At 54.2% G+C, this 57671-nt stretch carries 49 protein-coding genes and 4 pseudogenes (1 of these 53 running past the window's edge); 29 read left to right on the top strand and 24 right to left on the bottom strand.

The window, feature by feature from the left end; all coding sequences use genetic code 11:
* The 7 genes in view from J4E05_RS23570 to J4E05_RS23540 are tightly spaced (at most 44 nt apart) and all read left to right on the top strand, a layout consistent with a single transcriptional unit that may run on beyond the window.
* Positions 1-503, top strand: the 3' portion of a protein-coding gene (locus tag J4E05_RS23570; RefSeq protein ID WP_349600841.1) for a 3-hydroxybenzoate 6-monooxygenase. Its footprint begins 730 nt before the window's first position; the window shows 503 of its 1233 coding nt (coding positions 731-1233); its start codon lies off the left edge, out of view; the stop codon is at positions 501-503.
* Positions 504-539: 36 nt separating this feature from the next.
* On the top strand, positions 540-1550 hold the full coding sequence (locus J4E05_RS23565; RefSeq protein WP_349600838.1) for a TRAP transporter substrate-binding protein: 1011 nt from the start codon (positions 540-542) through the stop codon (positions 1548-1550).
* Between the two features lie 2 nt (positions 1551-1552).
* Entirely contained in the window at positions 1553-2062 is a 510-nt protein-coding gene (locus J4E05_RS23560) for a TRAP transporter small permease (RefSeq protein ID WP_349600835.1), read from the top strand.
* Positions 2059-3348, top strand: coding sequence for a TRAP transporter large permease (locus tag J4E05_RS23555; protein WP_349600832.1), 1290 nt, complete (start codon positions 2059-2061; stop codon positions 3346-3348). Before J4E05_RS23560 ends, J4E05_RS23555 begins: the two co-directional genes overlap by 4 nt.
* A gap of 44 nt (positions 3349-3392) precedes the next feature.
* Complete coding sequence (locus J4E05_RS23550; protein ID WP_349600829.1) at positions 3393-4445, top strand: aromatic ring-hydroxylating dioxygenase subunit alpha; 1053 nt, start codon at positions 3393-3395, stop codon at positions 4443-4445.
* 19 nt (positions 4446-4464) lie between these two features.
* A complete protein-coding gene (locus J4E05_RS23545; RefSeq protein ID WP_349600826.1) occupies positions 4465-5454 on the top strand; it encodes a PDR/VanB family oxidoreductase in 990 nt (329 codons plus the stop codon).
* A 27-nt stretch (positions 5455-5481) separates the two neighbouring features.
* Positions 5482-6516: a cupin domain-containing protein gene (locus tag J4E05_RS23540; protein WP_349600823.1), complete on the top strand. Its 1035-nt coding sequence runs from the start codon at positions 5482-5484 to the stop codon at positions 6514-6516.
* Between the two features lie 146 nt (positions 6517-6662).
* Here J4E05_RS23540 and J4E05_RS24165 read toward each other — a convergent pair.
* A pseudogene (locus tag J4E05_RS24165) lies at positions 6663-6734 on the bottom strand (hypothetical protein); the annotation flags it as partial.
* A gap of 62 nt (positions 6735-6796) precedes the next feature.
* Positions 6797-7501, bottom strand: a pseudogene (gene tnpC, locus J4E05_RS23535) (IS66 family transposase); the annotation flags it as partial.
* An 86-nt stretch (positions 7502-7587) separates the two neighbouring features.
* Here tnpC and J4E05_RS23530 point away from each other — a divergent pair.
* Complete coding sequence (locus tag J4E05_RS23530) at positions 7588-8379, top strand: crotonase/enoyl-CoA hydratase family protein (RefSeq protein WP_022731331.1); 792 nt, start codon at positions 7588-7590, stop codon at positions 8377-8379.
* 21 nt (positions 8380-8400) lie between these two features.
* Here J4E05_RS23530 and J4E05_RS23525 read toward each other — a convergent pair whose 3' ends face one another.
* Together J4E05_RS23525 and J4E05_RS23520 are read right to left on the bottom strand one after the other, a co-directional pair.
* Positions 8401-9330: an aldose epimerase family protein gene (locus J4E05_RS23525; RefSeq protein WP_349600820.1), complete on the bottom strand. Its 930-nt coding sequence runs from the start codon at positions 9328-9330 to the stop codon at positions 8401-8403.
* Positions 9327-10208, bottom strand: coding sequence for an NAD-dependent epimerase/dehydratase family protein (locus J4E05_RS23520; protein WP_349600817.1), 882 nt, complete (start codon positions 10206-10208; stop codon positions 9327-9329). Before J4E05_RS23520 ends, J4E05_RS23525 begins: the two co-directional genes overlap by 4 nt.
* 447 nt (positions 10209-10655) lie before the next feature.
* Here J4E05_RS23520 and J4E05_RS23515 point away from each other — a divergent pair, with 447 nt between their 5' ends.
* The 12 genes from J4E05_RS23515 (at position 10656) to J4E05_RS24155 (ending at position 23727) form a co-directional block, all read left to right on the top strand.
* A complete protein-coding gene (locus tag J4E05_RS23515; RefSeq protein WP_081649477.1) occupies positions 10656-12608 on the top strand; it encodes an ABC transporter substrate-binding protein in 1953 nt (650 codons plus the stop codon).
* Between the two features lie 82 nt (positions 12609-12690).
* Positions 12691-13677 carry an ABC transporter permease gene (locus J4E05_RS23510; protein ID WP_022731336.1) on the top strand — a complete coding sequence of 329 codons (987 nt, stop codon included), beginning with the start codon at positions 12691-12693 and terminating at the stop codon, positions 13675-13677.
* A 5-nt stretch (positions 13678-13682) separates the two neighbouring features.
* Positions 13683-14822, top strand: a complete 1140-nt coding sequence (locus tag J4E05_RS23505) for an ABC transporter permease (RefSeq protein ID WP_022731337.1) — start codon at positions 13683-13685, stop codon at positions 14820-14822.
* A complete protein-coding gene (locus J4E05_RS23500) occupies positions 14822-16579 on the top strand; it encodes a dipeptide ABC transporter ATP-binding protein (RefSeq protein WP_022731338.1) in 1758 nt (585 codons plus the stop codon). The genes J4E05_RS23505 and J4E05_RS23500 overlap by 1 nt, the downstream gene beginning before the upstream one ends.
* A gap of 9 nt (positions 16580-16588) precedes the next feature.
* Positions 16589-17797 carry a mandelate racemase/muconate lactonizing enzyme family protein gene (locus J4E05_RS23495; protein WP_022731339.1) on the top strand — a complete coding sequence of 403 codons (1209 nt, stop codon included), beginning with the start codon at positions 16589-16591 and terminating at the stop codon, positions 17795-17797.
* A gap of 10 nt (positions 17798-17807) precedes the next feature.
* The gene (locus J4E05_RS23490; protein WP_022731340.1) at positions 17808-18839 is read left to right on the top strand and encodes a lactonase family protein; all 1032 of its coding nucleotides are present in this window, start codon (positions 17808-17810) and stop codon (positions 18837-18839) included.
* 30 nt (positions 18840-18869) lie between these two features.
* Entirely contained in the window at positions 18870-19613 is a 744-nt protein-coding gene (locus tag J4E05_RS23485) for a ribonuclease activity regulator RraA (RefSeq protein ID WP_022731341.1), read from the top strand.
* On the top strand, positions 19606-20682 hold the full coding sequence (locus tag J4E05_RS23480) for a DUF475 domain-containing protein (RefSeq protein WP_022731342.1): 1077 nt from the start codon (positions 19606-19608) through the stop codon (positions 20680-20682). The genes J4E05_RS23485 and J4E05_RS23480 overlap by 8 nt, the downstream gene beginning before the upstream one ends.
* Positions 20683-20846: 164 nt before the next feature.
* Positions 20847-21566, top strand: a complete 720-nt coding sequence (locus J4E05_RS23475; protein ID WP_022731343.1) for a GntR family transcriptional regulator — start codon at positions 20847-20849, stop codon at positions 21564-21566.
* Positions 21567-21875: 309 nt separating this feature from the next.
* Entirely contained in the window at positions 21876-22778 is a 903-nt protein-coding gene (locus tag J4E05_RS23470) for a D-2-hydroxyacid dehydrogenase (RefSeq protein ID WP_349600808.1), read from the top strand.
* Between the two features lie 180 nt (positions 22779-22958).
* On the top strand, positions 22959-23399 hold the full coding sequence (locus J4E05_RS24160; RefSeq protein ID WP_503012365.1) for an NAD(P)-dependent oxidoreductase: 441 nt from the start codon (positions 22959-22961) through the stop codon (positions 23397-23399).
* Positions 23353-23727 carry an NAD-binding protein gene (locus J4E05_RS24155; protein ID WP_503012364.1) on the top strand — a complete coding sequence of 125 codons (375 nt, stop codon included), beginning with the start codon at positions 23353-23355 and terminating at the stop codon, positions 23725-23727. Before J4E05_RS24160 ends, J4E05_RS24155 begins: the two co-directional genes overlap by 47 nt.
* A 92-nt stretch (positions 23728-23819) precedes the next feature.
* Here J4E05_RS24155 and J4E05_RS23460 read toward each other — a convergent pair whose 3' ends face one another.
* Both J4E05_RS23460 and J4E05_RS23455 read right to left on the bottom strand, forming a co-directional pair.
* Positions 23820-24287, bottom strand: coding sequence for a FadR/GntR family transcriptional regulator (locus J4E05_RS23460; protein WP_349600805.1), 468 nt, complete (start codon positions 24285-24287; stop codon positions 23820-23822).
* A 69-nt stretch (positions 24288-24356) separates the two neighbouring features.
* Positions 24357-25052, bottom strand: coding sequence for a FadR/GntR family transcriptional regulator (locus J4E05_RS23455; RefSeq protein ID WP_022731347.1), 696 nt, complete (start codon positions 25050-25052; stop codon positions 24357-24359).
* A gap of 272 nt (positions 25053-25324) precedes the next feature.
* On the opposite strand from J4E05_RS23455, the gene J4E05_RS23450 reads away from it, so the two are divergent.
* The 6 genes from J4E05_RS23450 (at position 25325) to J4E05_RS23425 (ending at position 32748) form a co-directional block, all read left to right on the top strand.
* Positions 25325-26206: a 2-hydroxy-3-oxopropionate reductase gene (locus tag J4E05_RS23450; RefSeq protein ID WP_349600802.1), complete on the top strand. Its 882-nt coding sequence runs from the start codon at positions 25325-25327 to the stop codon at positions 26204-26206.
* A 155-nt stretch (positions 26207-26361) separates the two neighbouring features.
* Entirely contained in the window at positions 26362-28434 is a 2073-nt protein-coding gene (locus tag J4E05_RS23445; RefSeq protein WP_349600799.1) for an alpha-amylase family protein, read from the top strand.
* 179 nt (positions 28435-28613) lie between these two features.
* On the top strand, positions 28614-29582 hold the full coding sequence (locus J4E05_RS23440; RefSeq protein ID WP_022731350.1) for a TRAP transporter substrate-binding protein: 969 nt from the start codon (positions 28614-28616) through the stop codon (positions 29580-29582).
* A gap of 69 nt (positions 29583-29651) precedes the next feature.
* Positions 29652-30152 carry a TRAP transporter small permease gene (locus J4E05_RS23435; RefSeq protein ID WP_022731351.1) on the top strand — a complete coding sequence of 167 codons (501 nt, stop codon included), beginning with the start codon at positions 29652-29654 and terminating at the stop codon, positions 30150-30152.
* The gene (locus tag J4E05_RS23430) at positions 30149-31429 is read left to right on the top strand and encodes a TRAP transporter large permease (RefSeq protein WP_349600795.1); all 1281 of its coding nucleotides are present in this window, start codon (positions 30149-30151) and stop codon (positions 31427-31429) included. Before J4E05_RS23435 ends, J4E05_RS23430 begins: the two co-directional genes overlap by 4 nt.
* Positions 31430-31464: 35 nt before the next feature.
* Positions 31465-32748 carry a glycerate kinase type-2 family protein gene (locus J4E05_RS23425; protein WP_349600793.1) on the top strand — a complete coding sequence of 428 codons (1284 nt, stop codon included), beginning with the start codon at positions 31465-31467 and terminating at the stop codon, positions 32746-32748.
* Between the two features lie 388 nt (positions 32749-33136).
* Here J4E05_RS23425 and J4E05_RS24150 read toward each other — a convergent pair.
* The 6 genes and pseudogenes from J4E05_RS24150 to J4E05_RS23395 all read right to left on the bottom strand — a co-directional run.
* Positions 33137-33412, bottom strand: a pseudogene (locus J4E05_RS24150) (IS66 family transposase); the annotation flags it as partial.
* Positions 33413-33493: 81 nt separating this feature from the next.
* Positions 33494-33841, bottom strand: a complete 348-nt coding sequence (gene tnpB, locus J4E05_RS23415; RefSeq protein WP_349600790.1) for an IS66 family insertion sequence element accessory protein TnpB — start codon at positions 33839-33841, stop codon at positions 33494-33496.
* Positions 33838-34266, bottom strand: coding sequence for an IS66-like element accessory protein TnpA (tnpA, locus tag J4E05_RS23410; RefSeq protein WP_349600787.1), 429 nt, complete (start codon positions 34264-34266; stop codon positions 33838-33840). Before tnpA ends, tnpB begins: the two co-directional genes overlap by 4 nt.
* 298 nt (positions 34267-34564) lie before the next feature.
* On the bottom strand, positions 34565-35221 hold the full coding sequence (locus J4E05_RS23405; RefSeq protein WP_181847783.1) for an HNH endonuclease: 657 nt from the start codon (positions 35219-35221) through the stop codon (positions 34565-34567).
* Positions 35214-36383 (bottom strand): AAA family ATPase, encoded by a 1170-nt coding sequence (locus J4E05_RS23400; RefSeq protein ID WP_114090471.1) that lies wholly within the window; start codon positions 36381-36383, stop codon positions 35214-35216. Before J4E05_RS23400 ends, J4E05_RS23405 begins: the two co-directional genes overlap by 8 nt.
* Positions 36384-36453: 70 nt before the next feature.
* Positions 36454-39087 carry an AAA family ATPase gene (locus tag J4E05_RS23395; protein WP_114090470.1) on the bottom strand — a complete coding sequence of 878 codons (2634 nt, stop codon included), beginning with the start codon at positions 39085-39087 and terminating at the stop codon, positions 36454-36456.
* A gap of 749 nt (positions 39088-39836) precedes the next feature.
* Here J4E05_RS23395 and J4E05_RS23390 point away from each other — a divergent pair.
* Both J4E05_RS23390 and J4E05_RS23385 read left to right on the top strand, forming a co-directional pair.
* A pseudogene (locus J4E05_RS23390) lies at positions 39837-40058 on the top strand (integrase core domain-containing protein); the annotation flags it as partial.
* Positions 40059-40355: a type II toxin-antitoxin system RelE/ParE family toxin gene (locus tag J4E05_RS23385; protein WP_309471294.1), complete on the top strand. Its 297-nt coding sequence runs from the start codon at positions 40059-40061 to the stop codon at positions 40353-40355.
* Between the two features lie 34 nt (positions 40356-40389).
* Here J4E05_RS23385 and traI read toward each other — a convergent pair whose 3' ends face one another.
* The 10 genes from traI to J4E05_RS23335 all read right to left on the bottom strand — a co-directional run bounded on the left by traI (position 40390) and on the right by J4E05_RS23335 (position 54950).
* Positions 40390-43560: a TraI/MobA(P) family conjugative relaxase gene (gene traI, locus J4E05_RS23380; RefSeq protein WP_349600783.1), complete on the bottom strand. Its 3171-nt coding sequence runs from the start codon at positions 43558-43560 to the stop codon at positions 40390-40392.
* On the bottom strand, positions 43557-43916 hold the full coding sequence (locus J4E05_RS23375) for a plasmid mobilization protein (RefSeq protein ID WP_349600781.1): 360 nt from the start codon (positions 43914-43916) through the stop codon (positions 43557-43559). The genes traI and J4E05_RS23375 overlap by 4 nt, the downstream gene beginning before the upstream one ends.
* 79 nt (positions 43917-43995) lie before the next feature.
* Positions 43996-47064: a zincin-like metallopeptidase domain-containing protein gene (locus tag J4E05_RS23370; RefSeq protein ID WP_349600779.1), complete on the bottom strand. Its 3069-nt coding sequence runs from the start codon at positions 47062-47064 to the stop codon at positions 43996-43998.
* Positions 47061-47369: a hypothetical protein gene (locus J4E05_RS23365; RefSeq protein WP_349600777.1), complete on the bottom strand. Its 309-nt coding sequence runs from the start codon at positions 47367-47369 to the stop codon at positions 47061-47063. The genes J4E05_RS23370 and J4E05_RS23365 overlap by 4 nt, the downstream gene beginning before the upstream one ends.
* The gene (locus J4E05_RS23360) at positions 47362-49248 is read right to left on the bottom strand and encodes a type IV secretory system conjugative DNA transfer family protein (protein ID WP_349600775.1); all 1887 of its coding nucleotides are present in this window, start codon (positions 49246-49248) and stop codon (positions 47362-47364) included. The genes J4E05_RS23365 and J4E05_RS23360 overlap by 8 nt, the downstream gene beginning before the upstream one ends.
* On the bottom strand, positions 49245-49622 hold the full coding sequence (locus J4E05_RS23355) for a hypothetical protein (RefSeq protein WP_349600773.1): 378 nt from the start codon (positions 49620-49622) through the stop codon (positions 49245-49247). Before J4E05_RS23355 ends, J4E05_RS23360 begins: the two co-directional genes overlap by 4 nt.
* Positions 49619-50629, bottom strand: coding sequence for an ATPase, T2SS/T4P/T4SS family (locus J4E05_RS23350; RefSeq protein WP_349600771.1), 1011 nt, complete (start codon positions 50627-50629; stop codon positions 49619-49621). The genes J4E05_RS23355 and J4E05_RS23350 overlap by 4 nt, the downstream gene beginning before the upstream one ends.
* Complete coding sequence (locus J4E05_RS23345) at positions 50629-52872, bottom strand: hypothetical protein (RefSeq protein WP_349600767.1); 2244 nt, start codon at positions 52870-52872, stop codon at positions 50629-50631. The genes J4E05_RS23350 and J4E05_RS23345 overlap by 1 nt, the downstream gene beginning before the upstream one ends.
* A 3-nt stretch (positions 52873-52875) precedes the next feature.
* Complete coding sequence (locus J4E05_RS23340; RefSeq protein ID WP_349600766.1) at positions 52876-54570, bottom strand: TraB/TrbI/VirB10 family type IV secretion system protein; 1695 nt, start codon at positions 54568-54570, stop codon at positions 52876-52878.
* Positions 54567-54950: a hypothetical protein gene (locus J4E05_RS23335; protein ID WP_349600763.1), complete on the bottom strand. Its 384-nt coding sequence runs from the start codon at positions 54948-54950 to the stop codon at positions 54567-54569. The genes J4E05_RS23340 and J4E05_RS23335 overlap by 4 nt, the downstream gene beginning before the upstream one ends.
* Positions 54951-55004: 54 nt before the next feature.
* Here J4E05_RS23335 and J4E05_RS23330 point away from each other — a divergent pair, with 54 nt between their 5' ends.
* Complete coding sequence (locus tag J4E05_RS23330) at positions 55005-55142, top strand: hypothetical protein (RefSeq protein ID WP_349600760.1); 138 nt, start codon at positions 55005-55007, stop codon at positions 55140-55142.
* Between the two features lie 11 nt (positions 55143-55153).
* Here the strand turns inward: J4E05_RS23330 and J4E05_RS23325 are convergent, their stop codons facing one another.
* Positions 55154-56824, bottom strand: coding sequence for a TrbG/VirB9 family P-type conjugative transfer protein (locus J4E05_RS23325; protein WP_349600757.1), 1671 nt, complete (start codon positions 56822-56824; stop codon positions 55154-55156).
* Between the two features lie 5 nt (positions 56825-56829).
* Positions 56830-57567: a VirB8/TrbF family protein gene (locus J4E05_RS23320; RefSeq protein WP_349600754.1), complete on the bottom strand. Its 738-nt coding sequence runs from the start codon at positions 57565-57567 to the stop codon at positions 56830-56832.
* Positions 57568-57671: the final 104 nt, after the last annotated feature.

Genomic DNA, 57671 nt, shown 5'->3' with positions numbered 1-57671 from the left:
ACGCAGGCGACCCCGAAGAATTGCAGATGAAATTTGCAGACAAATGCCCGGAAGTGCGCAGTCTGCTCGACAAGATCGAAAGCTGGCGCATGTGGGTATTGAACGACCGCGATCCGATCCGCGATTGGGTCAAGGGACGCATGACGCTATTGGGCGACGCGGCACATCCGATGCTTCAGTATCTGGCGCAGGGGGCTAATATGGCGATCGAAGATGCTGTCTGCCTGGCCGACATGCTGGTTAACGAAAAGGGCGACTATGAAGCAGCGTTCCTGCGCTATCGTGATGCACGATATCTGCGCACGACGCGGGTGCAGATGACGGCACGTCTTTACGGCGAAATTTACCACGCCAGCGGTGCGATGCGCGATATGCGCAACGCTGAGATTGGTGCCTGGCCAGCCGAAAAACACTACATGGGAATGAGCTGGATCTATGACATTTCGCCGACATGGCGGGATGATGGAGCGACTGCTTTGTCGGAAGTTGGGCAAGTAGCATAAATAAAATAAATAATGTTCTTTCTGGGAGGAAAACCAATGAAAATATCAAGAATACTGACTGTGGCGGCCTTTTTGACGATGATGGGCAGTACGGCATTTGCCCACGATGTGATCATCCGGTACAGCGAATGGTTGCCGCCAACCTATTTCATGAACGCGCGCGGACTCTACCCCTATTTTGACGAAATCAAGAAGGTGACAGATGGACGTGTTGTGGTTGAGGTGTCGTCAGCCCCGCTTGGACCGCCCCCGCGCAACTATCAGATGGTGATGGACGGTATTGCCGACATGGCCTGGGGGCTGCATGGCTATACGCCGGGCACGTTTCCGCTGAGCGGCATGGTCGAGCTGCCTTTTCACAGTACGAATGCTGAAAAGAACTCCATCGCATATTGGAAGGTCTTCAAGGAGTTTCTTGAGCCTGCCGGGATGCATCCGGGTGTCCATACGCTCACGGTTCATACCCAACCGCCAGGACAACTTTTCAACTCGGTCCGGCCGATTAAAACCGGTGCGGACTTCGCCGGCCTCAAGATCCGTTCGACCAATAGCGCTGTTGCCGGATCACTCGAGGCACTGGGCGCAATCCCCGTTGGCATTCCAGTGACCGAGATGCGCGAAGCACTGGAAAAAGGCATTGTCGACGGTGCGACTTTGACTGACGAAGCGCTCTACAATTTCAAGGTCAACCAGTTCGTCAAATACGAAATGGATGTGCCCGGCGGGCTCTATAACGCGAGCATGTTCCTTGTGATCAATCCAGTAACGTGGGGCAAAATCTCCCCCGAGGATCAAGCCGCCATTACAGCGATTTCCGGTGCGGTTTTGGCCGGGAAATTGGGCAAGGTCTGGCAGGACGAACAAGACGCTTCTGTAAAAAAGGCCAAGGCGGATGGTATCGAGATATCGGTGCCAGATGGCGCATTGCTGGAATTTCTTCATAAAAAGCTGGACGGATTTGAAGGCGCTTGGCTGACCAAGGCAGATGCGGCCGGAATTGATGGTGCGGCTGCGCTGAAAGCGTATCGCGATCTTTCGGGCGAATAACCATGTTGAAGCTCAGCGCCCGCTTCTTGAACCTGCTCGACTGGTCGGGCCGGATCGCCACAGCAGTGTTGATGACCGCACTGATGGCCATCACATTCACCGACGTAGTGGGGCGGCAGTTTGGCCACCCGATCGCGTTTGCCTTTGAATTCACTCAAATGACTGTCGGTGCAATGTTTTATATAGGCCTGCCCCTCGTCACGATGCGCGGCGAACATATCGCCGTTGACCTCGTGCCGATCAGGCCAAACGGCCCGGTTGGGATTGTCGTTGTCGCGATGGTCGATCTGCTGTGCGCGTTTCTGGTTGCAATTGTCGCACGGCAGTTGTGGCAACAGGCACAAACGCTTGACATGTTCAATACCGTGATGATGTTCACGCGTTGGCCACTTGCCCCGATTGTGCGCGCCATGGCTGTGATGGCGGCGTTGACGTCGCTGATCTGTCTGCTTCAGGGTTTTGCCCGCTCCTGTCATCAACTGCACCATAATACGACGGAGCAAGAGCCATGATCATCACGACAGGCTTCATTGCGCTCTTCGCACTGCTATTGCTCCGGGTCCCGATCGGGTTTGCCCTGGGCCTTATCGGCACGCTTGGTTTCGGCTGGATCGTCGGAATGGCGCCCGCACTCAAGAGCGTCGGATCGGTCGCCTCTGATACGGTCATGAACTACGATTTCGCCGTTATTCCGCTGTTTATCCTGATGGGCAATCTGGTCACGCGATCAGGTATTTCCGACGATCTCTACGAAACATCCTATCGCTGGTTCGGCGGCATGCGCGGCGGGCTGGCGCTGGCAACCATCGTCTCATGTGGTGGCTTTAGCGCGGTCTGCGGATCGAGTTTAGCGACCGCCGCAACAATGTCACGCGTGGCCGTGCCGCCGATGCGAACCTACAAATATGCTGACAGTCTAGCAGCAGGGTCGGTGGCGGCGGGTGGCACGCTGGGCATTCTCATCCCACCCAGTATCGCCTTGGTGCTTTACGGAATCATGACCCAAAGCGATATCGGTGCCTTGTTTGCCGCAGGTGTTCTACCGGGACTGCTTGGTATTGCTCTTTATATGGTAGCTGTGTCCGTATGGGTGCGGATCAACCCTAAAATCGGGCCCGCAGGAAAGCCGTCGAGTTTTGTGGAGAAACTGCTGTCGTTGCGCCGCGTGATCGGAATTCTGGCGCTGTTCGTTCTTGTGATGGGAGGGCTTTACGCCGGGTTCTTCACGCCGACCGAGGCTGCGGGGATCGGCTCTGCCGGCGCACTTTTCATCGCCCTTCTGCGGCGCAGGCTGACGGTGCGAAACCTGCTCGATACGCTCTTTGACGCTGCCCGAACGTCGGTGGCACTTCTGACAATCCTGATCGGGGCGCTGTTGTTCGCCAATTTCGTTAATGTCGCGAGACTGCCGCAGGATCTGGGCGCGTGGATCACCAGTATGGATTTGGCACCGATGACGGTGATCTTTGCAATCGTGGGCATCTACATCGTATTGGGCTGTTTTCTGGAATCCATGTCAATGATGCTGCTGACGGTGCCGATCTTTTACCCGATTGTGTCCGCTCTGGGGTTCGATCTGATCTGGTTCGGTATCATCGTTATTGTGGTGATCGAGATTTCGATGATCACGCCTCCGGTCGGGATGAACATCTTTGTCCTGCGCAGCGTGCTTCCGGACATTCCGACGGTAACCATCTTTCGAGGTGTCCTTCCGTTCGTCGCCGCCGATATCGTGCGTGTGGGAATCCTGATTGCTTTTCCGATCATTTCGCTTTGGTTGCCGTATCTGATGGGCTGATGTGATCCATTTCTTGGCTCGAAATCTATCTGGGAGGAAAAATCATGAACAAACACAGTTTTCCATTGAATGCGTGGTATGTCGCGGCTTGGGACCACGAGATCAAAAAGGGCGTAATGACTTCCCGCCAGATCTGTGACAAGCCGCTTGTGTTCTATCGCAAGGCTGACGGCAGCGCCGTAGCGATGGACGATGCGTGCTGGCACCGCCTTGCTCCCTTGTCCAAAGGCAAACTTGTGGGCGACAACGTGGTATGCCCCTATCATGGCCTCGTCTATGAGCCCGGCGGGCGCTGCGTGCACATGCCGTCGCAGGAAACGATCAACCCATCGGCCTGTGTAAAGGCCTATCCGCTGATCGAAAAGCACCGGTTCATCTGGATATGGCCCGGCGACCCGGCAGAGGCGAATCCTGATCTTGTGCCCGACCTGCACTGGAACGACGATCCTGAATGGACCGGCGATGGTCAGTGCATTCATTTGGAAGCGAACTATCTTCTGGCCGTCGATAACCTGATGGACCTGACGCACGAAACATTTGTACACAGCGGCTCGATCGGAAACGACGCGGTCGCAGAGGCACCGTTTAACGTCAACCATGGTGACGGCACGGCGCGAGTCACACGCTGGATCATTGATCAGGATCCACCGGGGTTCTGGGGTGCGCAGCTGGGTCGGCCGGGCAAGGTCGACCGTTGGCAGATCATCGACTTTGTCGCACCCTCAACGATTGCGCTTGATGTCGGCGTCGCAGTGACTGGTACGGGGGCTCCGGAAGGGGATCGATCTCAGGGCGTTAACGGTTACGTGCTCAACTCGATCACGCCCGAAAGCGAAACAACATCGCATTACTTCTGGGCCGTGGTACGCAATTACAACCTTGGTGATATGAGTCTGACGATCAGCTGGCGCGATGCCGTCGCAGGGATATTCAAGCAGGACGAAGATATCCTTGCCGCCCAGCAACTGGCCATCAAACGCAATCCGGACAAGAAGTTTTATGACCTCAACATCGACGCGGGCGGAATGTGGGCGCGGCGAAAGGTGATGGAAATGATGGAGCGCGAGAATGAACGTGTACGGGGCGCGGCGCAATGATCGGGCAAAGGAGCGTGTCATGCAAAATGCTCATCTAAATACATTGGCCACTGTTACCGAGGCCAGCGACATCGCTAAGGGTATCCGTCGGTTTCGTTTCAAGTTGGAGGGCGATACGGTGTCGCTGGCCGCTGGTGCCCATGTGACATTCGCGCTCGAGACACCCAACGGTGCGATTGAGCGATCCTATTCCGTGGTCGATGACGGATACGTGCCGGATCATCTGACGATCTCGGTCAAACTTGAACGGGCCAGCAGGGGCGGGTCGCGCCATATGTGGTCCCTGCAAGTCGGGGATACGGTCAGGATCATCGGTAATGACAATTCGATGCCAGTATCGTACGGCGGCAGCGACTATGTCCTGCTTGCAGGAGGTATCGGCGTCACGCCGATGACCGGCATAGCCCGTGCTCTTTGCAAGACAGGCAAGTCCCTAAGGATGATCTATTGCGCCAGATCGCCGGAGGAGGCGGCATATGCCGATATATTGTCCGACCTGTTGGGCGCGCGCTTGACGATGATCTACGACATGGCCGGCGACCGTTTAGATATCGATACATTGGTGGCAGGGCTGTCTCGATCCACACTTCTCTACATGTGTGGTCCTGCCGGGCTGATGGATGCGGTGAAATCTGCTTGGTCAGCCCATGCGCTGCCGCCGCAGAATCTTCGCTATGAAACTTTTGGCAACTCCGGCACCCGTGCGACGCGCAAGTTCAGCGTTTTGGTCGAGGAAACGGGGCGCACCGTCGAAGTGCCTGAGGATAGCAGCCTGCTGGACGCCTTGCTGGCCAGCGGTCACGACATGCTCAGCGACTGCCGCAAGGGCGAATGTGGCCTATGCAAGGTCGGTGTGCTGCAATCTGACGGTGAAATTGATCACCGCGATGTATTTCTAAGCCCGCGTGAGCGTGAAGCGAGGGATTGCATGTGCGCCTGTGTTTCGCGGCTGAGCGGGGATGGCGTCAGAATCAGAATTGACGGGATTCAACACGGTCGCGCCAGCTGAAACATTAATCAAAAAAGGAGCCATCAGATGGCTGATGTAAAGGAAAAAGAAGCGTTCTACGAAAAACTGACCCCCAATTCTCTTGGACCGCTTTGGGAGCGCATGAAGGGTCTTGTTTCACCTGAGCCGCGTAATAAGGCCAAGCCCTTTGTCTGGTATTACGACACCGTCCGTCCGCTGCTGATGGAATCTGGCGATCTGCTGACAGCAGAAGAGGCCGAGCGCCGTGTGCTGGTGTTCGACAATCCGGAATTCGCGGGCACGTCGCGCATCAACTCGACCCTCTACGCCGGGGTGCAGTTGATCCTGCCGGGTGAGACTGCTCCGGCCCACAAGCACGCTGCTGGTGCCCTGCGCTTCATTCTCGAAAGCGAGGGTGGCTATACCACCGTCGATGGTGAGCGCAGTGAAATGAAGCGTGGTGATGTGGTCATCACGCCCGGTGGTACATTCCACGATCACGGGCATGACGGGACCGGCCCGGTTATCTGGATCGACGCGCTGGATGTACCGATGGTGAATTTCTTCGAATGCGGCTTCTCGGAGGAATTGCAGGATTCCAAGCAGAAGGTCACCAAGCAGTCCGGCCATTCCACTGCCGAATTCGGTTCAGGCATGCTCCCGCTGGTTTCGTCTGCGCCGTTCGGCCTGAACTCTCCTGTTTTTTCCTACCCGTACGATCGTGCGCGCAACGCACTACTGTCGTTGAAGGCATCGGCGGCGCCGGACCCCTATATCGGATATTCACTACGTTATGCGAACCCGCTCGACGGTGGTTGGGTGATGCCGATGATTGCCGCGTGGCTCGTGCATCTGCCGCGCGGGTTCTCTACCGCCCCCTATCGTGCCACCGACAATCAGGCGATAGTGATCTCCGAAGGACGGGTCAGCGTTGAGATGAATGGTGAAGCCTTTGATCTGGGTTCTAACGATGTGATGGCGTTACCTGGCTGGACATGGCGCACGATGCGCGCGAGCGAAGATGCGGTGATCTTTTTCTTCTCGGATCGCAGCGCGCAGGAAAAGCTTGGCCTATGGAAAGAAGAGCGCGGCAACATCTGAACAGGATTGACGTCGGAAAGCGTGCATCGGGAACCGGCACGACACCCCGCGGTAACGGCAAGTGAAGGGATCCATGTTTTTAGACAATTTTTTGATCTTGCTAAGCTATCTTGCTGTGGTCCTTGATCGTATTGCAGATTGTCGATCCGATTGATCGAATGATCGGCAATGCGGTTGAGGACGGTGCGGAGGTATTTGTGCGGATCAAGGCCTCGCATCTTTGGTAAGCGTCCAGCCACGGCCACCTTGACAGGGCCAGCAATTCCTTTCGGAGAGTGGATCAGTCCTGGATGTCTATATTCCATGGAAGCAGGTCGTCAATCCGATTGACTGGATGATCGGCAATGCGCTGAAGGACGGTGCTGAGGTATTTACGTGGATCAAGCTCCTGCATCTTTGCCGACTCAATCAGGCTGTAAATGGCAGCCGCCCGATCTCCGCCTGCATCTGAACCGGCAAACAGCCAGTTGCGCCTTCCGACAGCCAACGGTCGTATCGCCCGTTCAGCGGCATTGTTACTGATCTCGCATCTGCCGTCATAGGCATAGCAAGTCAATGCGTCCCACCGGGTCAGGGCATAACGGAATGCTCCGGCCAGATCGCTTTTGCCTGGTATTCTGCGCAAGGAATGCTCGAAGCAGGTTTTTGTTTCGTCAAGTTGCCTCAGGCTGTGGGCCTGACGCACCGCCAAACGGTCATCGGGCGGCTTGTTGATAATTTTCTGTTCGATGTCGAACAGATGCCCGATATTATCAAGGGCCTCCCTCGCCAGCTTTGATCCGGTTTTCTCATACACATCATGGATCTTGCGCCGGACATGCGCCCAGCAGGCTACCTCCCGGACAGGCTGATTGCCGGGGCCGTACAATTTGTTGAACCCGGCATATCCGTCAGCATGCAAATGACCGGCAAAGTCTTTCAGAACGGTTTGCGGATGCAGGCCCTTGCGATCCGGGCTATAGCGATAAAGAGCGGCTGGCAGACCGGGATTGATTTGCGCCAGCTAAGCGTAGCGGAACAGCAGATCCGAGCGCTTGTCACAGGGCACACAAACGATCAGGAGGCTGTCCAATGAATTACGAAATGATCCGGCTCGATATTGATCTGCGCGGTGTGGCAACCGTTTCGCTGGCGCGCGCGGAAAAACACAACGCGATGAATGCGCGTATGATTGATGAATTGAACGATGTGGCAAAATCTCTTGCCGCGAACGGAGATGTTCGTGTCGTGGTACTGGTTGCTAATGGCAAAACATTCTGCGCTGGTGGTGATCTTGGCTGGATGCGCGATCAAGCCGAACTCGACCGCGATGGCAAAATGACAGGCGCGAAGGCATTGTCTGAAATGCTGCACGCGTGGAACAGCTTGCCAAAACCGGTAATCGGGCGGGTTCAGGGTGCCGCATATGGTGGTGGCCTTGGCTTGATATCGGTTTGTGACATCGTGGTCATGGCGGAAAACATCAAACTTGCGCTGACTGAAACGCGCTTGGGCCTGATACCCGCAACCATTGGCCCGTTTGTTGTCCGGCGTCTGGGAGAAGCCTTCGCACGACAGGTGTTCTTCAATGCCAAGCTGTTTGGCGCCGAATTCGCATTGCGATCAGGCTTGGCGGCGGTCGTGTGTAGGGATCAAGATCTCGACGAGAAAGTCGAACAGGAAATATCATCCCTGCTTGGCTGCGCACCGGGGGCGGTTGCTGCTGCAAAGCAAATTTGCCGGCAGTTAAGCGAGACGCCGCTAAGTGAAACCGTTGAATTAACTGCGGGGGCGTTGGCTGATCGATGGGAAACCGACGAAACCCGTGATGGTATTGCCGCATTCTTTGACCGCAAAGACCCGCCGTGGCGAAAGGCCTCATAGGAGCTCTATCTCATGGACGATCTATGGTTTGTTTGAGGTGTCTTGCCGGTTGACTTGCAATGTGACGGTACCCGTGATCGTCTGTCCGGGGCTCAGAATGCAAAGCCCGGTTTCAGCCGGTGGTTCGGGCAGGGTCGCAAATGCGCCAGCAACGTGGGACGTGGGTTCGATGCACAGGTAGTCTTTTTGGCGCAGCAAAGTTAAATGTGACAAGCCGATAGTTGCAGATAACGCGATCGTGGTTCCGATACCAATCCGTGCCGTTGCATTGGACCAGTTGGCGAAATGTTCGGTTATGCCGAACTGTAGTGCGCAGCTTTCGATGCTGTGTGGCGGCTCAAACGCTTCGGGCCGGTTGGTCTCTTGGTTTTCCTGCCATTGAGTTTTGGCATCGGTGAAGACTTGGCCGTCATATGTGGGTTGAAAATATGGATGCCAGCCAAGGCCGCCGGGCATATTCATGCTGCCAGAATTGGTAAGTTCCAAGGCGACGATCAACTGGTCTTCATAAAGTTCGAAGCGCTGTCTGGCTGTAAAATGATATGGCCAGTCATGGTCGGGCGCAAAGACAAGCTCCATTGCAATGAAGCTTGTCCCCTTGTCGGTGACGTGCCATGGGCGCTGATGCGCCGGACCATGCATTGTATCGAGGCCATTCGCCGCATTGGCGCTGAGCTGGATTTTTCGTTCATCAAGCCGGAATGCTGCGTTGCGCACACGATTGTGAAATGGAAAAAGCGGGAAAGCACCGGCTTTTGGCCATTGGGCGGGTGGAAAGGATGCGTCGCGCAGCGAGACAATCAGATCGCCGTGATCGGCATGGCGCAAAGAAAGCATGCGCCCGCCTGCCAAGGGCTGAAACACTGCCTCGAAGGTTTGGTTGCGGAGGGTGTGGCGCGCAGATACCGGGTCTGAGAAGCGGCAATTTGACGCACCTTTGCGCGGCGTCATGAGGGACGCCACCTTAATGTCCCGTCATGATCAATGACGCAAAACCGTCCGCCTTGAAAATGCTCGGAAATGGTTGGCAGCGGCGATGGGAGTTCGTTTTCGGTTTCAGGACCTGCGACGGCATGTGCACTGTCGATCGGGGTGTAGCCAAGCTTGGATGCTGTGCTGTTGTCCCACCAGCTTCCGGCAACCTCCGAAACACCGAAAACCGTCGTGCAAGTGATGTCGGGATGTTCCAGGCCAATCAAAACAAGCTGTGCCAGGTCTCTGGCGCTGACCCAGATTTTCGCAGAACGGGCGTCGGTCGGGCGTTCTCCGGCGTTGCCGATACGAATGTTCAATGAGCGAATGCCAAACTTGTCGAAATAAAGCCCTGCTTCGAGTTCGCCCCAGCATTTGCTCAATCCATACAGGCTATCGGGGCGCATCGGATCGGTTTCGCTGATCTTGGTTTCGCGCGGGTAAAAGCCGATGGCATGGTTTGATGAGCCAAAAACAACGCGATCAATGCCGTTTTGGCGTGCAGTCTCAAGCACATTATGGGTGCCCAGCACGTTAACGCGCAGAATGTCGTCGATCCCGCGTTCATTGGGGTGGCCTGCAAGATGAATGATGGCGTCGACATCGGTCAGGTTTTGGCTGAGCTCGGTGTGATTGGAAATATCGACCTGTGCCCAGGTTTCATCTTCCGCCAGCGGGCTGGGGTCGGCAATGTCGAGGATTTTTATCGGGCCCACTTTTCCGCTAAGCGCTTTGCGCAGTGCTTTTCCAACTCTGCCAGCGCCCCCTGTCATTGCGATGGACTTAGTGCTTTGAGCAATCGGAGGGCGAGTCATGTCCGAAGTGGCGTTTTCGTTGCGTTTTCTGGGATTTTTCATCCGTCATCCGCCTCCGGGCATGCGTTGTTGCGGGTCGTGAATTGGGGAAAGCATTTCAGGTCCTGATATTCCGATGTTTTATGGCGTTGTTCTGTTTATAGCGTTGATTTCGTATGGAAAACGGCATCATTTCCTTGTTCAGTATTCGCGTGTTTTCATCGCATTTGGAATGCGCAAAGCCATCAATAATGTGCGAAAATTATAAGGCCTATTTTCCTTCCAGATTCAAGAATCATCTATTTATACTAAATTTATCAGATATTTATAGGGTTTCCTTTTTGTCTGATGATTTATAGGTACATTGAGTTTTACATGATGTCATTAAAATAATGTACTATTTTTGTTGATAAGTGTAAATTCCTGTAATAGGCTTTTTGAAGGTGCGCTGAAGAAATCCGAAAAAGTGATGCAAAGAACTCGGGCGCACGGAAATTAGGGAGGATGAAAATGATCCAAGATTTTAAGTCGCTGGTGTCGACGCGGGCCAGGCCTGTTATTGCCCGGTTTATGTTCGGGGCTGCTGTTTTGCCCTTTCTTACGGTGTCAGCGATGGCACAAGAGGCAACAGCGCAGGCACCCGCGCTTATGGAGATGGTCGAAGCGGGAAACCTGCCACCAGTAAGCGAGCGTGTTGGTGAGGAGCCTGAAATTGTCGAGCCGCTGAATGCGATTGGCACCTATGGTGGCGAAATCAGAACCGGCCTGCGCGGCAGTTCTGACCATAACGGCATTTTGCGTATTGTAGGCCCCCAGGGGCTTGTTCGTTGGGACCCTCAATACTCAAAAGTTATTCCAAACGTAGCCAAGAGCTATGAAGTCGATGATGAAGGTAAGGTCTTCATTTTCCATCTTCGTAAAGGAATGAAGTGGTCAGATGGGAAGCCGTTTACCGCCGATGACGTAATGTTTAACGTCAATGATCTGCTCCTTAACGCAGACTTTGCGCCTACACCTGCGCGCTTTACTGCCGGTGGTGAGCCGCTGAAGATCGAAAAAATAGACGATTACACGGTGAAGTTTACGTTCTCGGCGCCTTACGGGGGGTTTCTTGCCGAGCTGGCTGCGCCCCTTGGGCAGAACCCTGTGCTTTATGCCAAGCATTACTGCAAACAGTTCTTGCCGAAGTACAATGACAATGTCGAGGCATTGATCGCGGAAAATAACGCCTCTGACTGGCGTAACTTGTTCTTGCAAAAATGTGGCGACCTTGAAGTTGCAACCCGTTGGGGTAATCCAGATCGGCCGACCTTAGATCCTTGGGTTGTCAAAGAGCCGTATGTTGGTGGTGCAACCCGGGTTGTGATGGAACGTAATCCGTATTTTTGGCAAATCGACACAGAGGGCAATCAGCTGCCCTATATTGACCAGCTTGTCATGCCGATTGGTGCTGACACTGAAAGCCTGCTTTTGGCAATCATTGGCGGTCGAATTGATTTTGGTTTACGTCACATCGATACCCCCGATAACCGTCCTTTGCTCGCGGAAAACCGAGAAAAAGGCGACTACCACTTCTTCAAGGCTTCGCCTCCTGGCGGATCAATTATGGCTATCGACCTCAATCTGACTGCCAAAGACCCTGAGCTAAGGAAGGTCTTTAACCAAAAAGATTTTCGTATCGCGCTTTCAGTTGGGATTAATCGTCAGGAAATCATCGACACGGTTTTGTTGGGCGAAGGTGAACCTTGGCAACAAGGACCGTTCGAGGACCATCCTTATTACTACGAGAAGATATCCAAGCAGTATCTCGACTACGATCCAGAGAAAGCAAATGAACTACTGGATGGCTTAGGGCTCGATAAACGCAACGGAGATGGCATTCGCCTCCTCCCGAACGGGGATCCGCTTCGCTTTAAGGTCGACGTTATTCCTACTTTTGATCCGACGTGGGTCGACACACTGCAGTTGGTTCAGCAGCAGTGGGCGAAGATCGGCGTCGATGCAGAGATCAATACCCTCGAACGGACCTTCTTCTATCAGCGCACGTCCGAAAGTAATGAACACGACGTGGCGATCTGGAATGCCAAAGCAAGCTGGGTGCCAGGACAGTTGCCTCATCAGCTGTTGCCAGTCAGTCATGACAGCCGGTACGGCATTCCTTGGGTAGAATGGTATGAGAGCCAAGGCCAAAAGGGTTCAGAACCGCCTGAGTCGATCAAAGAGCGTCTGAGGATCTATGATAAGTCGCGTGCGACAGCAGATGCGGACAAGCACCGTGAACTGATGTTGGAAATCGCAGCTATCGCAGCCGACGAATTCGAAGTGATTGGGATTTCCAAGGCCTTGCCGACCTACGGGATCGTCAAAAACGGCTTGAAAAATGTGCCTGAAGCAATGCCGAATTTTTGGTCTGCCGGGACGCCTTCAATGACTTTGCTCCAGACTTGGTACTGGGACAAATAAGTTAACGTCCAGAGAGCATTTTGCGGTGCCGCATGTTTTGCGGCACCGTCCTTCCAAATGCGTCACCTAGGATACATAACCAATGCTTTTTGCTTATATTTTGCGTCGCATGGTATGGGCGGTTCCTTTACTGTTCGCTGTGTCGCTCATTGCTTTTGCGCTGATTTCAGCGCCTCCTGGCGACTATATCACCAGTTTTGCAGCGACCCTGTCGCAGTCCGGCGATATTGTTGATCAGGCTCGTCTTGATGCCCTGCGCGAGCGGTACGGCTTGGATCAACCATTCATTGTCCAGTATTTCCAGTGGATTACGGGAGTTGTCCAGGGCGATTTCGGGATTTCATTTGAATGGCAGCAACCGGTCGGGCAACTGATTTGGGAACGTATGGCCCTGTCGGTTACGCTCGCACTTTCAACACTTGTGTTTACTTGGGCCGTCGCTCTGCCGATCGGTATTTATTCTGCCGTCCGCAAGTATTCCATCGGTGACTATATCTTTACCACCATTGGGTTCATCGGTCTTGCAACGCCAAATTTCCTGTTCGCGCTGGTTTTGATGTATGTGGCGGTGGCCTATTTCGGTGCCGATGTATCGGGCCTGTTTTCCCAGCAATATCAAGATGCGCCGTGGTCCTTTGCCAAGCTTGTTGATCTGGCCAAGCATATCTGGATTCCAGTCGTCATCCTGGGGACGAGTGCTACGGCAAGTCTTGTACGCGTGATGCGGGCGAACCTGCTTGATGAGCTTCATCGCCCTTATGTCACGACCGCCCGCGCAAAAGGCTTGTCTGAGTGGCGCCTCATTTTGAAGTATCCCGTGCGGATTGCGATCAATCCCTTCGTTTCAACGATTGGATGGGCTTTTCCGCAGCTGATATCGGGGGCTGTTATTACGGCCTTTGTCCTCTCCCTGCCAACAGCTGGACCCTTGATGCTTCAGGCTTTGCTGGCACAGGACATGTATCTGGCAGGTGCTTTCATTCTTCTTCTTTGCTGTCTTTCCGTCGTGGGGATGCTCGTATCTGACATCCTGCTTGCGGTGATTGACCCTCGAATTCGTTTCCGGTGAGCCAAATGACTGCTGAAATCGACCCTCGTGCCTCTTCGCAATCACCTGAAGACTTTGCTTCACAGTGGCGTCTGATCTGGTTTGCGTTCCGCCGGCATCGTCTGGCCATGACCGGTGTGGTTATTGTCCTGCTGTTCTATTTTGTAGGTGCCTTTGCGGAAATTCTTGCGCCGTATGACCCCAACTCTGCATCATCGAAAGACATATATCATCCGCCGCAGATGGTGCATTTTATCGATTACGACGACGATAATGGCTGGTCTTTTGGTCCTTACGTCGTAGCAATGAACGCCGAGCGTGACCCTTTCACGCTTCAAACGACCTACACAGAAAGTCCGGACGAGAAAATCTATCTGGATTTCTTTGCCAAGGGGCAGCCCTACGAACTATGGGGGATTATTCCCATGGAACGTCATTTCCTGACAACCGAAGACCCCAATCAACGTTTCTTTCTGATTGGTGCTGACCGCCTGGGAAGAGATATGCTGAGCCGTACGATTTACGGTACGCGCATCTCCATGTCCATCGGCCTGATCGGTGTAAGCATGAGTCTGTTGCTTGGCCTGATTCTTGGTGGGATATCGGGCTACTGGGGTGGTCGGGTTGACATGTTGATCCAGCGTGTTGTGGAGTTGGTGATTTCATTGCCAACGATCCCGATCTGGCTGGGGTTAAGTGCTGCCCTGCCGCAGGATTGGTCACCCATAACTCGCTATTTTGCGATTACAATTATCCTGTCACTGGTTGCCTGGACCGAGCTTGCGCGTGTAGTGCGTGGGCGGTTCTTGGCGCTGCGCACAGAAGATTTCGTTACGGCCGCGCGATTGGATGGCTGCCGTCCCCGTAGGGTGATCTTCCGACACATTATGCCCTCGCTGGTTAGCCACATCATTGCTTCTGTCTCCCTCGCGGTTCCAGTGATGATTATTGCGGAGACTTCACTTTCTTTCCTTGGGCTGGGTCTTACACCGCCAACAATTTCGTGGGGCGTATTGTTGAAAGAAGCTCAGAACGTGCGAACCATGTCACAGGCGCCTTGGTTGTTTGCGCCGGGGGCCGCTGTGTGTATTGCCGTCCTTGCTCTGAATTTCTTGGGAGATGGTCTGCGTGACGCAGCTGACCCCTATGCGCAGGACAATAATTAATGAGCACGACCGACATGAATACAAAAGCCAATACAACGGTTCTTGAGATCAAGAACCTAAGCACCGAATTTGTCAGCAAACGTGGTCCGTTTCGCGCAGTGGATGACGTTTCGCTTGAACTGCATGCCGGCAAGACGCTTTGCGTTGTTGGCGAAAGTGGATCGGGCAAAAGCGTTATGTCGCGGTCTATCCTGCAGATCGTAGATCCGCCCGGGCGTGTTTGTGGTGGCGAAGTCTTGCTGCACCGTCATCGCACCGCACGCGGTATGGGTGAGGAAGAGACGATCGATCTTTTGAAGCTCAATCCCAAATCATCTGCAATCCGGAACCTTCGTGGCCGGGACATTGCAATGATTTTCCAAGAACCAATGAGTTCGCTTTCGCCCGTGCACAGGATCGGCGATCAGGTTGGCGAGGCCATCCGGCTACATGAGCGTGTTTCAAAGAAAGAAGCACGTGAGCGGACGCTTGAATTGCTGCGCAAGGTCGAAATTCCGAGGCCGGAAAAGGCGATTGACCAATTCCCGTTTGAGTTTTCCGGCGGAATGCGTCAGCGCGCAATGATTGCTATGGCACTCGCCTGCAATCCCACCGTTTTGATTGCGGATGAACCGACAACGGCTCTGGATGTGACCATCCAGGCGGAAATTCTGGATTTGATTCGATCGATTCAGAAAGAGAGCGACATGGCCGTTCTGTTCATTACCCACGATATGGGGGTTGTGGCAGAGATTGCCGATGAGATTGCAGTGATGCGGTTCGGCAAAGTGGTTGAGACCGGGGACGTTTACGAGATATTCGAAAATCCCAAACATCCCTACACCCAACGTCTGCTCAATTCTGTGCGGGAACTTGATCGCCCGTCTGAACGTCGGTTGGCGATGCGTGAAAAACGACCCGTCGGGGAGCCTTGCCTGGTTTCTGATGGGGTTCGCAAGGTTTTTGGTGCAAGCAAAAGCTGGTTTAAAAAAGAAGTCAGTGGTGGTCTTGTTGCGGTGAACGATGCGTATCTTGAACTGCGAACCGGCGAGAACCTTGGTATTGTCGGCGAAAGCGGTTCGGGAAAAACAACGCTGGGTCGCTGCTTGCAGCGTGTGCATGATGTAACGTCTGGTCACATTCTTTATACCAATGCATCGGGACAAGAACTTGATCTTGCCCCGATGAGCGAAGGCGAACTGGCCCAGCCATGGCGGGATATTCGAACCGTTTTTCAGGATCCTTTTTCGTCCCTGAACCCGCGTATGACAATCGGTCAGATTATTTCCGAACCACTGATTGTCGAAGGCAAGCTATCAGGGAGTCAGATTCGCGAACGTGTTTACGAACTGCTTGAGCTTGTCGGGTTGCCCGCATCGGCTTTCATGCGTTACCCGCACGCCTTTTCCGGTGGGCAGCGCCAGCGTGTTTCGATTGCGCGTGCGATCGCCCCTAATCCGCGGATCATCATCGCAGACGAAGCAACATCTGCGCTGGATGTAAGCCTGCGAACCCAAATTCTTGACCTGCTTCTTGATCTTCAGGAACGCCTTGATCTGAGTTTTATCCTGATCAGTCATGATATCGCGGTCATCCGTTATTTCTGTGATCGTATTGCGGTGATGTACCGAGGACGCATCGTTGAAACCGGCGATACCGAAGAAGTCTGCACGACACCAAAACATGAATATACGCAGTCGCTGCTTTCGGCTGTGCCAGTTGCCGACCCACGCGTACGTGGGCAAAAGCAACGTGTTCGTTACCATGAAGCGACCTGAGGATATCCAATGAAAATAACAGACATAAAAACGTATCTGATGCAGGTGGGCCCACGTCCGGGCATGCCCGCTGGCGAAGGGTCTTTTCGTGGCTCGCGCAACTGGTTGTTTGTGAAAATCGAAACCGATGAAGGTGTATACGGGATCGGCGAATGTTCCGGTTGGCCGCGTGTTATTGAACGTGCCGTTCAGGATGTAACCAGCATCCTGATTGGTGAAGATCCGAGCAACATTGATCGCTTGTGGCATCGTGTTTATGCCGCGTTGATGGGGCATGGCATGACTGGTACGGTCGGCGGCGGTACCTTGACCGGGATAGAGATGGCTCTGTGGGACATCAAGGGCAAGGTGTTGGGCCAGCCTGTGTGGAATCTGCTGGGTGGCAAGTTCCGCGACACGGTTCCTGTTTATGGGCACGCAAAAACGCCGGAGCGCGCGCGTGAATTGATGGATCGCGGCTATAGCGCGATCAAAGTCGGCTTTACCGGCGGTGTTGACATCGATCTGGTGTCGTCGATCCGTGATACTGTTGGGCCAAATGTCGATCTGATGGTGGATGCACATGGGCCGTCATGGATGACGGCGACCGATGCGATCCTTGTCGGGCGTGAGTTGGAGAAGCTGGATCTTCTGTTCTACGAGGATCCGGTCGCGCCAGAGAATCTCGACGCCTTGCAGCGGGTGCGGGATGCTGTGGATGTCCCGCTGGCGGCGGGGGAGAGGGTCAGCACGATTTGGGGTATTCGTCCTTATATCGAACGCGATCTTGTTGATGTCATTCAGCCCGATACCGGCCGTGCCGGTGGCATTACCCAGATGCGCAAAATGGCGGCAATGGCTGAGTCTCATTACATCACCATGGCGCCACATTCGGGATCGCTTGGGCCGGTCGCCGAATTTGCGGCGTTGCACGTATTGGCGACGATTCCAAATGCCTTGATGCTTGAACGTATCGAATTTGATTGGTCCGGTCGTTACGAAGTCGTTTCGCCTGCTTTGAAGTCAGAAAACGGCGCACTGAAAGTTCCAGATGCGCCGGGCCTGGGTGTGGAACTGGTCGAAGAAGAGATCGAAAAGTACCCTAGTGACCGCAACGTGACGGATATGCCAACCAACGAAAACGCATACGAACCTGGAACCGTCGGTGAGTGTGTCTATTTCCAGACTCGCCTTCGTCGTCGTGCGCGTCTGCGGCTGACTCAGACAGACCAAAATTAGGAGCGAGACTGTGCAACCGACCAACAGCACCGCTCCTGAGGTTGCAGGTGCGTCTCTTCTGGTGATCGGCCTTGCCGGGGAAGGCGCGCTTGCGCTCTGTGAGTTAAATGCTCAAACGGGCGATATTTCTCTGCTTGATAAAGTGCGGTTGCCCGATGTTGAGGGCGGCTGTGCGGGGATGCCGATTTCGGTGAACTGTGCAGGCAGTCGGGTATATGCCGGCTGGCGTGGTGAGAAGCCAAGAGTTTTCAGTTTTGAACTTGACCGTCAGGCGCGCAGCTTGTCCTGCCTTGGCCAAGCTGATCTGCCAGAAGGTGTTTGCTATACGGTGCCGACATCATGTGAAAGTCGCCTGCTGAGTAGTTCCTATAAAGGCAGCAAAATCGCCATCAGCCCGATTGATGCGAAAGGAAAGGTCGGGGAGCCGGTCATGATCAAGGACGCGCAGCACGCGCATTGCTTGATCGAGGACCCCAATGGTTTTGTGTATGCAACCAGTCTGCGTGGAGATTTTATCCAGACTTATGCGTTCGACGATACGCGCAATTCACTTCGACCGGTTGCCCGCCGTGAAGTTCCGAGCGGCTCCGGCCCGCGTCATATTGTGTTCTCTGATGATGGAGCGGTCGCCTACCTGGTGTCTGAATTCGTCGGTACCTTAACGCTGTTTGACGTCGGGGCGAAAACGGGGGCGCTTATTCCCAGGCAAACGGTCGCGCTTTTGCCCAAAGGCGAAAAGGCGTGGGCGTCTGAGATTTGCCTGACCCCAAACCGGGACTTTCTGTATGCGTCAGAAAGAAACAGCTCGCAAATTTTTGGCTACCGTTTGAAAGCCAATCGGGAAATGGAGCGGGTATGTGCTGTTAAGGCGCCGGATTGCCCGCGTGCGTTTTGTGTTGATCTTTCTGGTCGGGTGCTTGTCGCCTTGGGGGAAAAAAGCGGTGAAGTCTGGACTTATCAAATTGGAACCAACGGGGATCTAGATTTTGTCAACCGCGTCAATGTTGGCGTTGCACCAAGCTGGGTTGTGGCAGTGCCGTGATCGTATTTCTAGGGATTTAAGGATCGGACGATGAAAGAAAGCACACGCGAAAAATTTATGCACATATCGGTCGCGACAATTGCAACAGCACTTTACAAACGGGGCCTGCGCAATCAGGTAATCCAGGGTGTTGGTCCTGTTGGCAACAAGGGGCGCAACATGGTCGGGCCGGCATTTACCCTGCGCTACATGCCCGCGCGTGAAGATCGCAATCAAATTGATGTCTTCCGCAATCCCGAGCATCCCCAACGTGTTGCCATTGAAACCTGTCCTGTGGGCCATGTGCTGGTTATGGACAGTCGCAAACAGGCCAACGCGGCCTCGGCTGGTGATATTCTGTTGACCCGTCTGATGAAGCGCGGCGGTGCCGGTGTCGTGACAGATGGCGGTTTTCGGGATGCTGCGACGATTGCGGGTCTTGATATCCCGGCCTATCATACCCGCCCATCAAGCCCGACTAATCTCACCAATAATGAGGCTATTGCCATCAATGAACCGATCGGCTGTGGTGATGCGCCGGTTTTTCCCGGTGATGTTATTGTTGGCGATGCGGATTGCGTCATTGTGATCCCTGCAGAGATTGCTGACGATGTCGCCGATGAATGTATCGAGATGACAGCCTACGAAGAATTTGTCGCCGAACAGGTGGCCGAAGGCGAAACCATAATCGGTCTTTACCCCTGCACCAAAGATGAAAACCGTTCGTCCTATGAGGCTTGGCTCTCGACCAAGGGGGCCGACTATTTCTATCATCGGATCAAGCAGAATGCTTAAAGGTGGCGGACAAGAAAGTCCTGTTCAGGGAGGTTCGGTTTACCGATATTTCCGGTGGGCTTTTCTTGTCACAGTGATCGGATTGTGTTTGGGCGGCGTTGTCGGCTGGCAGGCGACGGGAACATTGGGCGGTACTGCGACGATCTTTATGATTACCGCCGTATTGGCCGTGCTTGAGATCAGCTTGTCGTTTGATAATGCGATTGTGAATGCCAACAAGTTAAAAACAATGTCGCAGGTCTGGCAACGTCGGTTTCTGACTTGGGGCATTTTGATTGCTGTTTTCGGCATGCGTATCCTTTTCCCGCTGCTGATTGTCGTGTTGGCGGCGCATGTTGGTCCGTGGCAAGCATTGCTGCTGGCATTGACGCAGCCTGATGAATACGCTCGGATCATGCAGGATGCCCATCTGCCCATTGCGGCGTTTGGCGGCACATTTCTGATGATGGTTGGTCTTAGTTTTTTCTTTGACCACGAAAAAGACGAGCATTGGATGCATTGGCTGGAACTCAAAATGGTGAGCGCTGCTGGCATCCGTGGCTTCGAGATCATGATCGTCCTGTTGATCGTTCTTGGGTTCGCATCGCTTCAGACGAGTGCAGATCACTCATATGCCTTCTTTGTCTCGGCGATCTGGGGGCTGGTAACCTTTCTGATTGTCGAGGTTATCGGTGCTTTGCTTGACCAATCGCAAACGGCGATGAAAGGTGCGGCCCAAGGTGGACTGGGGGCGTTCCTTTATCTTGAAGTGCTTGATGCATCGTTTTCGTTTGATGGCGTGATTGGGGCATTTGCGCTTTCGCAGAACCTTTTGGTGATTGCGATCGGTCTTGGTATTGGCGCGATGTATGTGCGCTCTATGACCATCATGCTCGTCGAGCGCGGTACGTTAAAGCAATATCGATATCTTGAGCACGGTGCGTTCTACGCGATCATCACGCTTTCAATTATCATGTTCGTACAATCCATCGTGCACGTTCCAGAAGTCGTTACCGGAATCGGCGGTGTCGCGATCATTGGATTGGCGCTGTGGTCCTCGGTCCGTCAAAATCGGGCTGTTCATTTTTGAAATCGATTTGAACACGGCGCGTGTGATGATTTGCAGGAATCATGTATTATGTTAAATGCTGACAGTTCAGTTCTAGCGGGCACCACGCCTGCGATGTGATCAAAAGCCATATAAAACGCTTTGCGATGCTGGGATGCAGGAGTCCTGCCGGTAAGAGGAATAAGATGACGCAGGCAACAAAAACAAAACAGGACGGCACTACTTCTCGAACCAAGAATAAAAAGGTGCGTGAACCAGGATACGTCCGTTTGGTCCAATCGATTCGAGAAGAAATTTTCAACGGTAGAGTTGCGGCAGGTTCACGCCTTAAAGTATCCGAAATTGCAAAGCGCTATGGAACAAGTACAAACCCGGCACGAGAGGCACTTCAGGTGTTGGAAGGTGAAGGGCTCGTCACCATCGAACCAAACCGTGGTGCCAGTGTTCGCGAAATTAGCGAAGATATGCTCCACAATGTTTTCGAGCTTCGGGCCATTCTGTGGGCTTATATTGTCAGGTCATTTGTCGAATTCGCACGGTCAGAAGATATCGCCGAGCTAAGACGCTATCAGGAAGGCTGCGAGAAGGCGGCCCAACATAGCGATTATTCATCCTACCGTGAATATAACCTGAAATTTCACGATCTGATCGTCAATCATCACTTCAATAGTGAAGCCATTGCAATCATCCGTAAACACGACAGCTGGCTTAGGGCGCTTTCTAAAACAGAACCTTTGAATGTCGCGCAAATGCGCAGATCTGTTGCAGAACACTGGCGCATTGTTGAGGCCGTCGAAAAAGGTGAAGTAGACGAAGCAGTGCGTGCGATCGAAGAGCATACCCGCAATGCTCATACGATCTTCCGGGATCGATTGCGCCGCAAGCGCCTCGATAAGCCCGCGTAAGCGTCAAAGAATAACGAAAATATGAACTTGAAAGTTACGTGATCGCCACTTTCTGACCGACAGTTGCGATGCCCTGCTTGTTTTTTTGTTGGAAAAAATAGTACATTATTTTAACTTTATAATGTGTGATATTTTTGCGATTTTGTGCAAATTGCAACCAACGAGCCTTCTTTCCGGCTTCTTTAATAAACGTTGAAACAAAACAGGATAACGCCCGTCATGTCGTCTTTTGTCACCCTTGCTTCTCACGATCTTCCGTTTGACCCAAGTCAGTGGGCGCGCCTGGAATCTGCGATTGCCCCGGGCAAAATGATCAAGGTTGATACGGCGGATAATGATGCTGTTGCTGTTGCTTTGGCCGAAGCCGAGGTCGCCATTCTCAAAGGGGACCTCGACGCGCGCTTTCTGTCTGCTCCCTATCTTAGATGGATACATTGCGATCATGCCGGTTTGACCAAGTCCGCCACACCCGAGGTGTTCGAAAAAGGTTTGACCGTGACCGGATCAGCCGGTCGTTCTGGTCCAGCGCTGGCCGAACATGCCATGATGTTCGCGCTTTTACTGTGCTCCGGGTACCGGGATTTCTATGAGGCACAGAAACGCCATGAGTGGCGTCGGGTTCCTGAGATGGCGAACTTGCGCGCTCTGAGTGGCCGCACGATGGGCATCATTGGCATGGGCCATACCGGCAAGGCGCTGGCCGTGCGGGCGAAGGCATTTAACATGAATGTCCTGGGCTATCGACGCCGTGATGAGGAGGCCCCCGAAGGCGTGGATCGCATGTATTGCAGTGATCGTGGCGAAGGGATTGATGAAATACTTGAGCAGGCCGATATCGTTGCGCTTGTGATTAACCTTTCGGATGCCACGCATCACATGATCGGGGCCAAACAACTGGCAAAAATGAAAAAATCCGCCGTGTTGATCAATTTGTCGCGCGGCCCGGTTGTCGACCAGGCCGCACTGATTGACGCACTTGAAAATGGCGGCATTGCAGGCGCAGGCCTCGACGTTACGACCCCGGAACCGCTGCCAGAGGGGCATAAGTTATGGGATATGCCGAACGTACTTATCACGCCGCATTTTACAGCCTCTTTGCCAGATCGCTCGGAACGTTCATTGAAGATGATTCTCGACAATCTGCAGCGTTACCGCGCCGGCGAGAGCATGCTTAATCAGATCAGTCAGGAAGATCTGTGGTCGAAAAGCTGAACCGACGATCTACCGGTTCGGACAGGTAAACATCAAACATAGTAAAAAAGGTAGGATCAAAATGAATATCGGATTCATTGGTTTGGGTGTAATGGGGCAACCGATGGCTGGCACCTGATTTCAGCAGGACATAGCGTTCAGCTTCATCGGATAAAAGACAAATCCCGTCATTTGGTAGAAATGGGCGGTCAGGAAGCCAAATCGGCAAAGGATGTTGCCAAGGCATCGGACATTATCATCCTGATGTTGCCTGATACGCCTGATGTTGAGGCTGTCCTGTTTGGCAAGAGCGGCGTGGCTCAGGGGCTTGATGCGGGTAAAACTGTCATCGATATGAGTTCGATTTCTCCGGTTGCAACCAAAGAATTCGCCAGCCATATTTCTGACCTTAACTGTGCGTATCTTGATGCGCCGGTGTCCGGCGGTGAAGCCGGTGCCAAATCTGCAACCCTTTCCATCATGGTTGGTGGCACGCAAGAGGATTTCGACAAGGTCCTACCTGTCCTTAAAGTCATGGGCAAAAACATTAATCTTGTCGGGGGGGGGGGCGTTGGTGATGGGCAAACGGCCAAAGTTGGCCAATCAGATCATTGTCGCACTGACCATCAATGCGGTGTCTGAAGGTTTGCTGTTCGCGTCAAAAGCGGGGGCTGATCCGGCAAAGGTGCGTGGCGCATTGATGGGTGGATTTTCATCCTCAAAGATCCTTGAAATGCATGGTCAGCGTATGATTGATCGCAATTTCGAGCCAGGATTTCTCATTCCACTGCATCAAAAAGACATCAACAACGCCCTTGATGCCGCAAGAAGTATCAAACTCTCACTCCCATCGACATCACTGGTTCAGGAACTGTTCAATGTCTGCGGTGCATTGGGGCATGGAGAGGAAGATCATTCGGCACTCGTACGGGCTCTGGAAACGATGGCCGCCCATCAGGTGAATTCCTGATCAGTAATTCGGTTTTGCCGTGAGCGCTGCTTGCGGCAAAATCCCCGTATATGCGGGGCAAGAGTATAAGAGTGTTCGTTTGCTAACGTGCTTCAGTATGGTTGTTCGTCAAGTTCTAACGCAGTTCCTGCACCGTCCCAGTGCCGGGTTGATTGGCTGCAACGAGACAGATGCATACGCATCGCATGGCGCGCCCCAGCATCATCGCGTCTTTCTATGGCATTAAAAACGGCAAGGTGTTGTTGGCGGATTGCCATGCCTTTCATTTCTGCTGAAAGACCTGATGGGGCGATAGCAAGCACCATGCCGCTGCGAATCTCTGGCAGCATAGTTTCCAGACAGCTTAGGAAAAAGTTGTTATGCGTGGCACGGGCGACAGAGAGATGGAATTCGAAATCCACTTCAAAGGAGAATTGTGACGCTTGGTGGAGCTTTTCGAGGTCGGACATCGCTTTCTTCAGGCGCGCAATATCCGTTTCGGTGCGGTATCTTGCTGCCGCCGCTGCGGCCTCACCTTCAATGCCAATTCTGTATTCGAAACAAAAATTTCGCGGGTTCATCTATCGATGCTCCAAACTTCCATGCACGGTATGGTTTTGTCTATCTTGCTGCTCTGATGACATATCTCGTCAGGATTTTCCTGTCTGTCCTTCCATCAGTCGCTTATGAGACGAGCATACATGGTGACGCATCGCGGTGCGTGCACGCTCTGGGTCTTTGGCTTCGATGGCGTCAAAAATCTCCTGGTGCTCGTGATTTACAGCTTTATTAAAGTCGGAACTGAAAGCCGCAATATTCCATGTAAGATTCATGCATAATTGTATTTGTGTACGAAGTGACAGCAGTGTGTTGACGTAGAACGGGTTGCCTGATGCCTCGGCAATGCCGACATGAAATTTGAAATCTCTGCCTGCGCTATCCTCAATTGAATCTCCCGGCTGGCAGGTCGATACGCTGCGCAACATTTCCAGTTGCTTGTCAGTGCGGCGCTCAGCTGCAAGAGCTGCCGACTCACCCTCCACACCCTCGCGGAAGCTGGAAAAGGGAGCAATGTCTGCAATACTGGCAATTACCGGAAACTGCACGTCTGAAGACGGCTTTCGCGTAACGAAGCTACCCGATCCGCGACGTGATAAAATAAGCCCCTCAGTACGGAGCCGTGCAAGCGCTTGTCGGATCACCGGACGCGAAACGTTGAACTGACGTGCCATCTCGTTTTCGGAAGGCAGACGTGAATTTTCTGCCCAGGTTCCGTTACGGATGAGATCAAACATTTCACGGTACGTAATGTCAGACAGCTTGTCTGCGACTTCATCAACCGTCACGTTTATCCTCCCAATCTGATGCTTTGGATATTTAGCACGCCCGTCGGAAAAGACATCATTGGGCACTTTGACCCTTGCCTTAAAAACAGCGTGTGGGGGTGCGATTTTATCTGACCTTACCAGCTTCCAAGCTAGCAAAATTGCATTGTTATCGCAAGCGAGTTGGAAAATTTGTAAAAATCTGTTACTTCCGTTTGGCCAATCAGGCGAAAATGATATCCGGTTATCCCGGAGTGCACACGCGTATCATAATCACGACGGAGGAAACTATCATGGCAAAAATTGGCTTCATCGGGCTTGGTACTATGGGGCGCCCAATGGCTGAGCGCTTGATCAAAGCAGGGCACGAATTGCGGATTACGCGGGTAAAAGATGCGTCGCGTTATCTGGTTGATCTCGGTGCGACTGCCTGCGAAACGCCTGCAGAGGTCACGCAAGGAAGCGATATCGTTATTTTGATCGTTCCTGATACGCCAGACGTGGATTCGGTTTTGTTTGGCGATCAAGGGGTTGCCTCCACGCTTGGTTCAGGCGCGATCTTGGTTGATATGAGTTCGATATCGCCGCTGGCAACCAAGGAATTTGCCTCAAAAATCAATGCCCTTGGTGCGCAATATGTTGATGCACCTGTGTCTGGTGGCGAAACTGGCGCACGGGAAGGAACCCTTTCGATCATGGTTGGTGGAACCCAGGATGCGGTGGCTTCTGCGCGTCCAGTGTTGGAGGCAATGGGGAAAAACATCACCCACGTCGGCGATACAGGGGCAGGGCAAACAGTCAAGGTTGCCAACCAGATCGTGGTTGGTCTGACGATCCAAGCTGTTAGCGAAGCCTTTCTTCTTGCGGAAAAGGCTGGTGTCGATCTGCAGGTCGCTCGTGACGCCATGCTGGGCGGCTTTGCTCAGTCGCGAATCCTCGAATTGCATGGACAACGGATGATTGATGAAACCTTCGACCCTGGTTTCAAAATCGCCTTGCATCGCAAAGACTTGAATATCGCCCTGAGCAATGCGGGGCAGCTAAATGTCGCGCTTCCGAATACTGCTGGTGTGGTTCAGATCATGAATGCTGCGATTGCACAAGGCGAGGGGCAGAGTGACCATTCCGCACTGTTCCGTGTGCTTGGCGCAATATCCGGTTCAGATTCTGAATAGTCGGCGTGTGATCAGGCAGTGCGCATTATCAGGATATAGATCGTGTTGACAAATTATTACAGATTTACCAAGCTGTGATAGCTGAGCATGGTGTCGAGGCACTGAAAGCGTCGCTGCGCCATGCTCGGCAACTACCTAAATATAAGGAAAATAAGATGTCAGGGGAAAACGAACAGGATCGTAAATCTGGTGGAACATCTTTCACCGGAGAAGACGGGTGGTGGCGCCGTCCCTTTTCTGTGTTCCAAACCAATCTGCAAGAGATCGACGCAACTATGGATGTTGAACAGACTCTTGATAGAATTGAGGCTCAGGGTGCGACGACGTGGCTGATTAATACCGGAGGGATCTCTTCGTTTTATCCGACCGATCTGCCCTATCAGACTCGCAATCCCTTTCTGGCAGACCGACCGTCAGGAGATCTGATTGGTGATACTGTTGCCGCTGCAAAGAGACGCGGGATCAAAGTCCTGTCACGCCTCGATTTTTCCAAGGTATCCCCACGTATTGCCAAGGAACATCCGGAGTGGTTGTTTGTATCGCCGAAGGGCGAGCCGCAGATTTACAACACGCTTTATAGCACCTGTCCGAACCGTGATTATTATCAGAACCGGTCGTTAGACATTCTGGATGAGGTCATTGATCGCTATCCGATTGATGGGTTCTTTTTTAACTGGTTCGATTTTTCCGAAATGGATTACAGCCGGGTCTATCACGGCGTTTGTAGTTGCAATGTTTGCCGAGAGCGCTTTGCGACATACTCCGGTGGCAAGGAGCTTCCCGATGGTCCGGGGCACCCGAACTATGCGCAGTGGTTGAGTTTTGCAAATGATGTCGTAACCACACTGTGTGCCAAGATCTCGGACCATATCAGCGCCAGACGTCCGGATGCGGCGCTTGTTCTCAAACGCGGTGCGCCGATTGTCTACTACGAGGCAAACAACGCATTCGGGCGAGAGCCATGGCACCATAACACCTCAGAGAATGTCGGCGCACATATGACTGGTCTGCCCGAGATTTCCCTGTTGGTGAACTCGGTATCTTTCATCGATATGCCCTATCGGATGTCTGGCGAGCAGCCTGAAATGTTCGCGCAATATTTGCTGCAGGCAATCGCGCGCGGCGGAAATCCGTCGACATATATCATGGGTGCACCGGGCCGTATTCCCTATGCAAACCTGCCTGTGGCAGGCCAAATTCAGTGCTTTCATCGCAACCATCATGAAATTTATCGCGGTCTTCGACCCGCCTCAAATATTGCGCTGGTTAGGCCTGATCCGGTGCGCCGCGCTGAGCCAGGTTATGCACAAAGTGTGTCTGAATTCCGGGGGCTTTTCTCTGGCTTGACGGAGCGTAATCTACCGTTTGACGTGGTGGCAGTCGAATGCATTTCCAAGATCGCTGAAGAAGGTCGTCTCAGTCAGTTCCAGATGATCATTTTACCTGACCTTGGTCAGGTTGGATCTGATACGGCATCGGCTTTGGACGCCTATGTGGCGGCTGGTGGGAATGTTGTGCTGACCGGAGGCAGTGCAATAACCGACGAGGGCGAAGGCGAACTTGCCACAGGCCCTGCTATCATGCGCGCTGGTAATGTTTTGACCGGTTCCGACTTGTGGTCGACATTCGTGACCGATGCTGAACAAACGCAATCTGATGCGTTTTGTTTTGCGCCGCGTATGGTGGCCGTTTACGGCACCTATGCCAATTACGTTTGGAAGCCGCGTGCCGAAAAGATGGGCCGTCTTGCACCGCAAGCGCCGTTCGGCCCACCCGAAAAGTGTTATGGCCATATCCTTAGCGACCACCCAGCTGCGGTTCGGTTGATCAATGGTGGCAGTGTTACCCAGTTTCCGTGGGCCGTTGGTCATACCTATCGAGAATTCGGGACGACCGAAATCAGGGATTTCTTCCTCGATTGTGTGGCCGATCTTGCGACCCTGACGGTCACGGCTGAATTGCCAGATCAGGTTGAAATTGTCGTTGGACGGTCGGATGCAGGCCTAGTCATTCATTTGATCAATCAAAGCGGGATGCGAACCCGATCCGTTGGACCGCATTTGCCAATCTCGGGCGGTGTCCTCCGGGTAAAGGGTGGCGTCGGTCCGGCGCGACTTCTGAAGACGGATAAAGAAATTGAAGGCCAAACTGAAGATGGCGCGCTCGTGCTCGAGCTGCCTGAGCTTGGTCTTTACGAGGTCGTCGTGCTGCCCGAAGCAGCGCAATGACAGAGGGGGTGTCATGCCCGGACGGCTAGGTGCGGGCATGACTTCCAGAACAGCGAACCAACTGTTTGAAACGCGCCATCCATAAAGGATCAGGCGCATAACCAAGTCTATTAGACGAAAGCGGGGCTGTCGCCCAAGCATAACAAGACTTTCGCATAGACATCAGTGGAGGAAACAAGATGAAACACTTTATTATCGGTGCGGCGATTGCCTTCGCGCTTTCCACACCAGTGCAGGCCGCACAGCAACTTATCCTTGGCACAATTACTTCCGAGACCTCGCATTTCGGCGTTGGCGCCGAAGCATTCTTTGACAAGCTTGAAGAGCTTTCTGGTGGTGAGTTTACCGGAATACAGGCACCTGCCGGTCAGCTTGGCGGCGAGCGCGACCTGATCGAAGGGCTGCAGATCGGCTCGGTTGATCTGGCCATGGTGTCGACCGGGCCGCTTGGCAACTTCGTTCCCGAAGTTTACGCCTTTGATCTACCGTTCCTGTTCCGCGACTATGATCATGCCCGCAAGGTGCTTGATGGAGAGATCGGTCAGGAATTACTCAAAAAGGTCGATGAGAATAATCTGGTTGGCCTGGCATGGGCCGAAAATGGCTTTCGTCATGTTACCAACAATGTTCATCCTGTGAAAACGCCCGGTGATCTGGATGGTCTTAAGCTGCGCACCATGGAGAACAAAGTCCATATGGCCGCCTTTTCGGGCATGGGGGCCGCGCCAACACCGATGGCATTTCCGGAAGTGTTTAGTGCCCTGCAGCAAGGCGTTGTTGATGGTCAGGAAAACCCGGTTACCGTGATCTCGGCTTCTAAGTTCTGGGAAGTGCAGAAATACGCATCTCTGACTGGTCATGTCTATTCACCGGCCATTTTCCTTGCATCACCTGCCTTGTTCGAGGGGCTGAGTGATGAACAAAAAGGTTGGTTCTACGAGGCAGCGAAGGCAGGGGTTGAAGCGAACCGCGCTGAGGTCAACCGTCTTGAAGATAGCGGGGTCGCCATGATGCGCGAACACGGTATGGAGGTTCTGACTGACGTCGATAAGGCACCGTTTGCAAAACTGGCAGAAGAAGCATCCTACGCCGTTTATACAGACCAATATGGTTCTGAGATGATCGAGCGGATCAAGGCCGTCAAATAACGCCTGATTTTGTGACCGGACCAGCGCGCCATGCGCTGGTCCTTTTTTCTTTTTGGAAGAAACGTTCGGATGAAGCTTTTTTTGCGTGTCGAGACGGCCGCGACGCAGTTCGCTCTTGTGTGTGCCATTGCATTTTTGCTGATCGCAGCCGGGCTTGCAGTTTATCAGGTATCCACCCGTTTCATTTTTGGCCACCCGTCTACCTGGACGGAGGTTATCACACGGTTTGCTATGATTTGGGGGGTATTTATGGGCGTGGCCCCTGCGATCCGCGAGGGCGGTATGATTGCCGTCGATCTTGTTCAGAGGGTGTTGCCGCGCAAGTTTGGTGTTGCTCTTTATCTGGTTGCCACGGCGCTGACCATCATCTTCTTTGCGATCCTGTTTTGGCAAGGCTGGGCCATGACCGGGCGCGTTGCGCGCCAAACGGTTGCCGGTCTCGATCTGTCAATGTCTTGGGCCTATGCGGCATTGCCGACGGCATCTGTCTTTATTTTGATGTCGGCACTGGGCAGTGCAATCAGGGCTATTCAACATGGTTGCGTTGATCATTGGGAGGAAGCCCAGTGAATACAGCAATTGTTCTGTCTCTTTTGATCTTCTTTGTTGTCGGTGTGCCGATCGCGATCTCAATCGGTTTGGCGTCGGTTATCGGCATAGAGGTCCATGGCCGCCTTCCGCTGTTGCTTGTGGCGCAACGGATGTTCGCCGGTCTCGACAGTTTTCCCCTGATGGCGATCCCGCTGTTTATTCTTGCCGGGAACCTTATGTCGGCGGGCGGCATTTCTTATCGTCTGGTTGAACTCGCCAAATCAGTTGTTGGCGGTATTCAGGGTGGTCTTGCTGCCTCCTGTGTTTTGACATGTATGCTTTTTGCGTCCGTTTCCGGCTCTTCGGTTGCAACGACCTTTGCCATCGGTGCGATCCTGATACCTGCGATGGTTAAGCAAGGCTACCCTGCACCTTTCGCGGCCTCCGTCCAGGCCAGCTCCGCCGAGCTTGGGGTTCTTATTCCCCCTTCCATTCCGCTCATTCTTTACGGTGTTTCCACCGAAACATCGATTGGTGACTTGTTCGTTGCAGGGCTTGGTCCAGGGATACTGGTCGCCGGATCACTGATGGCACTGGTTCTGATTTTGTGCCGTCTTCGAGGGATCGGCAAGCTTGGCAAGGATGATCGTCCAGGGTTCCTGAAAGCTCTGTTTTCGGCAATGCCAGCGCTTCTGGTTCCCTTCGTTATTCTTGGCGGTATCTATTCCGGGGTTTTCACTCCAACAGAAGCCAGTGCTGCTGCTGTGGTGGCTGCACTCGTTGTTGGTGGGGTGTTCTATCGCGAACTGAAGGTGCAAAACCTTTATCCGGTCCTGAGGTCGACGGTCATTGCAACATCGGCAATCATGCTGATTATCTCGGCTGCGGCATTGTTTTCATTTTTGATTGCCCGTTCAGGCTTGCCCAATGAAATTGCCAGCTCAATCAAGGGGATGTTTGAAAGTAAATACTCGTTCCTTCTGGCTGTGAATCTCTTGCTTCTCGTGGTCGGTATGTTCATTGAGACCGCAGCAGCGATATTGGTTTTGGCTCCGATATTGACACCAGTTGCAATGTCTTATGGCGTTGACCCGGTTCATTTCGGGCTGATCATTGTGGTTAACCTTGCGCTTGGCATGATTACGCCCCCATTGGGCGTCAATCTTTTCGCGGCCTGTGCTGTTGCCAAGCTGCCGGTTGAGAAAATTATCCCTCAATTGCTGTGGTTTGTTCTGACAGTTTTTGCCGCCCTAATGATCATCACCTACGTGCCCGCGGTTTCACTGTGGCCGGTGGAATTCATTAACGGGTCTTAGGCAGTTGAGATGTACCAGACACATGAAGGTAGAAAATGAACACCACAGATCAAGGCACCTTAGGCTCTCAGGGCATTGCAGAATTGCGGGAACATGCCAAAGACATGTTTGCCGCTGCCGTTAAAAGGGCCGATCCGGAAGAAGGTGTGCGCCGGCAACTCGCAGTAAGCCCGCTGCCCTCAAAAAAAGGGGGGCGGTGCATTGTTTTGGCGATTGGCAAGGCTGCTATTCCAATGATGCGGGCGGCGCAAAGCGCGATACCTGATGTACATGATGCTCTTGTCGTGACGAATCCGGAAAACATGTGTGACCTCGTCGGCACGACGGTCATAGCGGGGATGCATCCGGTGCCCGATGCAGCTTCCGCGCATGCTGGCCGTTGCGTCATTGATTTTTTACAGGCGTCACGCGAGGGCGATGTTGTTGTTGCGCTGATTTCAGGCGGTGGGTCATCGCTGATGATAGCGCCTGCCGGTGGCATTTCTGTCGAAGATTACGGCAGCTTGAATGACGTGCTGCTTGCCAGCGGGCTTGCGATCAACGACATGAATCTGATTCGCCAGCAGGTTGATGATCTTAAAGGGGGCGGTCTTTTACGGTTTGCGGCGCCAGCCGAAGTGCATGCTTTACTGCTGTCTGATGTAATCGGTGACGATTTGCGGGCCATCGCTTCTGGTCCTACCGTGGCACCGATTGGAACGCCCCAGCAGGCTGTATCGCTTATGAAGTCGTTGGGGATTTGGGATAAAGTCCCGGCCAGCATTCGCGATCATCTGGTCAAGAGCGCGCCGATAATTGATCTGCCAACGGCATCAAATCATCTGATCGGGTCAAACCGGCAAAGTCTGGAAGCGATGTTGGCTGCCGCCCCCAAAGGTTTTGACGCTCACATTGTTAGTGATGCTCTTGTTGGCGATGTCGAAAGGGCAGCGACGGAAGTTATCGCTGCAGCGCGATCTGCCAAAGGGCCGGTAGCCCTGATTTTCGGCGGAGAAACAACCGTCCAGATCAAAGGATCGGGACGCGGCGGACGCAACCAGGAACTAGCGCTTCGCTTTGCCTTGGCAGCAAAAGACACCTTGCAAGATAACTGGGTGTTCCTTTCGGGGGGGACAGATGGACGAGATGGTCCGACAGATGCGGCAGGCGCATTGGTTGACGAAGGCACGCTGAAACGGATCGCGGACGCAGGTGGGAACCTTGATGCGTTGCTCAGAAACAATGACAGCCATGAAGCGCTAAGCCGCGCACATGATCTACTGGTCACTGGTGCAACAGGCACGAACGTGGCCGACGTTCAAGTGCTTCTGCTTCCTTGATTATTGTAGTTTTATCTACCTGTTCTTCTACTGTTTGACCGGCAGCGATGTTCGGTTGGTCCCGAGGAAGCATATACCTATCGAAATTTGCCCTGCATTGCAGGTCTGCGTGAGACCACTCTCAATTTCTCAAGTAGATGAACGAAGAGCTCGTCTTTATTTCGATAGGTGCGACTTCCAAGCTGCTGAGCAAAGTTGAACATGAAGAAATCAATCAACGTCGGGAGCTGTTTTGAAGCTGGGCAATAGAAATGTCAGCTTTTCTGTCAATTCTGCAGGTTTTTGTCATCTTTTGTGACAATCGATGACAACTTATCTGGCAATTGAAAATGCTAAGGAGTTGATTTTGTAAGAAGTCAAATGTCAGCTTTTGTGGCACCTGACACTCGCTTTCGAGTTCCTCCAGCGACAGTTCCAGCTGGGCGATCTCCCGATGGATCTTTTCGGATGATTTGCCAAACGCCATTTTGCGCAACCGGGCGATCGTGAGCTTGAGCTTCTCGATCTCCAGTGTCTTGACCTGAAGGCCGGATTTGGCGGCAGATAACTCACTGCGGGCAGAGGATAATTCTTGCCGCGCCACCGTAAACTCATCGGCCTGACGGGCGATGATGGCTTTAAGGTCCTCAATGCTGTCGGGGAGATCGACGGGTGGATTTTGCATGGCCCAATTATAGCCAATATGCGGCTTCAACCCAAGCGTTTCTGCCGGTTCTGATTAAAAAATATCCGCTTTTTTTCGGTCTTATCCCGCCATCTCCGGACGCCATGTGCGTTGCGGCATCCGCCAGTCGATCCCTTCGAGCAACATGCTCAATTGCGCCGATGTCACATGGGCAACACCCTCGTTTGCCGAGGGCCAGACGAACCTTCCCCGTTCCAGCCGTTTGGCAAACAGGCAGAACCCTTGACCATCCCGGCACAGAATTTTGATCAGGTCGCCCCGACGCCCGCGAAACACAAAAAGATGACCGGCAAAAACATCCTTGCCCAGAACCTCCTGTACCAGCATCGACAGGCCGTTTATGCCTTTGCGCATATCTGTTCGGCCCAATGCCAGATAAACACGCACACCACCCGCGACCTGGATCATGAGACCTCCGGAACAGACAGCAGGTGTTTCAATGTGCGCGGCGGGATCGTTTCGAGCACTTCAAGACGGCGGCCATTGGGCAGGGCAATGACGATCCGGGCAATCCCGGCCTCATCAACTGGCTCAGGCAAAGAGACATCTTCCTGGCGATCAGAAGAACTATCCGGAACATCCTGACGGCCCGTCAGCGCGACCGGCACAAAAGTCGGGCTGCCATCTGCCAGCCTGCCATACTGTCGACGCCATCTGGTCAGGGTGCTGTACCCAATTCCGTGCCGGATCGCAAATTCCCGAACCGACACATCAGTGGTAAAACTCGCGGCAACTAGGCGCTGCTTTTCTTCTGTCGTCAGACGGCGTCCGTTGATAATGCCATAACTACATATGTCGACAAAATCCTGATTTCCTGAGCTGTTCGGAGACAACGCTCCCTCTGGCTCCTAAAATCCGGTCTTTTGTTCTCTCCCGCAAGGTAGCTCTGACTGTACGCTTACGGAGCAAGAGGGAGCGGCGTCTCCGAACAGCTGTAAGCGTCTCACCATGGCTACCTTGCAAAAAAAGCCTCTCTGCAAAGCCAATTTAAGCAACCGCGAAGTAGACGTTCAGAAGCGCTTGTCGCTCTTGCTGATTAACAATGGATGTTACTCATTACGTGCCGTCTCAATGGCAGGCCGTTTTCCAAGCTGTACTAAACCCTCGAAAATGGACCTTTCATTCGTAGTCTCACTGTCCGAATTTCTGAACGAGCTTTCGCAACTCCATCACCGCTGCACTTTCCTCATTCCGGCCCCTGAGGCCTTGGGCCGCGTCGAAGCTCTCAATCTCAAGGTCTTTCATGTGAAAAAAACCATAGGTGTAAGCTGCCTTGTCGGTATCCCGGCATATGATTTTTACAATATTCTTGGCGTTCACCTGGACTGCTAGCCGTGTCAGATGATCGTCCCACAGGTCAAAGTTAGGGTGCACAAACCGGTAATTATCGCTCTGTGCCAGAGCCGTGGCATTATCGCAATCAATCACGAAATCATCACCACTTCGCTTGAATTGCATATTGCAGCGTTTGCACGCCGCAGCGAGATTCCAAAGCGTATAGCTCAGCGCCCTATATGCTGGATTACTCTTTGGTAGAATATGCTCGCGATCCGTCATAAATGGACCAGCGCCCTTCAGGTTGGTCCGGCAATAGCAACAGGTACAACCATGGCGCTGAAGGTGCAGGTTTAGTATCTTTGTCTTTGCGCTCTTCAGTGCGGTGATTTCAGCGGCGGTACCGGGTACATAATCCCAAGGTTTCTCGCTAGCTAAAGCTAGATTGATTACTGCGATTTCGTCTTCTTCATATGCAAAGTCGTCCAGCGGCGGCTGATAAGGATCAACCATCGCGGCCCTGCCTTTCGCGCTCTGCAACAACCTTCTTTATCAACGTGCGCACTGCTTCAAAGAATGCGCGCTGCCCATTATCAAAACTTTGTTGGTCCATAACGTTGACGCAAGCAAGTGCTGCTTCACTATCGATGCCACCCTCCTCAAGTTTTCTCAGAATACTGGATAATTCCTCGCTGACGTAGTGGCTGGCAGGGGTGATCACATCGAAGGCACGCCATAAAATCTCTTCGATGCTCTCAGTTGAGAGTGCCGAGTTTTCCAAATTGATCTTCTTAGGTTTATCACGATCAATCTGGAACACTGAAATTACATCACGTGCGTTGGCAAGTGCGCCAGTCACAATCAATGGTGCATGAGTGGCTATGACAATGGTGGCATTTCGATATTCGAGTGCGTTAAGAAGTTTGTCGACATATTCGCGCTGCCAGTTCGGATGAAGGCTGTTCTCTGGTTCATCAACCAGAACTAAAGGATCGGCGTCACGATTGGCGATCAGAAAGAGTAAGGATGAGATCAGGGAGAGTTCACCAGAGCTGGCGGTCAAGAGTTCGATAGTCGGACCATCTCTCCGCTGCAGATACACCTTAATGTCGCTTAAATATCCAGCTTTGCGTAAGGTTTTTTCCAAACGCAATACGCTCGCAAACTCCCGCCCCTGCGAATAACTTAAGAGGCGCTCGCGATCACCCACCCAATGGATTTCATCTGACTCGAAACGCTCAAAATAGCTGGTTGCTAGAGCGATGTCGCGCGGAACTCCACCGTCATTCAACAGAACCTGCGGATCAAGGTGCTTGTGCTGGTTCTTCAGTTTGACTTTGAAACCTATCCGATCACGATAGCCGCAATAATCGAGAACCTTGGCAATTTGATAGAAGCGACTGTCATCGTCATCGAGAGTGTCTGCAACTGCGAACTTAACCACAGATTTAGGTGAACGCTCGGTACGACCAGCCGAGATGCGCTTTATGCCTCGCATCCCCAAAAAACGGTCATATGCGGTATTGCAGATTACTGCGAGATTCCTAGATTGACGAAGGTTTGAAGCTAATTCGCGCAGGAAATTGCTTTTGCCTGCGCCATTAGGCCCTACCAAGATGGCAACCTGTTCTCTGCCCAGCGAGCTAAAGCGGTCAAAGTCCAAAGATTCAATCATTCCCGATTACCCATCCTGAAAGCGCTAGCAAAGAATCCATTTCAATAACACCGACGAAAACGCGGAAATTTCAACGGATGGTGTTCATCTTGCTCCGTAAAACTTTTGACCAATCCTTCAATGCCTGAATATCGGCCATGACTTCGGCAGGCTCTGGTGGCTCAGGATCATGACCGCGGGACGGGTCGTGCGCATCGACGAAATCACAACATTTCTTGAATCCGCTCTCGAAGGTTCGCACATCGATTTCTTCGAGAGCAGTAACCTGCTTCAAGCGCTTGGTATCAATATAGTCGCGGTGACGTATCACGACGTTGGCAAATACGATATCTTCCAGCGCCCGTTCCCAAGTTGCTCGAAGGCGACTGTAGAGCGATGCCACTTCCGTTTTGTAGCCTTCGTCGTCATGCGCCTCGAATAAGCACTTTGCGGCACGCGCCGCTTTTTCAAGCTTGTCGATCCGGTCGCGAATGCTCGACGCCGTCCACGGCAAATCCTTGTTGACGATGCCGACGACATCCTGACCGCGCGTGAGATGCGCGAGCGCAATCGGCGTATTACGCTCCAAGGCCAACTGTGCTAAATCGTTTACGAAGATCATGTCATGCGTGAACACGATAACCTGCCGTACGCCGGCTTCCTTGGCCAGGCGCTTAGCGACATTTGATCGCCAGCGATGGTCCAGCGAGGAAACCGGATCATCGAACACAAGCGCTGATGTATGCGATGCGTTGGCCAGTTCGGTAAGATATGAGGCCAACGCTACACAGGTCTGCTCTCCCTCGCTGAGGACATCATGAACCTTGGCTTTCGGGTTGGCATAGAGCTTCACCTCGTATTGTGGTGAACCGAATTTCCCCCCCGAGCGCACGACCTCGACCCGCACGCGGTTACCGGCCAGCGCGACAATTTCTTGTTGAAACCGGTCGCGCATGCGCGGTGTAATCAGATTGTCGGCAATCTCGTTTCCAAGCCGCGTGATCGCCGTCGTCGCGGTATCGCGCAAGCAGTCTTCAATTCGCTTTAGCTCAACAAGCCGTGCGATTTCCGTTTTCGCGATATCCAGTAGATCGCGACTTTGTTTCCTATCCTGCAAGTCTGCCTGTTCATTGAGAACAGCTTCCCGTGCTTCACCGCCGGATGTGTCATAGAGAGAAGTAGCATAGGCGCGTGTGTTTGTGGCTTCGTTGCGTACGGCATCTGTAACGGATTCAGGCAGAGCCAGCGGATTCGGAACTTCTTCGCCCGAGATCTGCGCAAGGGTCTGGGCCTGGACGCGCCGTGCGAGGGCGATGAATCTCAGCACTTGCTTCGCGAGTGCGAAATTACTGGCCTTCAATCTCCGATAGGCCACAGAGATCTTGTTGACGTGGACGGGGGCAGCGCGGAACTTCTGCTCCGTTTCCTGAAAGACGCGCTCGACCGCGGCAGCTTTGGTTTCCGTGTCCTTCTTGATGAACTCTTCGAAGCCAAGCATCCGCGCGGCGGTAGGCTCGTCGATCTCCTGATGGCACAGAACGCAGATATCCCCTGACGATGGCGGAAACGCGGTACCGTCTTCTTTGGCTACTTGCGAATATGCCCTGGCGGACTCCCAAAGAGTCCGCCAGACGTTCTCACCGACGCCCTCAAGCGCCAATCTGGAAAATGCATCATGAGCTGCCGTATTGGCGGCCGAGCGCATGTCGTCGGCACTCTTCTTAGCAGCATGAAGCGCTTGAGTGGCGTCGGCATTAAGCGCTTGCTCGATACGCTTCAAATAGGTTTCCAGTTGATCGAGCTGGGTCGCGTAATCGCGCTGCGCTTTCGCCGCGACGGCGGGGTCTTGCGCGAGGTCGGCTTGCAGTTTTGTCAGACGTGCTTCGTCAGCATCCGAAAATGGTGACTTGGGCGTTATGGCCGAGATATCGGTATCATGTCGAAGCGCGGAGAGAGCTTTGCCGAGCGCTGACCGGCTAGACCAGACTGGATTCGCGAAAACGGAATTACGCTTTCCTTCCAATGTTTCCTTCTCGATCATCAGGCGCGCTTTGATTTCCTGGCAGACACCGGCGAGGTCATCCGGAATATCAAGACCGAAGGGGCGGAACCAAACCTCGTTCTTCTTTTGAACGTGAACCGAAGCCGCGTCACGGTCAAAAACCGTTATCGCTGCAAGCAATTCGGCAGACTTGCCATTATTCTCCCATGAGACGGTTTCCGTGGCGGCGCTGGTACGGGCGATTGTCAAATCGGCCCTTGCTGTTCGTGTAGGGGAAGCGCTGTAAACGTCGGACATGATCTCGCAGGCATGCCTTGAGCGGCAAGCGTTCTTGAGTATCCGCGTATAGCCGGATTTTCCGGTGCCGTTCTGCCCGTAGACAATGGTAATGCCAGCTTCTTCAAATGCAAGCGTCTGACCGGTCGCGAGTTGATTAACACCTGCGACATTTGTGATGCCGGTCAGTGAAATTGACTCGCCTGCGCCAGGATCAACTGGAAGATGGTCTTTTGACAGTGCCTCCGCCGTTAGTGTTACCGATTGATCGCCATGCTCTTTCTTGCAAAGCGCCAATACCTCCTCGAATGCGTTTTCGTCTGGATAGCCGTTCAAGACAATGCGGCGAAGCGCGTCGCGCTGCCAGAGCGGTCGGTTCTGCGACCAAACCAGAATCCTTTTTGGCACCGTATCATCAGTTTTTTCAGATAGATTGCTTGTCGACATAAGAGACTTCAATGTTCCTAGATTCAACGCTCTCGCGAACCTTACCGCGACATCGATGCGCGCTCAACTTTTTGTTGTATTCAACTGGATTTCGTAACTCAAAGCCTGCAAAAAACATTCGGTTTTGAAATGCGAACGAAACAAAGATAGGGTCGGGCAAACAACCGTTATCGGAGTTGCCAAGTCATTCGCCATGGATGAGCGGAACGTCATCTAAGGGCCGTTCTTGTAAGGGTAACCAAAGCTAAAAACATAACGGTATGATTAAAATTGCTATTCCACATAATCGTTTGATCGAGCTACGGCGCAGCCATCATTGTGGAAAGGACGATGACAGGACGGCCGCGTAGCGATGGACCGAATCGCCGGTGAGCCGGAAAAGAAGATTGCAGAAGGGTGCTCAATGAAATCGTTCAGATCGAATGATCGCCCGGAGTAGTCCTCGGCAGGCGAAGGAAACCCTGCTGGGACAGGACTGTCGGCCAGCGGACGGGGTAGGGTGGTTTTCACCAGAAAGGGGGCAATTAATGAAAATATAATAGGAATTTTGTCCCGGTTGATCCCAGAGTCAAGTTTTTTAGTTTTTTAAGGTCTTCTGACGCCGCAGTGATCAGAGGGAGCACGAAAACTAATATGTAGCCATGCGCGATGATAAGATCTTGGTAACAGATTGGTTGCGAACAAGTTAGGAGAAAATATATCTGATTTTGTTATTATGATCGTCTTCATCCCAGTAACTGTTGTGCTGAATTTCCCTGAACCACATCCTGCCTAGCAAGCCGCAGCAAAACGCCTATATCGAGGGATATAACCGGACTGTCCGGCATAAATGGCTGGACCAATACATCATTGAAAGCATTTCGCAGGCGCAAGAGTTCGCCACTAAATGGCTCTGGACGTACAACAACCAACGGCCCAATATGGGCATCGGCGGCATAACACTCACACAGAAACTAAAAACCGCCGCGTGAATTCTACCTGACAGCCCCGTTAAAAATGGGGGGATTACCGCACGTGCCGACCTTCTGGGGATTGTTGATTATATCTCTGATGATAATCCCGACGCTGCACAGCGTGTAAAAGACGATATACAGATGAAGGCAGAAAAGCTGATAACGTTTCCCGGAATTGGCCGTTCGGGCCGAGTTGAGAATACCAGGGAACTTGTTGTCGGAGAGAACTACATCATTGTGTATCAGGAAGACGGGCTAAGGATACGCATACTGCGTGTGTTACATGCTACGCAGCTTTGGCCTGTGGGTGTTTAACGCGTTTAGGGTGACGTTAAGCGAAACTTCCTAATCAATTTGGACCGGACGGGCTATGGATCGGGATTTGCGATTGTTTAGGGAGAGAACCAAATTGCAAACCAGTTTTATGCAATATTTCACTTACTTGTCTTGTGTCTTTATGTAGCAATAGTTCGCCGAACGATATGACATTTCGCTTCCTGTCGTTCTCCGAAAGTGGTGGAACAACCAGCGTGCCATTGACGGCCTTCGCCGCCTCTTTCGCCAACGCCATCGGTCGGTTTTCCTTGGTCATATGCGCATCCGTTGCCGCAACAACGATTTCGCGCTTGGGGTTAAATCGTCGCAATGTCTCAGCCACAGCCTTCAGGTTTTCTGCCTTTACCGCCCAGACCACCGCTTTTCCCGTCAGACGGTTCAGCTCAATCGCGCTGATAAAGTCATCGGCAATTAGAACTGGCTCTTTCGAATTTTTGGAGAGTCTGCCCCCGACGATATGATGCAGCCCTTTGTCATCACCTGGCCCGGTCAGCATTTCACCTGATCCGTCTTGATCCATTTGGTATATCGCACAGAGGCGATTTCCGCTGTCCTTGAGTGGCACAAGAACCTTGCCGTCTTGGTCCAGACGATACCCCGCCCAAGCTGTGGCTGATCCCATCTCTGGCCGTGCCGCGATGGTTTTCTTGTCGGGTGTGGATGCGTTTTGCCAGACAAGCCATGCATCATCCCCGACCGGCTGGGCCAGTTCGTTGCGCAGGGTGGTCATGGTAGGGGCCGCAGCAGGATCTGGCACAATGTCAGCTTTCCAGACATTGCGGTGCGTCTCGATGGTCCGGCTTTGCCAAAGACCCTTCTCGTCGCGATAACGTTCCTTTACCTGGACTTTCTTCTTTTCGGCAATTTCAAGCATGATCCAGTCGCCTTTGGCGGCACCGGATTGTCTGACACAATCAGCAATATCGACCCCCCAAAGAGTGCGTTCGGACCCGTCAGTGTTTTGTAGCTTCACAAAGCTCGATTGTGATTTCCCGGGATCAAAATTGTAAGGAGCGCGCCCCAGTTCCATTAGTTGGGCCGCATTCCGCGTAGATCTATTGCGTGCATAGTCCTTGAATGAGGACGCCTTTTCTGGCCGGACGATCTGCGCACCGAGTTTTGCCGCTTTCTCGCTGTCGTCGGGCTGTTCTGTTGCGCCGAGTGCCACGATGATTTCAGTGTCGTTATTTTTCTCGCGCATTTTGCGGGCCAGATCCGCCCAGTCCGCCGGTCTGGCGGGCACCATCACCGGGCAGTTTGTTGCCCGATGCAGGGCTGCCGCATCGGCGTAATCCCGGGCAATGATCAGTGTATCTTTGTCCCGGCGTCTTTGCGGATCAATCCTGTGCATCAGCATCTGATCGGACGGGGTATCCTGCACCAGGCTTTGGCGGCCCTGTTTGTCGATCAGCATGACATTTTCAATACGGCCGGAGCGGTCGCGCAGCGGTACGGCAATGTTGCCTTTGTCTGTCAGCTTGACACCATAGCCGCGCAGGCCGGTGGCTTCCAGCCAGGCTGAATTTTTTGGTTTGGCCCAGTCGGTGCAGGCATCCCAGACCATGAAGGCTTTGTCATTAGTCGGTTGAGCGAAGGCACGGCGAATGTCGGTGGCATCATCCTGATCGGGCAGCGACACAAGTGGGACATTGGGTTGGCGGGGTATATCTGGATCGGCAATGATCGCCTTGCTGTCGGGGTATCGCCGTTGATGCTCTTTAAGCACCTGGCGCATGTCATCGGGATCGGCCAGAACCATCACCGGACGCCGTGTGGCATCATGGATTTTAACGGCATCAGCATAATCGGCGGTAAAGATCACCGGGCCTTTCTCGATTTGCTTTCGGGGATCAATAAGATGCGCCAGCCCCCGTGCGCGTTTATTGCCAATATCGAGGCTTTTGCCGTCGGGAGAATCAAGCCGCACGGCCTGCAAATGGCCATTGCGGTCCCTGAATGGCACCAGAAGGTTGCCCTCGTCATCCATGCGACAGCCGCGACCGGTCGAGCGGGTCTCTGACAGCCAGGACAGGGATTTTGCTTTGGCCCAGTGCCCGGCCTCTTTCCAGGCTTTGAGCGCCGGGTTGGCCAGCTTTGTTACCGGCGTAGGTCGGTCATCGCCAAAGACCAGATGCAGCATTTCCTGATGGGCGATCAGGAACACCGCAGCCAGCGGATCACGATAGGCCTCACTGACCAGAAACAGTTTCCAGTTTGACAGCGACCGGCTTAACAGAGTGGTGGGCGGGGCCGGGGTCAGTTTTTGGGTGCCAAGATATTTGCGCCATAGCGGCGGCATGGCCGGATGGCGCAGGGTCGGGCGGCGTTTGTAACGCCGTTTGGGTCGAGATGGCTTTGCCTGTGTCGCTTTCTGTTCATCGATAGGTGGCTTGAATTGCCCGAGTTTCTTTTCCAGCGCGGCTTTGCTCATAGCGCGATCCAGTGCTGATGCTTTCATGCCCTGGCCATCTGGCCCCATCAGAACAAAACCATTACCGCGCTTTTTGATCCTGATGTCGTATTCAGCAAGAACGTCATGCAGTTCCGGCCAGTTTTTTGCTTCTGCGGTTTGTTTTAAAATCCCGTCGCGATGACCCAGCACATGGGTTTGGAAACTCTCCTGCCAGGTTTGGGATTCATAATCCCGGGCCGAGGGCGAAAGTTTGGCGCTGTTATCCATACGTTGTGCCATGCCGTTATCAACAAACAGCCCGTATTTCTTTTCGAGCTGGCGCGAGACACGATCCAGAACTTTGTAATCGCGAAAAGGCGTGACCACCTGAAGGGTTTGCGGATGCACTTTGTTAAAGGCGATGTGCATATGAAAATTGTCAGTATTGATATGGGTGCCGGCGACATATTGATGTTCGGCAAATCCCAGTCCTGTGGCATAGGATGCTGCAATGTCCTTGAGGTCTTGTTCAGATAGTCTTTCTTTCTCGCCCGGGCGGAAGGAGACAATCATGTGATAGGACTTGTCTTTGACATCGGGTTTGAGGCGGCGCACGGCTTCAATCTCGACCAGGGCGAGATCCAGATCCTCTTTGTTTTCGCCAGCACCACAATGGGCAATCCAGAAACGGTCGAGCTTTTCGCCGGCCTCTTTGGCCGCTGCGATATAATGGGCCAGCTCTTTATAGTTATCGGCGATATGGGCGTTTTTGGGGATCTTCTTGGCGATCATGACGCTTTACGATGCAGGGAGCTGTCAATCTCGCGCACCAAACTTTTAAGCTCATTCTGGGTCGTCGTGATCTCGACAATCAGCCGATCAAACCTGGCCAGCAGATCAGCACTGAGCGGTTCATCAAGAGCGAGTTTAAAGAGATTGCCGAGACGGGCCTGGTCGGCATTGACCCTGAGAAGGTCAAGAATGGCATGAGAGGCTTCAAACGTGCGCTGATCGGGCAGTTTGCTGTTCATCAGAAGACGGCGTAGCAGTTCGGAGCGGCTCAGGCGTAACTGGCCTGCCAGCCGGTCAAGGCGGGCCAGTTCGATGTCATCAAGATAGGTTTTAACCAGGTTGCGGGTGGTGGCCATGAGGTCGTTCTTTGTCGTGAGAGAAACGAAGCGAGATGGCCGGCAACGATTACTCGCTGCCGGTCATGCCAACGTATGATCACATCGCCACTTGCTGACGTTGTTGCTTCTGTTGCTGTTTGGGTGCAGGCAGGGACCGGGCTTTTTGCAGTTTTTGTGTCAGCCCCAGTTCTTTGATCTGCTGCTTGACGGTTTTCGCCAGGCTGTCGATCCCCCGGGTCACATGTAGATCGTTATAGTCGGTCAGCCCGGCCTGTTTTTCCGCCGGGGAGAGGTTGGGCCGGATGATAGCGGCAGCATCGACCAGTGCTGTTGCGCGTTCGGCCCCCTTGAGGCCGGGATTGATGCCTTGTTTGGCTTCCACCCCATGATCATCATCGGCGGCAATCACTAGCGGGCGGTCGGGGAAGGCCTTTTGCAGGGCTTCGGCGACCGGGGCGAGATTGCCACTATCCATCGCAATCGCGGTTTGATAGCCGGTTGCCATATTGAGGCTTTTGCCGGTGGCATAGCCTTCGGCAATCAGGATCGGGCCTTTCTTGCTGCCCGGGATCATGTGCATGAGCCCGGTTTTGCGGCCATCCTTGAGGAAGCGTTTGCTGCCATCGGGCGTGACGACCTGGACATTCTCGATGAAGCCTTTGGCATTTGTCATCGGCATCAGGAGATTGTTGTGAATGTCCTGTTTTAGCGTTTCGCCGCTTACCTGTTTGCGTTGCAGATAAACGTGATCACTGCTGGCCGTATCCGCACCCTGCACCATGGCATAGGCGCGTTTGGCCACCTGTTTGTATTGGGCCTTGAGGTTTTCTTCCATTTGCGCCTTGCGCGCAGCGGCTTCGGCCTTGCTGCGTTCAATCTCGGCCGGGTTGCGCTCGGCAGCCGAACTGACCCATTTAAGTGCCTCGTTCCCGGACTTGTAATTAACGATATTGCCCGCCGGAATGCCCTCAATAAAACCGCGATAGGAGCCACTTTGCTGCCCCTTGCGGTCGCCTTCAACTGCGACCCGGTGCCATTTGCCATCCATGGTGGGCGGGCCGTCGATCACCAGACCGTTTTCCCGGCACGCCAGGGCAAACTCATCTTCTGGCCGCATCCGCGATTCCGGTTGTTTGGTTGTTGTTTCATTCCAGCGGGCAAAGGGTTTGAGATCGGCATCGTCGCGCACATACCAGGACTTGGCGCGGCGATCCCACTTGGCCCCGAGTGCCTTGGCATCGTTCTTCTCGCTGTAAGGCACGTTGAGATAATGACGTTTCTTCGAGGTATTTGGTGCTGTCCCCGGGGCGAGATCATTTGCCACAGCTTCTTTGGGACGTTGGGCTGGTCCCGCCGTTGCGGCCAGCGCTGCCGCCCGGTTTTCCTGTCGGGCCTGTTTTTGCTCGGCGATGAACCGCTCCGCCATCGTCTGTTCCGGATCAGCCCCAAGGCTTTTCACCAGATCACTGGTGCGTTGTGCTTCAGGCACGAACCATTGCGGGCGGAGCGGCTTAAAATAGTCCTGATCGCGATGGGCGTCATACATGGCCGAGAGCAGTTCGGCATGTTTGGAAGACCGGCCTGCGAGGTCGGCCATACCGGTGAAGGTTTCCCGTTCCTGGTTAAAGGACCGTTCTTTCTTGTCGGGATCATCAGAATATTGCCACCAGACATCGATGCGCCTGAACGCGGCCCCGGCGTCATTTAAGGCCCGGGCCTCGGTATCGGGCAGGCTGTCAAGACGGGCGGCATGCAGCATCCAGTCCTGTTTGATCTTGACCGCCGTGTTTTCCGCCTGCCGCTCAAAGACCCGATCCGCAACCCCCTGTGCCGGATCCGTGCCGAGGCTTTTGGCCAGATCGTTTGTGCGCTGATCGGCAGGAATGAACCAGTCAGGCCGGCGGGGTTTAAAATGATCCTGATCAGGATGGGCGTCATACATTACCGAAAGCAGTTCGGCACATCGGGAGGAGGACTCTGCCGGTTTGGCCATGCGGGCAAAGGCTTCCTGCTGGTGCCGTGTTGCGCGTTCGCGAAGGGCCGGATCGTCAGAGCCTTGTCCGGCGATATCGATCTGATCAAAGGCGTTTTGGGCCTCGACCATTCTTTCGATATCGATGTTGATCATGTTTTCAAGCCGGCCGGCATGAAGCATCCAGTTCTGTTTGACCTCCTTTTCATTCCAGCCCGGGATGTCTTCGCTGTGTTCGGGTACAATCCTGTTTTTCGTGACCATGTTGGCGGCCTCCTTGCGCTTGTCTTGCGCCAGAACCGGTTTGAGCTGCTCGCGCATGTCCGGTTCCATGATCCAGCTTTTGATGTTTTCGGCATCGCGTGCGGCAGTGAAGAGAACGTTGCGATCTTCCTTGATGGCCCGCATCCAGCTTTTGACATAGCTGGCATGGCGCTCCGGATAATGGCCAAGGCCCAGTTCGGTGCTCAGCATGTAGCTGCCAATCTCGGCGCGCAGTTCCTCTTTGGCATAGACTTCCGAGCCAAACGGCCCGAACTCGCGGGCCATGCGGCTTTGATGGCCGGTGGCATGGCCAAGTTCATGAAGCGCGGTTGCGTAATAGTCATAAGGACTGCCAAAGGCATCTTGCGGCGGCAGATGAATTTCATCACTCATCGGGCGGTAAAAGGCCCGGTCTCGCTGATCATGAAAGATTGGCACATTGCCCTGGCGCAATAATTCCTCGGCCCGTTCCACCGGCTCGAAGGTCGGTTCCGGGGCAATCCACGGGGCCAGCCCGTCGATCTGTTCGGCATTAAAGACCACGGCATGAAAGACCTGGGGACGATCAAGACGGACTTCGCGGTTTTTGACCTTGCCGTTGTCATCAAGGACCGGCTTGCCGTCCTCATCGAGCACGGGGCGCTTGTCGGTCCATTTCCAGTATTCGATTTTGGTGCCTTTTTCGCCCTTGCGCACCTGGGCGTCCTGCTGCGTGGCTTGCCGATAGGTCATCCAGCGCGGGTCTTCATGGCCGCGTGTTTCCAGCCACAGCGCATTGATGCCGCGATAATTGGCCCCCGAGACCGGGTTGAACGGTCCCAGCCGCACCTTGCCCGGGTCCCACGGCTTTTGCCACGGCGCGGTACCGGCTTCGATATGGGAAAGCAATTCTTCGACCACCTGGTCGCGATAGGATTTTTTCTCGCTCATTGGACATCACTCCCGGCAGGATCTGTGTCCGCTGTCGGATCAAGCCCGTCAAAATGGCTATCAAGCGCATCCTGATCGGACAGGGCGGTTTCCCAAAACGCCCCCATGTCCTCGGCAACGTCGGGATCCACACTGAGCGGGCCGTTTTCACCCGCGCGGGTGACACTTTCGCTGGCGAGCTTGAGATAATCGGCTTCGGACAGGTGGGCGTTGGCGCTCGCGTTGACGTTCACATTGGCATCAGTGCCGAGGGTGGGACCGGTCTCTCCGGTTTTAACCAGGTAGATTTTGGGTGTGTCAGACATGGGAAGTCTCCTTTTGAGGGCTGGACGGGGGAGGGGTTTGCGCCATTTTGGGCGGACGGATCTTGCTTCGGGCGCGCAAGACGGGATCAAGGAAATAGAGTTTCTGGCGTCCCAGAATGGGCGGGCGACCGCCAACAAAAATCAGGGCGTCGCCGGGGTGGGGTTTCTTTTTGCCGTCAGGATCGACATCGATCATGCGCAGCCGCATGATTTCATCGGCGGTCAGAAGATCGCGTGAGACTTCATGCAGGTTTTCCGAGTGTGATCCCGGGGTGCCCGGTTTGCCGGAGCGCGAATGTTTGCGCTGAACAATGGTCTGTTTACCGGCCAGCTTTGACAGCAACTCGGCGGTCGGCAGTTTGTTGGGCGTAAAGGCAATGCGGACATGGCAGTTGGCAAAGATCGATTCATCCTTGCCGTATTTTTTATAAAGCTGCTCGATATTCTGAATGATGATGTAGGCCTTGATGCCGTAGCCGGCCATGAAGGCCAGGGCCTCTTCAAAGATCTCGAGCTTGCCAAGCGACGGGAACTCGTCGAGCATCAGCAACAGGCGGTGTTTGTAGCCTTGCTTTTGCTCGCCATCGCCAAATTCCATCTTTTCCGTCAGGCGACGCATGAACAGGTTCATCATGATGCGGATCAGCGGGATCAGCCGGTCCTTGTCGGCAGGCGAGAACACCAGGTAAAGCATGGTGGGCTTTTCGCCATTCATCAGATCATCAAGGCGGAAGTCACTGATCGCGGTGTTTTCGGCAATGATGGGATCGGCATAAAGGGTGAGCTGGGTTTTGGCGTTGGAATGCACGCCCGAGCGTTCCTGCGGGGCCTTGATCGCCATGCTGTTGGCCCCGCGTTTGACCTCCTTGTTGACATGGGCAAAGCCATGGTCATAGGCGGCCATGGTTTGCAAAATGGCGACGAAGTTGTCTTCGGCATCCATGTCTTCGCCGTTTGAGGAGGAAGAAGACGACGGTGTTGGATCGTCCTCGTCACTCTCAACCGCTCCGTCGGGCGGGGCGACGGTGCTAATACCCGAGAGAAAGATATTCACATCATCAAAATTGGCGGTGCGATGCTGTTCTTTTTGCACCTTGTAACAAACATGGAGCAGCACGACGGACAGCCAGCCCCAGCCTTCCTCGCGCCAGTAATTGCCGGCAATGCCCTTACCGTCGGGATCGACCACCATATTGGCAATGTTCTGGCAATCCGCGATGTCACGCCGACTGTTGATGCGGATTTCGGCGAGCGGGTTAAAGCGCACCGTTTCATCCGCATTGGGATTGCTGGGATCAAAGCGCAGCACGGTTTTGCCCTGATCACGGTTCCAGCCGGCGGTCTTGGCATAGTTCTCGCCCTTGATGTCGAGTACGAGCGCACTTTCGGGCCATGACAGCAGGGTCGGCAAAATGATGCTGACCCCTTTACCGCTGCGCGTCGGGGCAAAGGCCAGCACATGTTCGGGGCCGTGATGGCGCAGTTCACGTACCTTGCCAAAAAAACGCGGAAAGCCGCCAATCACCACCCCTTTGGCGGTGAGCAAGCGGGCCTTTTTAACATCGCGCCAGGTGGCCCAGCGGGCCGAACCATGCAGTTCCTTGCCCTTGCGTGTGCCCGATACCGTATCGTTGCGGGCGCGTGCCGAGAAGATGGCCAGCACGATTAAAACCAGCATCCCGGAGCCGAGAATGACCAGGGCGGGGTTTTGCATGTTATCGGGCAGACCGGCAGGATGAATGAGGGTGGCATACAGCCATTGCCACCATTCGAGATGGCGGGGATCAAAACCGACCACAACATGCCAGTCGGCAATGACGCCGGCCAGCATGCCAAGGACGACGAAGAACATGGCAAAATGATAAAGTTTTGCGGTCATGATTGTTGCCCTTTCTCGTTATGGGGCCGGGACGCGGCAACTATATCGCCCGATGCTGTCATCAGGGCGCAGCAGGCGGCACTGAACAGGGCTGCGATATGGATCATGCGTGAGAGGGGGACCAGCTCGGGCAGGTCGCGGGCAATGCCAAGGGAGAGAACGCCGAGAAGCATGGCGACAAGCGCCATAGCAACCCGCGATGCAATGAATTCATCGAGAAGTGTGGGATGGTCTTTAAGCAGGGTATGGCCGGGCCTGAGAAGCCATCTTGCCCCGATACGCAGCAGGACATAGACGGACAGGAAGACAAGCAGCGCCCATAGTCCGGCAAGCAGGCACATCAGGGCGCAATAGCACGAATATATCCGGTTCATGACGCCGCCCTCCCATCCTTGAGGATGTAATGGTCATTGCCGGGCTGCCAGAGATCGGTAATGCGGCGATAGCCGTCCGGGCCGCGTTTGATCTGAACGACAAGATCAATCATTTCGGTGAGGAACTCCGGGATGCGGTCCATCTTCATGCCTGCCCAGGCAATGTTCTGATCGAACTTGCGATGAATGGCCTGACGCGGGCTGGTGGCATGGATGGTGAAGGTGACACCGGTGGTCCCGGCATTGAGCGTGCCCAGGGCGGCAAAGGCATTTTTGGTGCTGATCTCGCCAAACAGCACCCGGTCCGGGGTGATGCGATTGACGTGATCAAACAGAATCCGCCAATCGACCATGCCGTTGGTGGCGGAACTTTCACGCGCCGCCAAAAGCCCGTTGCCATCCCAGAAGGGATCAAGGGCCAGCTCCATGGTGTCTTCCAGGGCAATGACACGGATGTCATCGGCCAGCGTTGAAAGCAGCAGGTTAAGCAGGGTGGTTTTGCCGGTATTGGTGCCGCCCGAGATCATGATGTTCTTGGCACTCAACATCGCCTCGGTCAGAACATCGCGGACTTCGGTTTCGCAGGCGATGCGGTGAAGGGGCAGGGTTTCCTCGAGCGGTGCGCCCGTATTCTTGCCGGCCGGCGGGACAATCTGATCCCAGCCCGGGGTGAAGGGATGTTTGCAGCGAATGGCGAGGCTGAGCCCACTTCGTACCGACGGGCCGACCAGGCATTCAAAACGATGGCCTTCTTCAAGGGCGGTCGAGAGAATGGGAGAGGTATCACCGTCAAAGGGCAAACCGCGCTGGTTGCCAAGACTGCGACAGATGCGTTCGATCTCGGCGAGGCTAAGGGCGGCATCAACGATGCGGGTTTTGCCTTCGCCGCGCCGATCCACAATGATCTCGCCGGGGCGGTTCAGCCGCACCTCGACGGTTTGTGGATCATCATAGTACCGCGCCAGCGGGGCCATGATGTTTTTATAGAGCGGGTTGATGGCGTTCATTACTGCCACCCCCATGTCAGGGCGCAGTTGTTTTTGGCAACCGCCGTCAGGGCCGGGTAACTCCATCCGCCATACCAGCTGATACCGCGCACAAAGGGCGGGTTATGGGGTTCGCGGCGGATGAACTGTTTGGGATCGCTGCGACAGGCTTTGGTTTCGGGCGTCCCCACGATCTCGCCGTCATCCCGGACAATGGTTTTGGTGCCATTCGAGAGCGTCCAGGAGCAGTGATAATAATCGGTGTAATGTTCGGTGCGTTCGTCACCCTGCCAGTCGAATGAATAGCTGCCGCATTTATTCACAGGGTTTGAGTAAACAGAGTTTTCCCACTGGTCGTGATAATCCGGTCCCCAGGTGATCTGTACCGAACAGACATCGCCCAGACTGACCGGATCAGCCTCGCCGACGACCAGGCTATATTTGGTGCCATCCGGGCGGGTATAGTTCTTGACCCGGTTCTGCCCCTGATATTTGGTGCAGTCCTCGTAAGTGATCTCGTTGGTTGAGGCCGTGGTTTCACCGTCATAGGTGTAGGGCGTTTGTGCGGTGCCGGGCAGAACTTCACTGGTCTTGATGTTGTAGCGCCCCTGTGGCGTACCATCGATATAGACGGTGGACAGGGCATAGGCAAAAAGCTGGTCGTCATGGGGCTGCCAGCCGGTAATCTCGATCTGATGGGTATAGACCTGATCGCTTTTCTGGCAATCAGTGATAAATTCCTGCTTGTCGTCATAAAAATAGTAATAACGCTCGCTGCCATAACTCTGGCCCGCACTCATGCTGTGCGTCCAATAGGCCGGGTCTTCGCAGCCCTCACTGGTGGCCATCACCTCCATGCTGGTGGTATCAGGGGTGCAGGCGGTGCGGAACTGTTCCAGACCATTGACCAGAATACGGACCCGGCTTTGCAGGGTGACGGATTTGTCTTTGCTATTGATCAGCGGGGTGCAGACATAATCACCGCCATCGGTTTTATAGACGGTTTCATGGGCAAACTCGGTGCCGCTATCGGTGCAGGCGGTGCTGTAGGATACCCCGCCCAGCTCATAGACATATTTGTGGCGCTGATAGGAAACACCGGCGTCAAAATCGTCGCGAATGTCGCAGCCTTCGGCGGTCGCCGTCATCGGGGCCGGGGCGATCTCTTCGGACGGGCTGCAATCACGCACTTCGATCTTGCGGCCATTCTGGTTGCTATAAACCAGCTTGGCATTGGTGATGACGTTTCCGGCCTCGTAATCAAGTGTCACCCGGCAGGCATCACGATCTTCAACAATGTCAAAGCGGGTTTCAGGATCGGGCTGGCACGCGCCATGTTCCACCCGGTTGCCTGAACCATCGGTGTAATAATAGATAAAGGATGCCGTTGCCGTGCGGGCCTCAAGATCCTCGTTATAGGAACAGGCACTATAGCTTTTATTGATCTTGTAGCGTTCGTCTCCGTCCTCGCAGGTGCCGTAAGAGGTTTCGCCATCTGTTGTGGTGGCCATGCGGGTTTGCTGGATCGCTTCAAGCTGATCAAGATCGATGCGCATCTTGCAGCCTTCGGCGGTGATGCGGGTTGAGGTTTCCGGTGTATCGTCGAGTTCAAGGGCTGAGGGTGTGCTATAGCGTGAGGCATCGGGATTGCTTGCGGCATTGGAGGCAACGGCCCCGTCCGAGGCCCCGACGCCTGCTTCCTCGACATCCTTCTTGCTTGTCGTTTCTTCATCCCCGGCCACAGCCAGGCGCTTGAGCGCTGAAATCAGTTCGCTCTGATCGCCCTCAATCGTGATCGGGGCGGCGGGGTCAAGTTTGGGATCGTTTTCCAGGGCGAACTGGGCAACAAAATCATCGGAGTTCAGCGCTTCGGCCCGACCGTCCTTTTCAACACCGGAGAGCACGAGCTGGCCGACCTTTTGCTGATCGACCTTGACATAACGGGCATAGGCTTTGGCGGTGACCCCCTCGGTCAGTTTGCTATCGGCCCCGGGCACATCGACCAGGCCGAGATCAAGGGCAATCGGGGTGTTTTCGGGAAGTTGGGTGGCAGTTTTGCTGCGCGTGATGATCTTGACCTTTTTGACCATGGCGGCCATGTCGGGATCATCAGCGGTTGAGCCAGTCGGCTCCCCGGACGGGGTTTGCGTCACGGCGGCCCGGGCGGCGGCCAGATCCTGATCGGGGCTTTGGGCATGAGAGGGCAGGGTGAATGACATCACGCTTGCGCAGATAAACAGCACAAGAGGCAATCGCTGTTTCATGACTTACTCCGTTTTTGCGATATACCAGTCCATCGAGGGGCGGATCTGAAAGCGCGTGCCCTGGGGAATGGTGATGATGGGTTTGAGCGAGAGGGTTTCTTCGAGGATGTTGGCGGTGATCTCGCCAAACTTGTTGGACAGTTCCTCGGCAGCTTTTTCGGATGCGGCTGTTGCGACCTGGCCGTCATTGCTTTCGGATTTGGTCGAGGCAGCGGCATAACGCACCGCTGTCGAGATTCCGGTTAAAAGAAAGGCATTGCCGTAACGTTCCATAAAGCGCCGGTCGACTTCACCGGCGGCCCCTAACTGGCCCTGGGCATTGGCCACAAGCGATTTGATATTGCGGATTTCGGCCCGGTGCCCGGCGATTAGCACGCGTTCACACTGCATGGCGAGGCGGGAACTGCCCATATCTTCGGGCGGCATGTAATTGCAGATCAGGCGCGAGCCTTTGGGCAACAGCGCCAAGCGACTGTGATAGCCAAAAACATCCCGGGTGGTTTGTACCACGACCGTGCCGGTTTCCTCGCCGCCGACCTGGCTGTTGATCCCGGTTTCCAACTGGACCGGGATATAGCGGTCGGCTGCGAGAATGCGGGAGTTATCGACCGGCAGGCTCGAGGTGCGGCGCGGTCCTTCATAATCACCCTCGATCTCCATCTTTTTGGCATCGAGGATATGTTCGGGGCGCGCAGCCTCGTCCATTTTAGAGAGATCGGGCACAGAAAGTTTGTCGGGGTCAGTCGAGCCGCCTGCACCTCCCACACCTCCCACACCTCCCACACCGGGTGTTGCGCCGGTGGCATTCGTCCCGGTGGCCGTGGCTGCGTTGGACGCCGAACCGGAACTGGTTGTTCCGTTTTGGCTGGAGGCACCGGTTGAACTTGTGCCGTTCGCTGCTCCATTGGCTTTGTTGGCAGATGTGCCCGGGCCGTTGGGGCTGCCTCCCTGATCAGATGAGAGGGGAATGTCACCGGCCTGCACCGTCGGGGCCTGTTCGCCGGTTGTGCCCATGCCGGGTTCAAGTTGGGTGTTTGTACCCGATGCATTTTGCGCACCTGGTGGGTTAGGGATAGTCGGATTGCTTCCGACAGGAACCAGCCCGTTATTGGCGACCGGTTGCCCGGAAGGAGACGACAGGGAAGATGGGTTGGATGCGGAAAAGGCAGCAGTGCCCCCGGACGCAGGATTGCCTGCCGTGCCGTTTTCCGTGCCATTCCCGGGTTTGGACAGTTCCATTTCCGGAACAAACACGGTCAGGGTATCGTCCTGATTGGGCGTAATGCCCAGCCCCGGGGTGAGCGAGACTTTTTGCGCCGGGCTGCCGGGGGAGGCGGGAGCTTGGCTGTAGCCCGCGACCTGCCAGTGGGCGGGCACGGCTTGCGCCCAGGCGGCCTCTAGCGCCAGCCGGTAAGGGTCCGGCTTTGGTGGCGGCGCGGGTTGCACCACCGGAGCCGGAGGCGGCGGGGGAGGTGGTGCCGGACGCTCGATATAAACCTTTTTTGTCACCACGACCGGCGGAAAGGCCGGGGTTGGTTCGGGCGCTTTGGGCAGTGCCGGTGGGGCGCTTGGCACGCCCCATACGGTTTTGTCATCCGCCGGAAGTTGCGGCGGGGTTTTAAGGGCGGCTGGATCAGCACAGGTGCCGCCAAAGGTCAGGCCCAGCACCAGGGCGATGTCACAAAAGGCGGTGCTCATGGCATTGCCCTCCGCAACTTTAGTGCGGTCGCACAACCATCGGCGATGGCGGCGCAAGTTCCGGTCGTAATGACAAGCAACCGGACGGGGGCGGGCGGGGCAGCGAAGATCGCAAAATCCGGCAAGATAAGGACAATGGCAATAATGACGAAGATCAGGCGTGCTGTTGCAGTGCCAGTATAAATACGGTCAATCGACTGCGCCGATATGGTGTCGGGAAAGCTGTTGCCAAAGCGTGTTAAACATCCTTCGATGCCGAGTAAAAACAGCATTGACTGGGCCAGCCATGTTACGGCCAAACCGGTTGAAAGATGTGCTGCTGTCTGTGCCCAGAGAAGAGCTTCTTGCAGGTTGTCAGCTTCCAGTAATGGCGGTATCAAGCAAATCAGGGTTACGCTTAACAGCGTTCCAAACCGAAAGGAGTCTTGCGAAAAGTGGGTTTTGATGACAGCTCGCCATCCAGAGGCTGGCTTGAGATTATTTGGAACCATATCGACAACACCAGTTTGGCTGGCTTTATCGCAGGGGCAATTTTGATCGCAGGACTGTTGGCCTGGAAATTTGTCTTTTGAAACAAACATGATCAGTCCCCCTCATATTCAATGCAGAGGAACTTTTTGCCGCTCTTGAGCGAGATCAGGCGCTGGGTGCTTTCGATGATATAGGTGTGGCCCTGAATGCGGGTATTGACCAGCTCGTCCACCCCATCGACGACGACATAGGCCGTCGGCAGTTCCAGATCCTTCCAGCGGTCGCCAAAGCGGATATAGGTAAAATAGTCATCGCGAAACACCGTGACCGGGCGTAGTTCGTCATCGCCCCACAGGTCATAATCACCCCAGCCGCGCAGCTTGTTGGGATCAAATCCGGCATCGGCAATAAAGTCATCTTTCGGCGTGCCGGGGTCGGTATCGCCAAGATCGTGAACCGCAGCGGCAAGTTCCTTATTGTTGGCGTTGGCGGTTTCGGATTTCGCTGTTGCCCCGGATGCAGCACCGCCCGGCGTTTCAGATGTCGTGCCGGACTTGCCTGACTGATTGCTTCCCGTGCGGTCTGCACTGGTCACAATACCGTTTCGGGTGCGGGAGATCGTAATGTTCGAGCCGGTTTTGTCATTGCCAGCACGGCCTGTTGTCTCATCTGCGGTTTCATTCCCCGGTGCTGCTTGTCCGGCCATGATCTGGCCGTTTTCATCGGTATAAACCGGCATGCTGCCGTCATAGGAGAGCGGTGCAATCAGATTGCCCTCGCTGTCAAACCGTCCTGCCACGAGATCGGGCCGGGTCGTGCCATGCGTGCCGGTCGGAACGTTTTCAATGATCGGACGGCCCTGATAATAGCCCGTCACGCGGGCCTGATAGGCCCCTTTAAGCGGGGTGCCATCGGGACCGGTGAGCTGGATCGGGTTTCCCTCGGCATCGAGCGGGATTTCCTGAATGTCGTGATATTGGCCGGTAACCGGATCGGGCAGGATAATCCCGGCCTCGTTTTGCAAGGCGGTGCGCTGTATCCCGCTGCCATAACGCATCCGCTGTTGCGGGCGGATCATCGCCACCGTCATGTCGTCTTTGGTGGTAACCGAGCCTTTAAGCCGGACCAGAAGGTCGGGCATGTTGATGGAATTGACCCCTTCGGCCCGCAGATAGAAGGGATAGACATGGCCCGACCCGCCATAAACAATCATGGAGGTGTCATAGCCGTAACTGGCCGGACGAATGGCAATACGTCGTTCATCACGTTTATTGACCGACCAACTGCGCGGATCACCAACATCGATCCGGTTGATTTCCTCACCTGCCGGAAGCTCGATCAGGGTGACGAGATATTCCCGGGTTCGCACCCGATAGGTGCAGGTCTCGCAAACGTCGGTAACATAAACCCCGTCGCTTTTTTCGGCATAATCCCAGGCATCCTGAATCTGACCGCTGGTCCGGGGCCGGACCATAGGACCAAAACGGCCTTCGGCCTGATCTTTTGCCTGTTTGACGACAGAGTCCGGGACCGGCATGGTGGGCACTTTCGGGGCCGGGCTGGCACTTGCCGTGGCATCGGCCTGTTGGCCGTTTGAATTTGCCGTGTTTGCTGTATTGGTTTGCGTGTTGGCATTCTGGCGCTGCCCCGGCATGGGCGGGCGCGACGATGTAAAGGCCGGGGTCTGGGCACGGGCCGTGTGAATGACAAAGACGGCAGCCAGCGAAACCAGCAGGGTCGCCAGTGCCAAAGTCCAGGCGAATTTGCGAAGATGGTTTTTCATGAAATCTATTCTCCTGCACCGGACGGGTTGCGTTTGCGCAAGACCAGACCGGTGACGGTAAGGCCGAAGGGATTGGTGTATTTTTCAGAGACCGGCACATCATTTTGCGGCCGCGTGATCAGCGAGAGGTAGGCGCGCAGGCGTTGCGGGCGGCCCAGCGGGCGACCGTTGATGCTGTCGGTCTGGGTAAAATCGATGGCGAACTTGTAATCATCGGTCAGGCTGGCAACCCGGTTGATGGTTTCCACATCAATCGATCTGACCACGCCGCGATCCAGCGCATCGCGGATTTCGCCGCTGCTAATGCGTTCCTTGCGAAACTGCTCCCAATAGGCCGATGACGACAGTTTGGAGGCTTCGCGCAGGCGTTCTTCCTGTGTCACCGGATCAATCGCCAGCAGGATACGGATAAAGCGCCGGGCGGTTGCTTCAAGGAACAGATCAAAGCCCTCGACCTGCTTGGAGATCGGCTCGATCTGGTAGGTGCGATCATCCGCGCCGTACGTGCGGACAAAGACAAATTCCTTTTCCTTGAGCGGCACCAAAGCCGAGATGGTTTGCAGGGAGACCACCTGACCGGTACCGAGCACAATCACTGCTGCGGTCAATAACCGGCACATCCAGGCCAGACGGCGATGGCTGGCCTGAAAGCTGTAGGGATCATTGGCTGCAATGCTGGCGTGGGGACCAGCTTGGGCAACCGGATCGCCCTTTCTGTGTCGCCGGGGCTTTAGCCACGCCATGTAAAGCCCTCGCTATTGAACTCGACCGGGTCACAGACACACGGGCTTTCCTTGAGTTTGTCGACACCGCTGCCATCCTTGGGTAGTTCGATCTCGTCAAAGGC

Source organism: Thalassospira sp. NFXS8, from assembly GCF_040148805.1.
Classification (GTDB): domain Bacteria; phylum Pseudomonadota; class Alphaproteobacteria; order Rhodospirillales; family Thalassospiraceae; genus Thalassospira.
Note: the sequence above shows the minus strand (reverse complement) of the source record. Positions and strands in the feature narration are given on the sequence as shown.

Excerpts from the sequence above, each read along its gene's own strand:
- J4E05_RS23325 (WP_349600757.1), bottom strand. The coding sequence starts at position 56,824 with ATGAAAAACCATCTTCGCAAATTCGCCTGGACTTTGGCACTGGCGACC.
- J4E05_RS23510 (WP_022731336.1), top strand. The coding sequence starts at position 12,691 with ATGCTTTTTGCTTATATTTTGCGTCGCATGGTATGGGCGGTTCCTTTA.
- J4E05_RS23545 (WP_349600826.1), top strand. The coding sequence starts at position 4,465 with ATGCAAAATGCTCATCTAAATACATTGGCCACTGTTACCGAGGCCAGC.
- J4E05_RS23505 (WP_022731337.1), top strand. The coding sequence starts at position 13,683 with ATGACTGCTGAAATCGACCCTCGTGCCTCTTCGCAATCACCTGAAGAC.
- J4E05_RS23565 (WP_349600838.1), top strand. The coding sequence starts at position 540 with ATGAAAATATCAAGAATACTGACTGTGGCGGCCTTTTTGACGATGATG.
- J4E05_RS23555 (WP_349600832.1), top strand. The coding sequence starts at position 2,059 with ATGATCATCACGACAGGCTTCATTGCGCTCTTCGCACTGCTATTGCTC.
- J4E05_RS23485 (WP_022731341.1), top strand. The coding sequence starts at position 18,870 with ATGAAAGAAAGCACACGCGAAAAATTTATGCACATATCGGTCGCGACA.
- J4E05_RS23375 (WP_349600781.1), bottom strand. The coding sequence starts at position 43,916 with ATGGCCACCACCCGCAACCTGGTTAAAACCTATCTTGATGACATCGAA.
- J4E05_RS23345 (WP_349600767.1), bottom strand. The coding sequence starts at position 52,872 with ATGAAACAGCGATTGCCTCTTGTGCTGTTTATCTGCGCAAGCGTGATG.
- J4E05_RS23470 (WP_349600808.1), top strand. The coding sequence starts at position 21,876 with ATGATCAAGGTTGATACGGCGGATAATGATGCTGTTGCTGTTGCTTTG.
- J4E05_RS24160 (WP_503012365.1), top strand. The coding sequence starts at position 22,959 with ATGGGCGGTCAGGAAGCCAAATCGGCAAAGGATGTTGCCAAGGCATCG.
- tnpB (WP_349600790.1), bottom strand. The coding sequence starts at position 33,841 with ATGATCCAGGTCGCGGGTGGTGTGCGTGTTTATCTGGCATTGGGCCGA.
- J4E05_RS23340 (WP_349600766.1), bottom strand. The coding sequence starts at position 54,570 with ATGAGCACCGCCTTTTGTGACATCGCCCTGGTGCTGGGCCTGACCTTT.
- J4E05_RS23530 (WP_022731331.1), top strand. The coding sequence starts at position 7,588 with ATGAATTACGAAATGATCCGGCTCGATATTGATCTGCGCGGTGTGGCA.
- J4E05_RS23480 (WP_022731342.1), top strand. The coding sequence starts at position 19,606 with ATGCTTAAAGGTGGCGGACAAGAAAGTCCTGTTCAGGGAGGTTCGGTT.
- J4E05_RS23370 (WP_349600779.1), bottom strand. The coding sequence starts at position 47,064 with ATGAGCGAGAAAAAATCCTATCGCGACCAGGTGGTCGAAGAATTGCTT.
- J4E05_RS23440 (WP_022731350.1), top strand. The coding sequence starts at position 28,614 with ATGAAACACTTTATTATCGGTGCGGCGATTGCCTTCGCGCTTTCCACA.
- J4E05_RS23400 (WP_114090471.1), bottom strand. The coding sequence starts at position 36,383 with ATGATTGAATCTTTGGACTTTGACCGCTTTAGCTCGCTGGGCAGAGAA.
- J4E05_RS23540 (WP_349600823.1), top strand. The coding sequence starts at position 5,482 with ATGGCTGATGTAAAGGAAAAAGAAGCGTTCTACGAAAAACTGACCCCC.
- J4E05_RS23495 (WP_022731339.1), top strand. The coding sequence starts at position 16,589 with ATGAAAATAACAGACATAAAAACGTATCTGATGCAGGTGGGCCCACGT.
- J4E05_RS23460 (WP_349600805.1), bottom strand. The coding sequence starts at position 24,287 with ATGAACCCGCGAAATTTTTGTTTCGAATACAGAATTGGCATTGAAGGT.
- J4E05_RS23355 (WP_349600773.1), bottom strand. The coding sequence starts at position 49,622 with ATGAACCGGATATATTCGTGCTATTGCGCCCTGATGTGCCTGCTTGCC.
- J4E05_RS23405 (WP_181847783.1), bottom strand. The coding sequence starts at position 35,221 with ATGGTTGATCCTTATCAGCCGCCGCTGGACGACTTTGCATATGAAGAA.
- J4E05_RS23520 (WP_349600817.1), bottom strand. The coding sequence starts at position 10,208 with ATGAAAAATCCCAGAAAACGCAACGAAAACGCCACTTCGGACATGACT.
- J4E05_RS23550 (WP_349600829.1), top strand. The coding sequence starts at position 3,393 with ATGAACAAACACAGTTTTCCATTGAATGCGTGGTATGTCGCGGCTTGG.
- J4E05_RS23395 (WP_114090470.1), bottom strand. The coding sequence starts at position 39,087 with ATGTCGACAAGCAATCTATCTGAAAAAACTGATGATACGGTGCCAAAA.
- J4E05_RS23525 (WP_349600820.1), bottom strand. The coding sequence starts at position 9,330 with ATGACGCCGCGCAAAGGTGCGTCAAATTGCCGCTTCTCAGACCCGGTA.
- J4E05_RS23560 (WP_349600835.1), top strand. The coding sequence starts at position 1,553 with ATGTTGAAGCTCAGCGCCCGCTTCTTGAACCTGCTCGACTGGTCGGGC.
- J4E05_RS23360 (WP_349600775.1), bottom strand. The coding sequence starts at position 49,248 with ATGACCGCAAAACTTTATCATTTTGCCATGTTCTTCGTCGTCCTTGGC.
- J4E05_RS23500 (WP_022731338.1), top strand. The coding sequence starts at position 14,822 with ATGAGCACGACCGACATGAATACAAAAGCCAATACAACGGTTCTTGAG.
- J4E05_RS23435 (WP_022731351.1), top strand. The coding sequence starts at position 29,652 with ATGAAGCTTTTTTTGCGTGTCGAGACGGCCGCGACGCAGTTCGCTCTT.
- traI (WP_349600783.1), bottom strand. The coding sequence starts at position 43,560 with ATGATCGCCAAGAAGATCCCCAAAAACGCCCATATCGCCGATAACTAT.
- J4E05_RS23350 (WP_349600771.1), bottom strand. The coding sequence starts at position 50,629 with ATGAACGCCATCAACCCGCTCTATAAAAACATCATGGCCCCGCTGGCG.
- J4E05_RS23475 (WP_022731343.1), top strand. The coding sequence starts at position 20,847 with ATGACGCAGGCAACAAAAACAAAACAGGACGGCACTACTTCTCGAACC.
- J4E05_RS23365 (WP_349600777.1), bottom strand. The coding sequence starts at position 47,369 with ATGTCTGACACACCCAAAATCTACCTGGTTAAAACCGGAGAGACCGGT.
- J4E05_RS23320 (WP_349600754.1), bottom strand. The coding sequence starts at position 57,567 with ATGGCGTGGCTAAAGCCCCGGCGACACAGAAAGGGCGATCCGGTTGCC.
- J4E05_RS23515 (WP_081649477.1), top strand. The coding sequence starts at position 10,656 with ATGATCCAAGATTTTAAGTCGCTGGTGTCGACGCGGGCCAGGCCTGTT.
- J4E05_RS23445 (WP_349600799.1), top strand. The coding sequence starts at position 26,362 with ATGTCAGGGGAAAACGAACAGGATCGTAAATCTGGTGGAACATCTTTC.
- J4E05_RS23425 (WP_349600793.1), top strand. The coding sequence starts at position 31,465 with ATGAACACCACAGATCAAGGCACCTTAGGCTCTCAGGGCATTGCAGAA.
- J4E05_RS23450 (WP_349600802.1), top strand. The coding sequence starts at position 25,325 with ATGGCAAAAATTGGCTTCATCGGGCTTGGTACTATGGGGCGCCCAATG.